At 52.3% G+C, this 57,671-nt stretch carries 47 protein-coding genes, 6 tRNA genes, 1 other RNA gene and 5 pseudogenes (1 of these 59 running past the window's edge); 24 read left to right on the forward strand and 35 right to left on the reverse strand.

Going from position 1 to position 57,671, the window contains the following annotated elements; genetic code table 11:
- The 8 genes and pseudogenes from FOB24_RS17870 to FOB24_RS24540 form a co-directional block, all read right to left on the reverse strand.
- A protein-coding gene (locus FOB24_RS17870) for a type VI secretion system Vgr family protein (RefSeq protein ID WP_150345261.1) crosses the window boundary here: on the reverse strand, window positions 1–2,328 show its 5' portion. The gene continues 30 nt to the left of window position 1, outside the view; the window shows 2,328 of its 2,358 coding nt (coding positions 1–2,328); its start codon is at window positions 2,326–2,328; its stop codon lies off the left edge, out of view.
- A gap of 110 nt (window positions 2,329–2,438) precedes the next feature.
- Window positions 2,439–2,612 (reverse strand): annotated as a pseudogene (locus FOB24_RS24735) (Clp protease N-terminal domain-containing protein); the annotation flags it as partial.
- Between the two features lie 163 nt (window positions 2,613–2,775).
- Window positions 2,776–2,910, reverse strand: a pseudogene (locus FOB24_RS17880) (type VI secretion system tube protein Hcp); the annotation flags it as partial.
- Between the two features lie 59 nt (window positions 2,911–2,969).
- A complete protein-coding gene (locus tag FOB24_RS17885; RefSeq protein ID WP_150345262.1) occupies window positions 2,970–4,637 on the reverse strand; it encodes an OmpA family protein in 1,668 nt (555 codons plus the stop codon).
- Window positions 4,637–5,326 (reverse strand): type VI secretion system protein TssL, short form, encoded by a 690-nt coding sequence (tssL, locus tag FOB24_RS17890; protein WP_150345263.1) that lies wholly within the window; start codon window positions 5,324–5,326, stop codon window positions 4,637–4,639. Before tssL ends, FOB24_RS17885 begins: the two co-directional genes overlap by 1 nt.
- A complete protein-coding gene (gene tssK / locus FOB24_RS17895; RefSeq protein ID WP_087857284.1) occupies window positions 5,323–6,672 on the reverse strand; it encodes a type VI secretion system baseplate subunit TssK in 1,350 nt (449 codons plus the stop codon). Before tssK ends, tssL begins: the two co-directional genes overlap by 4 nt.
- Window positions 6,673–6,684: 12 nt before the next feature.
- A pseudogene (locus FOB24_RS24535) lies at window positions 6,685–6,858 on the reverse strand (type VI secretion system contractile sheath large subunit); the annotation flags it as partial.
- Window positions 6,859–7,056, reverse strand: a pseudogene (locus FOB24_RS24540) (type VI secretion system contractile sheath small subunit); the annotation flags it as partial.
- Window positions 7,057–7,810: 754 nt separating this feature from the next.
- Between FOB24_RS24540 and FOB24_RS24310 the strand changes: the two are divergent.
- A complete protein-coding gene (locus tag FOB24_RS24310) occupies window positions 7,811–7,978 on the forward strand; it encodes a hypothetical protein (RefSeq protein WP_161959066.1) in 168 nt (55 codons plus the stop codon).
- An 84-nt stretch (window positions 7,979–8,062) separates the two neighbouring features.
- Here the strand turns inward: FOB24_RS24310 and FOB24_RS17905 are convergent, their stop codons facing one another.
- Complete coding sequence (locus tag FOB24_RS17905; RefSeq protein WP_150345265.1) at window positions 8,063–8,695, reverse strand: ECs1377 family protein; 633 nt, start codon at window positions 8,693–8,695, stop codon at window positions 8,063–8,065.
- A gap of 281 nt (window positions 8,696–8,976) precedes the next feature.
- Here FOB24_RS17905 and FOB24_RS17910 point away from each other — a divergent pair, with 281 nt between their 5' ends.
- Complete coding sequence (locus FOB24_RS17910; RefSeq protein ID WP_150345266.1) at window positions 8,977–9,585, forward strand: DUF1062 domain-containing protein; 609 nt, start codon at window positions 8,977–8,979, stop codon at window positions 9,583–9,585.
- A 75-nt stretch (window positions 9,586–9,660) separates the two neighbouring features.
- Here the strand turns inward: FOB24_RS17910 and FOB24_RS17915 are convergent, their stop codons facing one another.
- Window positions 9,661–11,559 (reverse strand): methyl-accepting chemotaxis protein, encoded by a 1,899-nt coding sequence (locus FOB24_RS17915; RefSeq protein WP_150345267.1) that lies wholly within the window; start codon window positions 11,557–11,559, stop codon window positions 9,661–9,663.
- Window positions 11,560–11,940: 381 nt separating this feature from the next.
- On the opposite strand from FOB24_RS17915, the gene FOB24_RS17920 reads away from it, so the two are divergent.
- Complete coding sequence (locus FOB24_RS17920) at window positions 11,941–12,480, forward strand: DUF2058 domain-containing protein (RefSeq protein WP_038642407.1); 540 nt, start codon at window positions 11,941–11,943, stop codon at window positions 12,478–12,480.
- A 100-nt stretch (window positions 12,481–12,580) separates the two neighbouring features.
- Here the strand turns inward: FOB24_RS17920 and pgtA are convergent, their stop codons facing one another.
- From pgtA to pgtC, 3 genes are read right to left on the reverse strand one after another with little or no spacing between them, the layout of a single operon-like run.
- Entirely contained in the window at window positions 12,581–13,828 is a 1,248-nt protein-coding gene (gene pgtA / locus FOB24_RS17925) for a two-component system response regulator PgtA (protein WP_150345268.1), read from the reverse strand.
- Entirely contained in the window at window positions 13,818–15,809 is a 1,992-nt protein-coding gene (pgtB, locus tag FOB24_RS17930) for a two-component system sensor histidine kinase PgtB (protein WP_190971859.1), read from the reverse strand. Before pgtB ends, pgtA begins: the two co-directional genes overlap by 11 nt.
- A gap of 11 nt (window positions 15,810–15,820) precedes the next feature.
- Complete coding sequence (pgtC, locus tag FOB24_RS17935; protein WP_121530023.1) at window positions 15,821–17,014, reverse strand: phosphoglycerate transport regulator PgtC; 1,194 nt, start codon at window positions 17,012–17,014, stop codon at window positions 15,821–15,823.
- A gap of 421 nt (window positions 17,015–17,435) precedes the next feature.
- Between pgtC and pgtP the strand changes: the two genes are divergently transcribed.
- Complete coding sequence (pgtP, locus tag FOB24_RS17940) at window positions 17,436–18,827, forward strand: phosphoglycerate transporter PgtP (RefSeq protein ID WP_038642412.1); 1,392 nt, start codon at window positions 17,436–17,438, stop codon at window positions 18,825–18,827.
- 108 nt (window positions 18,828–18,935) lie between these two features.
- On the opposite strand, the gene FOB24_RS17945 is transcribed toward pgtP, so the two are convergent.
- Window positions 18,936–19,178 carry a DUF2545 family protein gene (locus FOB24_RS17945; RefSeq protein WP_038642414.1) on the reverse strand — a complete coding sequence of 81 codons (243 nt, stop codon included), beginning with the start codon at window positions 19,176–19,178 and terminating at the stop codon, window positions 18,936–18,938.
- Between the two features lie 440 nt (window positions 19,179–19,618).
- Between FOB24_RS17945 and lpxP the strand changes: the two genes are divergently transcribed.
- Complete coding sequence (gene lpxP / locus FOB24_RS17950) at window positions 19,619–20,539, forward strand: kdo(2)-lipid IV(A) palmitoleoyltransferase (RefSeq protein ID WP_038642416.1); 921 nt, start codon at window positions 19,619–19,621, stop codon at window positions 20,537–20,539.
- Between the two features lie 41 nt (window positions 20,540–20,580).
- On the opposite strand, the gene FOB24_RS17955 is transcribed toward lpxP, so the two are convergent.
- Complete coding sequence (locus FOB24_RS17955; protein ID WP_150345270.1) at window positions 20,581–21,195, reverse strand: lysozyme inhibitor LprI family protein; 615 nt, start codon at window positions 21,193–21,195, stop codon at window positions 20,581–20,583.
- A 342-nt stretch (window positions 21,196–21,537) separates the two neighbouring features.
- Between FOB24_RS17955 and ypdK the strand changes: the two genes are divergently transcribed.
- Complete coding sequence (gene ypdK, locus FOB24_RS17960; RefSeq protein ID WP_010723117.1) at window positions 21,538–21,609, forward strand: membrane protein YpdK; 72 nt, start codon at window positions 21,538–21,540, stop codon at window positions 21,607–21,609.
- Window positions 21,610–21,676: 67 nt separating this feature from the next.
- Here the strand turns inward: ypdK and alaC are convergent, their stop codons facing one another.
- On the reverse strand, window positions 21,677–22,915 hold the full coding sequence (alaC, locus tag FOB24_RS17965; RefSeq protein ID WP_042306985.1) for an alanine transaminase: 1,239 nt from the start codon (window positions 22,913–22,915) through the stop codon (window positions 21,677–21,679).
- Between the two features lie 386 nt (window positions 22,916–23,301).
- On the opposite strand from alaC, the gene FOB24_RS17970 reads away from it, so the two are divergent.
- The 4 genes and pseudogenes from FOB24_RS17970 (at window position 23,302) to FOB24_RS17985 (ending at window position 26,917) form a co-directional block, all read left to right on the forward strand.
- The gene (locus FOB24_RS17970) at window positions 23,302–24,999 is read left to right on the forward strand and encodes a sensor histidine kinase (RefSeq protein ID WP_071888159.1); all 1,698 of its coding nucleotides are present in this window, start codon (window positions 23,302–23,304) and stop codon (window positions 24,997–24,999) included.
- 14 nt (window positions 25,000–25,013) lie between these two features.
- Window positions 25,014–25,748 (forward strand): two-component system response regulator YpdB, encoded by a 735-nt coding sequence (gene ypdB / locus FOB24_RS17975; protein ID WP_038642424.1) that lies wholly within the window; start codon window positions 25,014–25,016, stop codon window positions 25,746–25,748.
- Window positions 25,749–25,763: 15 nt separating this feature from the next.
- Window positions 25,764–26,627, forward strand: a pseudogene (locus FOB24_RS17980) (helix-turn-helix transcriptional regulator).
- A gap of 101 nt (window positions 26,628–26,728) precedes the next feature.
- A complete protein-coding gene (locus tag FOB24_RS17985; protein WP_071888160.1) occupies window positions 26,729–26,917 on the forward strand; it encodes a hypothetical protein in 189 nt (62 codons plus the stop codon).
- A gap of 77 nt (window positions 26,918–26,994) precedes the next feature.
- Here FOB24_RS17985 and ptsP read toward each other — a convergent pair whose 3' ends face one another.
- The 6 genes from ptsP to glk all read right to left on the reverse strand — a co-directional run bounded on the left by ptsP (window position 26,995) and on the right by glk (window position 35,245).
- Window positions 26,995–29,490 carry a phosphoenolpyruvate--protein phosphotransferase gene (gene ptsP, locus FOB24_RS17990; protein WP_150345271.1) on the reverse strand — a complete coding sequence of 832 codons (2,496 nt, stop codon included), beginning with the start codon at window positions 29,488–29,490 and terminating at the stop codon, window positions 26,995–26,997.
- A gap of 23 nt (window positions 29,491–29,513) precedes the next feature.
- Window positions 29,514–30,554, reverse strand: a complete 1,041-nt coding sequence (ypdE, locus tag FOB24_RS17995; RefSeq protein ID WP_150345272.1) for an aminopeptidase — start codon at window positions 30,552–30,554, stop codon at window positions 29,514–29,516.
- The gene (gene ypdF, locus FOB24_RS18000) at window positions 30,554–31,639 is read right to left on the reverse strand and encodes an aminopeptidase (protein ID WP_150345273.1); all 1,086 of its coding nucleotides are present in this window, start codon (window positions 31,637–31,639) and stop codon (window positions 30,554–30,556) included. The genes ypdE and ypdF overlap by 1 nt, the downstream gene beginning before the upstream one ends.
- A gap of 17 nt (window positions 31,640–31,656) precedes the next feature.
- Complete coding sequence (locus tag FOB24_RS18005; protein ID WP_038642433.1) at window positions 31,657–32,904, reverse strand: PTS fructose transporter subunit IIC; 1,248 nt, start codon at window positions 32,902–32,904, stop codon at window positions 31,657–31,659.
- Between the two features lie 20 nt (window positions 32,905–32,924).
- On the reverse strand, window positions 32,925–33,251 hold the full coding sequence (locus FOB24_RS18010) for a PTS fructose transporter subunit IIB (protein ID WP_003028254.1): 327 nt from the start codon (window positions 33,249–33,251) through the stop codon (window positions 32,925–32,927).
- Window positions 33,252–34,279: 1,028 nt separating this feature from the next.
- On the reverse strand, window positions 34,280–35,245 hold the full coding sequence (glk, locus tag FOB24_RS18020) for a glucokinase (protein WP_150345275.1): 966 nt from the start codon (window positions 35,243–35,245) through the stop codon (window positions 34,280–34,282).
- Between the two features lie 204 nt (window positions 35,246–35,449).
- Here glk and FOB24_RS18025 point away from each other — a divergent pair, with 204 nt between their 5' ends.
- On the forward strand, window positions 35,450–36,685 hold the full coding sequence (locus tag FOB24_RS18025; protein WP_069324510.1) for an ion channel protein: 1,236 nt from the start codon (window positions 35,450–35,452) through the stop codon (window positions 36,683–36,685).
- Here the strand turns inward: FOB24_RS18025 and FOB24_RS18030 are convergent, their stop codons facing one another.
- Entirely contained in the window at window positions 36,686–38,338 is a 1,653-nt protein-coding gene (locus tag FOB24_RS18030; protein ID WP_150345276.1) for an alpha-keto acid decarboxylase family protein, read from the reverse strand. It lies immediately after the preceding gene.
- A 184-nt stretch (window positions 38,339–38,522) separates the two neighbouring features.
- Between FOB24_RS18030 and mgrA the strand changes: the two genes are divergently transcribed.
- Together mgrA and ypeC are read left to right on the forward strand one after the other, a co-directional pair.
- The gene (gene mgrA, locus FOB24_RS18035; RefSeq protein WP_121529368.1) at window positions 38,523–39,512 is read left to right on the forward strand and encodes an L-glyceraldehyde 3-phosphate reductase; all 990 of its coding nucleotides are present in this window, start codon (window positions 38,523–38,525) and stop codon (window positions 39,510–39,512) included.
- Window positions 39,513–39,649: 137 nt separating this feature from the next.
- Window positions 39,650–39,976, forward strand: coding sequence for a DUF2502 domain-containing protein YpeC (gene ypeC / locus FOB24_RS18040; RefSeq protein ID WP_003834889.1), 327 nt, complete (start codon window positions 39,650–39,652; stop codon window positions 39,974–39,976).
- Between the two features lie 32 nt (window positions 39,977–40,008).
- Here ypeC and FOB24_RS18045 read toward each other — a convergent pair whose 3' ends face one another.
- Window positions 40,009–41,247: an Nramp family divalent metal transporter gene (locus FOB24_RS18045; protein WP_038642443.1), complete on the reverse strand. Its 1,239-nt coding sequence runs from the start codon at window positions 41,245–41,247 to the stop codon at window positions 40,009–40,011.
- Entirely contained in the window at window positions 41,244–41,318 is a 75-nt protein-coding gene (locus FOB24_RS24740) for a hypothetical protein (protein ID WP_419866972.1), read from the reverse strand. Before FOB24_RS24740 ends, FOB24_RS18045 begins: the two co-directional genes overlap by 4 nt.
- A gap of 273 nt (window positions 41,319–41,591) precedes the next feature.
- On the opposite strand from FOB24_RS24740, the gene nupC reads away from it, so the two are divergent.
- Window positions 41,592–42,794 (forward strand): nucleoside permease NupC, encoded by a 1,203-nt coding sequence (gene nupC, locus FOB24_RS18050; RefSeq protein WP_038642445.1) that lies wholly within the window; start codon window positions 41,592–41,594, stop codon window positions 42,792–42,794.
- Window positions 42,795–42,944: 150 nt separating this feature from the next.
- Here nupC and FOB24_RS18055 read toward each other — a convergent pair.
- Together FOB24_RS18055 and FOB24_RS18060 are read right to left on the reverse strand one after the other, a co-directional pair.
- A tRNA-Ala gene (locus tag FOB24_RS18055) sits at window positions 42,945–43,020 on the reverse strand.
- A 42-nt stretch (window positions 43,021–43,062) separates the two neighbouring features.
- A tRNA-Ala gene (locus FOB24_RS18060) sits at window positions 43,063–43,138 on the reverse strand.
- 221 nt (window positions 43,139–43,359) lie between these two features.
- On the opposite strand from FOB24_RS18060, the gene FOB24_RS18065 reads away from it, so the two are divergent.
- Window positions 43,360–43,722, forward strand: a complete 363-nt coding sequence (locus FOB24_RS18065; protein ID WP_006683575.1) for a YfeC-like transcriptional regulator — start codon at window positions 43,360–43,362, stop codon at window positions 43,720–43,722.
- Between the two features lies 1 nt (window position 43,723).
- A complete protein-coding gene (locus tag FOB24_RS18070; RefSeq protein WP_038642449.1) occupies window positions 43,724–44,116 on the forward strand; it encodes a MerR family transcriptional regulator in 393 nt (130 codons plus the stop codon).
- Window positions 44,117–44,172: 56 nt separating this feature from the next.
- On the opposite strand, the gene gltX is transcribed toward FOB24_RS18070, so the two are convergent.
- On the reverse strand, window positions 44,173–45,588 hold the full coding sequence (gene gltX / locus FOB24_RS18075) for a glutamate--tRNA ligase (protein WP_038642458.1): 1,416 nt from the start codon (window positions 45,586–45,588) through the stop codon (window positions 44,173–44,175).
- A gap of 258 nt (window positions 45,589–45,846) precedes the next feature.
- Here gltX and FOB24_RS18080 point away from each other — a divergent pair.
- The 5 genes from FOB24_RS18080 (at window position 45,847) to FOB24_RS18100 (ending at window position 46,403) form a co-directional block, all read left to right on the forward strand.
- Window positions 45,847–45,922: transfer RNA gene (locus tag FOB24_RS18080), tRNA-Val, on the forward strand.
- A 47-nt stretch (window positions 45,923–45,969) separates the two neighbouring features.
- Window positions 45,970–46,045: transfer RNA gene (locus FOB24_RS18085), tRNA-Val, on the forward strand.
- Window positions 46,046–46,091: 46 nt separating this feature from the next.
- Window positions 46,092–46,167, forward strand: a tRNA-Val gene (locus FOB24_RS18090).
- 4 nt (window positions 46,168–46,171) lie between these two features.
- Window positions 46,172–46,247: transfer RNA gene (locus FOB24_RS18095), tRNA-Lys, on the forward strand.
- 22 nt (window positions 46,248–46,269) lie between these two features.
- Window positions 46,270–46,403: non-coding RNA, RtT sRNA (locus tag FOB24_RS18100), on the forward strand.
- A 150-nt stretch (window positions 46,404–46,553) separates the two neighbouring features.
- Here FOB24_RS18100 and FOB24_RS18105 read toward each other — a convergent pair.
- The 4 genes from FOB24_RS18105 to FOB24_RS18120 all read right to left on the reverse strand — a co-directional run bounded on the left by FOB24_RS18105 (window position 46,554) and on the right by FOB24_RS18120 (window position 50,783).
- Complete coding sequence (locus FOB24_RS18105; protein WP_038642460.1) at window positions 46,554–47,438, reverse strand: LysR family transcriptional regulator; 885 nt, start codon at window positions 47,436–47,438, stop codon at window positions 46,554–46,556.
- 89 nt (window positions 47,439–47,527) lie between these two features.
- The gene (locus FOB24_RS18110; protein ID WP_042306957.1) at window positions 47,528–48,784 is read right to left on the reverse strand and encodes a nucleoside permease; all 1,257 of its coding nucleotides are present in this window, start codon (window positions 48,782–48,784) and stop codon (window positions 47,528–47,530) included.
- Window positions 48,785–48,841: 57 nt separating this feature from the next.
- Window positions 48,842–49,675 (reverse strand): xanthosine phosphorylase, encoded by an 834-nt coding sequence (gene xapA, locus FOB24_RS18115; RefSeq protein WP_087856971.1) that lies wholly within the window; start codon window positions 49,673–49,675, stop codon window positions 48,842–48,844.
- Between the two features lie 181 nt (window positions 49,676–49,856).
- A complete protein-coding gene (locus FOB24_RS18120) occupies window positions 49,857–50,783 on the reverse strand; it encodes a LysR family transcriptional regulator (RefSeq protein WP_069324504.1) in 927 nt (308 codons plus the stop codon).
- 89 nt (window positions 50,784–50,872) lie between these two features.
- On the opposite strand from FOB24_RS18120, the gene FOB24_RS18125 reads away from it, so the two are divergent.
- Window positions 50,873–51,871, forward strand: a complete 999-nt coding sequence (locus FOB24_RS18125; protein ID WP_150345277.1) for a bile acid:sodium symporter family protein — start codon at window positions 50,873–50,875, stop codon at window positions 51,869–51,871.
- Here FOB24_RS18125 and FOB24_RS18130 read toward each other — a convergent pair.
- From FOB24_RS18130 to zipA, 3 genes are all read right to left on the reverse strand, one after another.
- Window positions 51,868–52,086 carry a DUF3820 family protein gene (locus FOB24_RS18130; RefSeq protein WP_032944144.1) on the reverse strand — a complete coding sequence of 73 codons (219 nt, stop codon included), beginning with the start codon at window positions 52,084–52,086 and terminating at the stop codon, window positions 51,868–51,870. The genes FOB24_RS18125 and FOB24_RS18130 overlap by 4 nt on opposite strands.
- A 1-nt stretch (window position 52,087) precedes the next feature.
- Entirely contained in the window at window positions 52,088–54,103 is a 2,016-nt protein-coding gene (gene ligA, locus FOB24_RS18135) for an NAD-dependent DNA ligase LigA (protein WP_150345278.1), read from the reverse strand.
- A 71-nt stretch (window positions 54,104–54,174) separates the two neighbouring features.
- The gene (zipA, locus tag FOB24_RS18140; protein WP_150345279.1) at window positions 54,175–55,188 is read right to left on the reverse strand and encodes a cell division protein ZipA; all 1,014 of its coding nucleotides are present in this window, start codon (window positions 55,186–55,188) and stop codon (window positions 54,175–54,177) included.
- Window positions 55,189–55,418: 230 nt separating this feature from the next.
- On the opposite strand from zipA, the gene cysZ reads away from it, so the two are divergent.
- Entirely contained in the window at window positions 55,419–56,180 is a 762-nt protein-coding gene (gene cysZ, locus FOB24_RS18145; protein WP_069324501.1) for a sulfate transporter CysZ, read from the forward strand.
- Between the two features lie 163 nt (window positions 56,181–56,343).
- Entirely contained in the window at window positions 56,344–57,315 is a 972-nt protein-coding gene (cysK, locus tag FOB24_RS18150) for a cysteine synthase A (RefSeq protein ID WP_038642476.1), read from the forward strand.
- The last annotated feature ends 356 nt before the right edge of the window (window positions 57,316–57,671 follow it).

The raw sequence follows: 57,671 nt of genomic DNA on the forward strand, positions 1-57,671 counted from the left end.
TGTCGTGACCGTCACGTCTGTCATTTTAAAGTCCGGTGTCTCCAGTGGCAGACTGGTGCCAGTTCCTGGCACCAGATAACTCGCTACTTTCATCACCATCATCCCCTCAGAACCATGCTCAATGCCGTTTTTACTCAGCCTCAGGTAAGACCCGCCACCGTTAAGCGTCAGCGTTTCCGGCGTGCTGATAATTATTTCATCTTCACTACTGGTCACCGTCAGCTGCTTTTCAGAAAACAGGGCCATCGTGTTGTGCTGCGCCTGAATCTCGATGTCTCCCTGGTTGGCAACCAACTTCGCCCCGTCTTTATGCACAAACAGACCGAGGGCTTTTTCAACGCTCACGGACAAATTTTTCATCGCACCGATATCAAGATGCTGGCCTGCATTGATCATGGTATTGCCGGTGCTGCTGAGCTGAAGGTGTTCACCTGAGGCCATTGCCACCCCCTGCGGAGCACTACCCAGCAGGACCGCTGACTGGAGGGCTTTGATTTTGTCGGTCACAAAATTAATCTGGGTGTTGATGTCAGAGACCAGGGCTCCGGCGGCTTCGGCGGCGCTGTTCAGGGCCTGCATCTGGCTGTTGGCCTGGTTAATCTGGTTAATGGCAGGGGCCATTTCCAGCACCGGGCCCTGCGCTTTGGCCTGGGCATCCGCCGTCAGGAACAGCCCTTTTGCCGCACGTACTGCGCCATGTTCATCCGTTCGCAGTTCAAAACCGGCGCCGCGCTTTTCTCGCTGGCTGTTGACCAGGTGCCCCAGGTTCAGCTGCGTTTTGCCATATTCCGTCGCGAGCTTGATATGCTCTTCCTGGCGCTTATCTTCCATCCGCAGCTTATTGTTCGCCGGCGTGCGCCACACGTTCCGCGTATGATTATCGCTGGTGACATGATCCGGATGATCTGAGTCATGCAAGGCATAAGCGATGTAGGGACGATCCGGGTCTCCGCCGTCAAATACGACAGCCACTTCCGTTCCGTCGATAAGCGGTGAGTGGAATCCGTATGTATCACCGGCATAGGGTTTCGCCAGCCGCAGCCACAAATACGCATAGCCCTGTTCGGAATAGTTGCGGTCAAAGTCCAGTTTCACCCGGTAGCGGCCCTGTGCGTCGAGCCAGGAGTACGTATCACCTTTCTGTGTGCTTTCCACCCGGGCCGGAAGCGAGCCGGGTATTACCGGGCGGCTGAGCAGTGCCGGACGCCAGCAGACGGTTTCGCTGTAGGGGATACCCTCAAAGGTCAGCGTAAAGCTGCTTTTGCGTGAACCGCTGGTGCGTACCGTGGTTATGACGATGCCTTCCCTGACAGCATCGGGTAGCGTGCCGTCCGTTTCCAGTACCTGACCCGGAGCCAGATGGGGGCTGGAGGAATGCCCGCTGACGCATGACTGCGTGTTCAGAATACGTTCATGACGCAGGCGGGCGAAGTATGCCCCGGTCTCAGTGCTTTCAGCGTCATCGGCTGTCAGGAAAGGTTCCGCATAATGGTATGTTTCCCCGGTGGTGATCCCTTCCTTGCTGAAAATGCTTTCGGCACTGTCCTGAGGTTTCAGCGCTTCACGGTAGTTGTAGTCCCGGGTGGCCACACTCCCGCTCACCACCTTATATGCGGTCTGAATATCCCAGATGCTCTCCTGCCCGCTGTCGCTCATCCCGGCCTGGTTGCGCAATGGCAGGGTGACACCAAATTCATACTGCTGCTGGCTGTCCTGAAAAATCACCACGTCTTGCTCAAGACGGCTGTCCATTTCATAGCGCCAGTAAATGCCCACCTCCGCCAGCAGACGCTGGATAAATTCCAGGTCAGTTTCCCGCCACTGGGTGATGAGCTCCCGGGAGGGATATTCGCGGGAGAGCCGGAACTCAAAATCATGCCCTTCCAGACCGTGTTTACGCAGTACCTGTTCGACCACCTCAATCACTGATTGACTGAGGTAGATTTCGCTCCCTTTCGTATACTCCAGTAGGGCGATACGGGGAACGATCGTCAGCGCATAGTGGGTCTCATCATTCGAGGTGGACACGCGGCGAAAGGATTCCACCACGCCAAACACCGTCCTGACCGGCAGCGCAGGTGTTCCGTCAAACACCGGGGTCTGGAAAGTAAATGACGCGGGTTTCAGCAGTAACGCGCCGCAGGCAATATCCACAGAGGAGCTGGTGACCGCCACGTCATACCGCCAGGGCTGACTGAGGGATTCCACCGCGCTGTAGTGCAGAACATCCAGAAATTCGCTGCATTCATGCACCTCAACCCGGTACCGCGACTGCCCTAAAAGCTGCGGTACCACGCTAGTTGCCTTGTTGATCAGGGAACTGCTCATGACGGATCTCCTTCTGCCCGTTCATCAAACGCCAGCACAATGCCCTTTTCGTCATCCCAGGTCAGTTGTAATGAGGAGGGCTTTTGTTTTGCCGCTATATGGCTTAACAACTGTTGACTCAGAACCGGCAGGTCACCTTCACCCTGATCCAGCGACTTTAACAACCAGTGCTCAGGCGTGATTTCTGCATGCGCACGGTTCTGACATAAAGAAGCCGCCCCCTCCAGTGCTCTGGCGCAATAAGGGTTAAGTCGTCGTAGCAGGACTGCTGAATAATGTTCCATGTCGTTCCCTCTTGTTCAGGCACGCTACCGCCCTTGACCGTCAACCGATGCCCATAAGGTTCATGCCGATAAATTGTGTGACGGCTCTGCAAAGCGTCCACCTGACAGGCACTGTGCAGAGCAATACAAAACGGCGGACAGAAGGGATATGTCCGCCAGGGGCTTACGCCGTGGTACGTTCGTTCCAGGAATCGGAATGAATGATGTTGCCGTCTTTGTAGGTCCGGGAGATTTTTTCGTAGCGCAGCTCGATCTGCTCAAGGTGGTTATGCTTCTCAAAAGAAGGCTCCTTGATGTCAGCGCCGCCATCGTCTTTCAGCCGCAGAAAATCCGGGATTGCCATGTTTACTTCTCCATTTATTTAGTTGAAACGTCACTTACATCCTGTGACGCGTGTTTTGCATCTGGCAGACGACAGGCGTCAGCTTGCGGTACCAGGCTGATCTCGACACGCCGGTTGTGCGCACGGCCATCAGGCGTGTCGTTTGATACAATCGGTCGGCTGTCACCGTAACCCTGCACGGCAAAACAACTTTCCGGTATATCCCCGGTATCACGCATCCAGTTACGGACGGCCTCCGCTCGTTGCAAAGACAGGGTCTGGTTGAGTTGCGCGCTGCCGGTATTGTCTGTGTGGCCGCTAACCACGATGAGCCAGCCTGTTCTGGCTTTGATCCCCACCAGTGCGTTGACGAGTATTTTGGTTGAGCCGTCTTTAAGTGCTGATTTGCCAGAATCAAACAGCGACATGCTGTCGAGCCGTACAATTTTGGGTACCGGTTTTGGTTTAGGGGCAGGTGGGGGAGTCCAGGTATCGATAGCCTGCTGCAAGGCCAGCCACAGGCGTTGCCCAGGATAATAGCCCAGGCTGTAACGTAAAGGCTCTCCCTGACGCTGCCACCGCTCAAGCAGGAGCACATCCTGTTTCAGTGCGGCCAGTGATTCTGCTTTAGGACGGTAATGTTTCATGGGAATAGCATTCCAGCGCTGTAAATTGGCACTGACATGACGAATAAGATTACGATTATTGAGCGCGGACATGCCCATAGCCGTCAGAACGCACAGCCACATCAACAGAACCAAACGGCGGGTACGCTGGCCCCCCTGAACTGTCGAAGTAAACGGTACCAAAAGTGGCAGAACGGCATCCGGGAACAAACCGGTATGAAGTGGCTGCAGGGATTCCCGTGAAAACTGCAAGCAGGTGCGGGAATAGAGCCAATCGGACCAGACAGACTGAGTCTCTGGATTGATTACTCCGAGGCGCATAGCCACGGAAAATATGCGCACAGGCGGTGTTAACCGGTCAGGTTTCTCCAGCTCATCGGCCAGCATATTACGGATAAAGGAAAATGCCTGGCTGACTGCTGGCAGCGCCAGGATATTGTCTCCCGCCTGCTGCCAGTCAATGAATGCCTGAGGCGAATCATTAACCGGGCATACAATCCGCTCATCACCCCGAACGATTATCCACGGCGTTTCAGGCCCGGAAAATTCGGCACTCAACACAACCGGCAGTGTGAATCCCGTCAGGGATTTAATCTGTTTACACTGCTGGCGGAGCGTTTTCAGTGCGGAACGCAGAACGGCTTCATCCTGATGATAGTCTGGCAGGCAACGGTACATCACCGAGAGCTGTCCGACCTGGCGCGGGAACTGCTTCTGTATGCTGCGGACAATGTCAGTTAACCGGCTGACGTCACCGGCCCATAGCCACCATCCCTGGGCTGTTTTACGCAGAGGACCTCCCTGAAACAACGTTTCCAGCATGTCACCACACACCAGTACAACGGGGCCCTGGGTGTCGAGTAATGGCAGTTCAGCAACCGGGAGGGTAACGTCAGAAGCAGGCTCTTCACTCCGACAGTTTTTAACAACATACCCGCCTGCCAGAAGGAGGAGCAGCAGAGTGATCAGACCGTTAAAAACGTTGCCTGTCGGGATAAAACACCACAGCAACCACACCAACGTGGCAACGGCTACCAGGGTGTGCAGAACTACCGGAATGATGACTGTTCTACGCATTAGCCATGCAGCTCCGGTATTTGTGCTGACAACAGAGCCTGAAGCCACAGATGGCCCCCCCACCAGATAACGCCGGTAAGAATGACGGCAAGCGCTATCCAGAACCAGACTGAACGGAACAGACTCCAGCGATGTTTCCCCATCAGGTCAACAACCAGTGACAGACCGGCATCAGGCGGAGAAACGCGTTCAGAAAGGGCTTTCACTACCTCATCACGCTGCGACTGACTGACCTCTTTCAGGCTGTATAACCCCTGAAAACCCAGGGCAATCACCCGGTGATAACAGGTTAAAACGGCCGGGTTCGGTGAGGGCTGACGCAGGACTTCTGCAATGCGATCCCATAGCGCTTCACCTGCCCGAAGTGATCCAAAAAATCGGGCCTGAAGCGGCGCTTTACGCCAGGCTATCTGGCCTTCATCAACTTTCGTCTCCTCTCCTTCCTCGCTTTTTTCAGGCTTACGGCTCATCACCGTCTCGTCGAGCAGGGCGCATTGTGCGTAGGAAATATGCCCGACACTGGCCTCGTCATAACCGGCACGCTCCAGCGCTTCCCGCACACTTTCAACCTGTTTAACGCATTTGTGGTAAAGCGCAGAGCCATTAAGCGTGACAGCGCCGTTCTTCAGCATGGTGACGGTGAGCCAGGTCTCCGTCATCAGCTGGTCGATATCAATATCCTGTCTCATGAGCGCAATACCGCAAACAGTTCAAGTTCCAGAGCGCCAAGTAACTCAGGCACATAGAACATACACACCCCCTGCTCCAGCATTTCATGCGCAGCGGAGCTTTCCATATCAAGCGCGAAATACTGGTTCTCCATACGTACAGGCAATGCTGCTGGGACCCTGCTCACCGGAATCAATGGAATCCCCCTGAGCGCGGCGCCATATATGGTATTAACCTCATCAGGTGACCCCGCCTGACAGAGTGCCGGGAATTTGTCGGCAACCTGCCAGGCCGGGATATCTGAGCGCACAGAGAGCCAGAGGTCGGCCTCTTCACGCAGACGAATATCGTGAAGGTTGGCCTTCCATGTCTGTCCGTCCGGGCGGGACATTTCCAGTGCAATGACCCGGGATGGCAGACTTGCCTCCAGCAACCCCGCTATCAGGTCAAACAGCGGGGGAAACGCATTGGCTGGTTCCTCGTGGTCATACCCCGGTATAGCGTCAAGGTCATGGTCCAGGGAAAAGGTCAACATACTGCCTGCCAGACGAGCGAGCTCCGCCCACACCTGTTCAGGTGGACGGCAAGGAAAACGTTCGTATTCCGTCAACACTCTGGCGTGAGAATTCAGTGCATTCAGCAACCAGAAAAGGGAAACATCCGCGACAGCAAAATCGGCAAGTCTTTCGTTGCTTTCACGACGCATGGTCATCAGACGCTGGCGTCGGGAGCGTAACTGGCGATTGAGCAGCACCAGACGTTCGCGAAGAACCGGACTTGCTCCGAATGACGCCACTGGAGGAATAAAAGACGGATCCTGTCGCCACGCATTTTGTCCATCCCGGAGCAGTCTTGCTACCGGGCAGACTTTCCAGGCCTCATTACTTTCATGGGCAAACCGGATGGTGAAATTAAACCGGGCAACTGCCATGGATTCTTCTTCAGAACCAAAAACATCCGGTATAGTTACCCATTCCTCCCGGTAACGAAGCGGACGGTCAGCGGTCATGCCTTCCTGTTCAACATTAACAACACCGGGCTGCAAATGAGGGAGTGCGATAACGACTGTTACCGCATCCAGACCAGCCAACAGATCCGGGTCTAACTCGCGAGGAGGGGGAAGCAGATCGCTCCTTTGCGCATCAATCAGTGAACCATCTTCCAGCCAGAGGCGTAACTGCGTAATCTGGATCAGGCCGGACGAAAGAAAACTGTCATTAAACTCAATCTTTTCCACGCCCCAAGGGAACGGGGTGGCTAGCGCTGATGCACCGGCACTGCGAAAAGATTCCCATTCAGCCTGCTGCTGGAACTGCTGAGGGGACAGCAAAGCCCCCTCGTTCCACAGTGGACGATAAATTTTCATCCCTGTCCTGCCTTATGCTTTTGCTTTAGGCATCCGGGATGCCACAGACAGATTGACGTCCATGTCATCGACCTGGAAATGAGGGATTGCAAAGCGTTTCACACGGAAGAAACCCGGCTTGTCCTCAATGTCTTCAACAATGACTTTGGTATCGCGAAACGGATGGGACGCCTGCAGATCGTCGCCTACGCTGTCGAAATTGCTCTTCGAAATGTTTACCTTTTCGCGTTCAGACAACGGACGATTTTCCCGGCCATGACAGAAGCCCCTAACTGTCAGCAGTTTCAGCGGCAGCTCGGTTTTTTTCTGGGCCCCACCAGTGTGCAGGGCTAAATATAAGTTAATACGAGCTTTGGGCATTTCTTCCTGGTAAGAACCGGACATGCAATGTTCCTTCATTTGACGTGTCTACGACAGCAGAAGAAGTGAAAGCCAAAGGGGCTTTCCACAGAACGACTCCACCGCCCTGACAGCGATAAATAATGATGAATAAAACAGAGGGTTACGATGAAAATCGTACGCCGGTTGATGGCGTTAACAAGTCTGCACGCCCAATGCAAATGTAAATAATAATTTCAATTAAAGCCCGTCACTGCTATTTTCAATTTCAGAAAATGAACAAATATTTCTTTCCGGATCCATTGCCCATAAAGGATTTAAGCGTATACAACCTGCCATCGCGCCACTTAATTCCCGTTATTAATTATTTCGGTTAAGTAACAATTTAGCGCCCAGCTCCGATTAAGTTTTGCCAATCTGATGATTATTCAATCCGCAAACTTCACCCCATAAATACAAACAACATAAACAATATCTTTTGACAATTATTAATTACCCACCATGTACATCAGGCAGAGAATTCAGAGTGGGTTTTATGTATATTTTAAATGTTAAACCATTTTCCAGAAAATCAAATTATTTATTCCAGAAACTTATTCTCCATTGAAAAATAATTCTTCACAACAATAATTATGAATGCGTTAAAGTATTTATAAAATAGATATATACTCCAGCAATCATTGATTAATCGCCGAAACAGATCGAGTTTTAAAAATTGAAGTGTGAAAATGATCTGGCTTTTCAAAATACCTCTGCCAGCATATGCCATAAATTCCCATTAGGCCGAGAACGGTTATTAATGAATCCCCCTTTTACGCTGCCGGCCAAACTGTCGCCCCTGGCTTGTCGTCAGGTTGCCAATCAGGCCTGGTGCCCTGCCACAACCGGCGAGCCATTGCTGAATTCTGCCCGTGATATTGCCGAAAGCTGGCTGAATGCTGTCATATCTGCTGCAACGATGCCATGATTCAGTCCCACATCGACCGGGCGCTGTCTCCCCAGGATGCGATTAACTATCTCATTGAACGTTGCAGGAAAATATCTCTTTAGCTCAGCCCTGAGCCAGGCGATAAAACGGTACTGGCCTCATTGTTGCAGTGAAATTATCAGACACCAATATCTGGCCCGTCGCTACCCGCATCCCTGATTTTCTCAACCTCAGTACGTCAGCTGCTATACGCTGGCTGCCAAACCAGAAAAGCCCGTCCAACGCCGTGACATCAAGTCCTGATTCGAGCGCCATCTTCAGGCGTTCCCGTGGAGATTTCACCGCTTTTGCGATCTGCTGGTAAGGGGCTTCGGTCAACCCTTCTGGATCTATGCGCCGGATACGATGCGACAGGCGATACTGAAATTCATCCGGTATACCGTCAAGGCTCGCTTTCAGGGTATATACACACCCAAAGCGTTTACCATTAAAGATGACGTTTTTCTGGCTAAGCTGTAGCGCGTCACGCACGCTGGCAATCAATTGCGGGGTGCGAAGTAATAACAACCGAAAAGGCAGCTCAAAGCTGGTCACATAGTCCACGTTCAGTAAGGCAATACGCAGACGCTCTTCCGGGCCGGCCTTCATTTCCCGACATTCAGCAATGACGTCAGCCCATTGCCCGGTAAGACGAGAACTTTCAGCAGCCTCTGTAAAGCTGTACTTTTCAGTCTGATAATCAATACGTCCGCTCACACGGCATTCCCTTCTGGCCACATTTCGGTATTTGCTGCTCACTTTACCAGCGACAGACGACTACCGAAAGCCCGGCAACCTAACAAATATTGATTCAACTCATATACTTAATTGTTATCACACTGATAATCTCATGGAATTCATTGGCTGGCGGACAGGGTCACCGTGTTAGAAATCTTTTCTTAACCCACTGAAAAATATCTAACAAATATTTTTCTCATATAAAAACGATGGTTCGTTCAATACGGATCCGAATTTATTTGGGTTAAAAAAGGTACGGTATGAAAGTCACATGGACTGTCACTCCTGCCGGGTACCAGCGTATTACCAAACGCTGTCCCGCATGTAATGTAAAACGCGAGTTTGCACCTTCCGGGTCCTTCAGGGTCAATTCACAAAAAAAAGTGCTCGATATCTGGAGCATTTATAAATGTACGCATTGTGAATATACGTGGAATATCTCGCTGTTCTCACGGCTTCACATCAGCAAAATTAATCGAGAGCTGTACCAGCGGTTTATCACTAATGATGCCAGTACGGTTCACTATTATTCTCATGATAAAGCCACTCTGAGCCGAAACAACGCTGAGCTTGCGGGTAAGCCTGATTTTCGTGTTCAGGAACAATGGCAGGCCAGCATCAACATTGACCAGCACTTCGCCGTCAGCATCAGGCTTACCTGTGCTTTTCAGATCAGTGCGCTATCGATATTGAAGCGCCAGCTTTTACTCAGCACGGCGGAGATTAAGAGCCTGATAGATGAAGGTCATATTCGCGGTATCACCATGAAAGAACTCAAATCCCGAAAGTTACGGACAGCAAATGTCGATTTTCACTTGTCTGCGGTAACGTTGTATGCCCGGCGAAGGGTGGTTCTGGCGCCACGTTAATAGAATAAGGCTCATCCTGAGGTAATGAGCCCTCCCGATCCGACACCTTTGCCGGATCGGGATAGCGGTGTCATGTCAGACAACAAAACGATTAACCAGATCCCTCATGGTTACTGAGAGGTTATCCAGCCGCTGGCTGTCATTCGCGGCCTGAGAAACCAATGCCGCGTTTTGCTGTGTAACCTGCTCCATGGGTCTCAGCGCCAGGTTTATCTGGGAAACACCCTGCGATTGTTCCGTCGCTACCCGGGCGATATCGCCGATATATTGCTTCATACTGGTGGTATTATCCGCCGCCGCTTTTAGCGCGGTAGCTGATGCGGTAACCCGCTCAACGCCCTCGCTGATTTTTACCATATTCTGCGCCACCAGCTCACGGATCTGATTCGCTTCTTTAGCACAACGCTGTGAAAGGTTACGCACTTCACTGGCTACTACCGCAAACCCCCTTCCCATCTCTCCGGCGCGAGCCGCTTCAACAGCCGCATTCAGCGCCAGCAAATTCGTCTGAAAAGAAATATCATCAATTGAGGTAACAATATTTGAGATTTTCTCACTGGAGGAGCGAATATCCCCCATGCTCTGATTTGCCGCGCTGGCGACGTTACTGGCCTGGCGAACCTCTTTTTCCAATCTTATTGTCAGGAGCTCCGCTTCGCGGGCATTGTCCGCCGTTTGCGTAATCGTCGTTGAGAGCTGTTCCATACTGGCCACGGCTTCTACAATCGATGCGGCCTGTTCATCGGTGCGCTGGGCCAGATCCTGATTTCCCGCCGTAATACTACTGCTGGCATCGTACAGCACCAGAGAGCCTTGTTTAATCTCCTGCACGATGTGCTGAATATTTTCCAGCATCGTGTTATAGGCGCGATTGAGCGAAGAAAGCTCGTCTTTACCTGGTGTCGCCAGACGTTGAGTCAGATCGCCGTTCATACCCGCAATCTTGTTTAGCGTGTCGCTGAACTGACGGTGCATATTGAGTGCGATGGCCCCGGCGAACGCCAATGATGCCAGTAGCGCCAGCAGGCTCACGGCCATATATATCTGCCAGTTCTTACGCGCATCCTGCGCGAGTTTTATCGCACTTTCCCACAGAAGATTCGCTGCCACATTTTCAATCTGTCGCATCACTTCAATACGCTGGGTTTGTACTTTAAACCAGACGGTAGGATCGACGTCAAATCCACCATTCGCCGCATGACTAAACGCAGCTTCGCGTAATGAAAGCGCTTGGGTAGCGTCGGTGGATTGTAAGCGACTTTTGAGCATGGCGGCCTGTTCAGGTGGACTCAGGCGCAAAGATTGCGCCAGCCAGACATTCTGTTTACTGACCACATCGCTAAGCTGATGTAATTGTCCGTCGGCGAAATGACCAGAGGAAAAGATATTTGCCAGCAGCGCCCGCTCAATACCCGCTTGCTCCTTCAAATTCAGCAGGTTGTAGTAGGCTGCGAATGAATTCGCCATCTCGCCGGAATCCGTCAACGTCCCTAACCGGCCCACAAAATTCAGTACATCAGCAATAACGTTGGTATAAAACTTAACCACCTCAGAGGCTGGCAGACCCAATTGCGTCACCTTTTCCCGGAGTGTCACCAGTGACAGAATATTTTTCTTAAACGCGGCGACAGAGGTGGTGACATCCCCTGCCTGTAAGGCGGTATCGGACAGCGAATCCACAAATACCTCGATCTCGCGATCGGTTAAGGCCCGTTGTGCGTTTAGTTCATCTTTGAACGTCTTCCCTTCGGCCCCAAGAAACCCGACACTCATTCCACGCTCTTTTTGCAGTTCATGCACCACATTTCCGGCACTGCGCGCGAGGGCTGTCAGTTGGGCAATATTCTCCATCTGTCGTTCTGTTTCGATGCGCGTCCATATTCCTGAACCAGCAAACCAACATAACGCCAATAATAGTGGTTGCAGCGCGATTATTAACTTCATTTTCATCGGCATTCGATAAACCCACCACATGCCACTTACCTCCCTTATCCATATTTTCGTCATGGTTATCGGCGTGGTGTTGCTGCACTTTACATCTTTTCAAGAGATACATGGCTATTTATTTGGTTTAATATTGTTCAATATACCTCTATATAATTAGAACAAACAGGATAAACATCCATTTATATTACATTCCCAAATCTATATTTTATTATTTGAGAATATATAGCATGTTATATCTTATTCTAAGGAGGGTAATGATTAACTTGATGCTCAACGGCAGAAAGACACAAGATCGCTCCCACCGCGAGTGGCGCCCAAAGAGCTACCTGCAGAGCGCGCCTCATCTGGCTTCCCACCGAACCTTAAGGTTATAATCCTTACAACGATTTTATTGGATTAGAAGCGACGATGACAAAACTTACCCTACAGGAACAGATGCTTAAGGCCGGTCTGGTCAGCAGCAAAAAAATGGCAAAAGTGCAGAGAACGGCGAAAAAATCGCGCGTTCAGGCTCGTGAAGCCAGAGAGGCGGTGGAAGAGAATAAAAAAGCACAGGCCGAGCGTGATAAACAGCTCAGCGAGCAGCAAAAGCAGGCTGCGCTGTCTAAAGAGTATAAAGCGCAGATCAAACAACTTATAGAAATGAATAAAATCACCATTTCTCGTGGCGATATTGGTTACAACTTCACTGATAATAACCTAATCAAAAAAGTCTATGTTGATAAAGTGACCCAGTCGCAGTTAATCAAGGGCCGTCTGGCCATTGCGCGTCTGACGGCTGAAAGCAGCAGCGATAGCGAATATGCCATCATTCCGGCTGTCGTTGCCGATAAAATTGCCCAGCGCGATGCAAGCTATATTGTATTAAATTGCGAGCTTAGCCAGGAAGCGAAGGACGAGGACGATCCGTATGCTGATTTTGTCGTCCCTGATGATTTGATGTGGTAAGAAAAACAAACAGATAATTCAGACTTCCGTCGCGTATTTCGGTGAGCGCTCGCGCCGCCACCGAAATACTGTCAACGTCGCGTCTTCTGGAACCTCGCCACTAAAACTTATAGTGTTCTTTGCTCAGCCCGTATTTTCTCATGCGTAAATACAGTTTTTTACGCGGGATTTGTAAATACTCCGCCACTTCATTAATGCGTCCCTGATGAATATTTAACGCCTCGGTAATAATCTGTCGCTCGTACTCCTCCACCCGGCGATCGAGCGGCGTCGGTTCAGGCATATGCAGCTGCGGATTTGCGGTTTCAGCCAGCGGAAGCAGCCCAACGGCAAAAAGCTCAGCGGCGTTCGCCAGCTCCCGAACATTACTTAACCACACGCGGCGCCGCATGCCTTTCATGAGTTCCCCGTCAACGTCAGGTACCGGATGATTCAGGCGCAGACAGGCTTTCTGCAGATAATGGCGAAACAGGGGCTCAATATCATCGGGACGCTGTGATAAAGGCTGACAAGCGATTTGCGTCATCGCGAAACAGTAATAGAGTTCGGCCACAATCTGGTTAGTTGCCGCCAGTTCCACCAGCGATGTGGCGCCAATGCCGATTAAGCGAAAAGGACGCCGCTCCTGGCTTTGCAGGTGCACCAGTTGGTGCTGCTGTTCGCGCGTCAGGCATTCAATATGGCTCAGGACCAGCGTACCACCCTGCGCCTGGGCAATAAGGTCATTGAGTTGTCCCGCATTGCCTGGCGTCAATTCACCGCGGATAAACGGTTCCTCGGTGCTGCGCCCAAGCTGATGCAAATAACGGGCTCCCGTCATACGCCCCGTTCCCGCCTCGCCATAAAACCAGACGGCAATATCCGTTTCCGCCAACTGCTGCAGACGCTGGCGGTACTGATTGACCCATTCGCTGTAACCGATCAGCTCAACCTGCAGCTTTTGCTGACAATAGTGGCGACGCGCAATCACCGATTTTCGCTGACGCAGCGCATCTTCTACCAACAACAGCAGTTTGCCGGGGTCAACCGGTTTTTGCAGAAAATCCCATGCCCCTTTTTTCACCGCTTCCACGGCCATCGGGACGTCGCCATGGCCGGTGATCAACAGGATCGGCAGCTGATTATCATCCTGATGAAACAACGTCATGAGATCGATTCCATTGCAGCCAGGCATACACACGTCGCTCAGGACAATCCCCGGCCAGTCGGCCTGTAGCCAATTTCGGGCGTCAAAAGGGTTACTGCATGCGTATACACGATAACCCTCCTGTTCAAGCAACAGCGTGTAAGCGTCGAGAACATCGGCATCGTCATCAATCAGCAAAACAGCATATTCATCACACAACATCGTTTACATCCGTCAGATTAAATTGCAGCACGACGCAGGCATTGCGCCCCGGCGTCGAGGCCAGGCGCAGCTCGCCGTTCATTTGCGTCATTAACGATACACAAATCGATAAACCAATACCGAGACCCACATCCTTACTGGTGGTAAACGGCTTTAATAGTGATGGCAACAACGCGCCTGGCCAGCCGGGGCCGTTATCACAGACTAAGACGCACAATCGGTGGCCTTCAGCCTGCCAGTGAACCTCTATTTCCGCGGCAGTCGGACAAGCATCCAGCGCATTTGCCAGTATGTTTACCAGTACCTGCTGAATACGCACTTCATCACCAGCCACCCACACACTGTGAGCAGGAAGCGTCAGCGTGCCCTGCTGCTTATGGCGCATAGCCAGCAGTTCCCAGGCAGCAGTAAACGTTTGTCGTAGATCGACTGGATGTAAAGGCGCGCCCGGCTCAGCCCGACGCGCAAACTGACGCAGCGAACGGATAATGGCATCGATGCGGGTAATCAGCCCCTCCGCTTTGGTTAACGTGCTTCTGGCCTGAGCGGATTGCCCCTGCTCAATTGCCCTTCCCGCCGTAAACAGGTACATCGACAGCGCATTCAGCGGTTGATTAATTTCGTGTGCCAGAGTGGTCATGGTCTGGCCGACCACCGCCAGTTTAGCCGTCTGGATCAGCTCATCCTGCGTCGCCCGGAGATCGGACTCAATCTCCTTACGCTCCGCCACTTCCTGCTCAAGCTGATTTTTTTGCGCATTCAACTGGCCCAGGGTATGGCGCAGCAGACCCGCGATACGCCCCAATTCATCGCGCCCGTAAACCGGGATAGTGGCGTCCGTTCGCCCCAGACCGATTTGCACCACAGCCTGGTTGAGCGCGGTAAAACGCTTCACCAGCCGGGAACGAATGAAGTAGTGGTTAAGTCCCCAGGCGAGAAGGAGCGCCAGCAGCGTCGCCAACAGAATAAGTCCGCCGCTGACGCGAACAATTTGTTCCAGCCGCTGGTTAAACATCTGCATTTGCTGATGGCTACTTCCCAATTGCGCTTCAAGCAGTGTTCGAAAGCGCCCGAGCGTTGCCTCTCTGGCATGGTTGGCATCAATGAGCGCCTTTTGCGCAGCGACATAATCGCGCATCGTATCGGGCATTTTATTTTTCATCATCCCGATTTCCAGCAGTTCATCAATGGTTTGCCGCAGGGTGATGGTACTGGGCCAGTCATCGAGGGTACGGATGTTTTCATCGGCGGTTTTCTTCAGATTCTCCAGGTAGCGGATATGGTTCTCCACCAGCATCCCGTCGTCGCTGCCCGATTTCAGTTCATTAAGCCTGTCGCGTAAATCATCGACGATCTGATTTTCAATTCTTGCCAGGGTGTAAACCTGCTGCTGCTCGTTTTGCACCTCTCTGGCACGTTTGAGATACAGCGCCGCATCGCCACTTTTTGCCTCGATTTGATCCAACAACGTCCCCTGTTGCCAGGTAAAATCCTGCACCAGTGAATTCAGCTCGGTGTTAAAATCATCGTGTAGCCAGTCGATGCGTGCGGAGAGTTCACTCACTTTTTCACGCACGAGGAACATGTTGTAGAGCACCCGGTCCAGTTCCGCCATCAACGCCCGGCTGTCCTGCAAAATCACCGCCAGCTGCTGTTGCTCTGCGGGTTGTAGCCCCCGGCTCAGAGTCTCGATTTTATCCAGATGCGAAATTATCTGATTGCGCAGTTGCAGCCTCACCGTCGTGTTGGGGGCCAGCAGGAATTCATTAAGTTGATCCACAACCAGGTTAAGATTCCCTTCAATCAAAAAAGCGGAATGCACGCGCGGGAAGTAATCATCAAGCGAATAGCGTATCTGCGAGCTCTGCTCATGCCATGAGTACAAACTGACGCAGCTTACGCTCAACGTCAGTAGTGCGCCCGTCAGAAAGGCTCCCCGCAGGCTGCTGCTGATGTTGAGCTGCCGCAGGCGTTGCAGTATCGATCCACCTTTCATTTTAATTCTTCCAGTTTTGCTATCGCCTGACGTTGATTTTTAAGAAACCACAGTTGCCATTCCATCATCTGCTGTTCGGCAAAGCTTTTGTTATCGAACTGAGCAAGCCAGGCCTCATCTTCACTACGCCTGGCATCTATCGGGACGCTGGTCAGTAAGGCTCTGATTTCGGGTAACGGGCGTTTCAGGCGCGCTTCCGCACTGTATAGTGCTCGCCAGGCATCTTTCAGTTGTGCGAGACGAAAACTGATGGCGGTATCAAACATCCGTTGCACCAGCCGCTGCCGCTTAAGGATCAGCCGATAATTAAGCGCAGGCTGATTCATCAACATAGCCTGTTGAGCGGCCCGTGGGTTATCTGGCGCGAGCTGGGTAACCGGATATTTTCCCGTATTCGCATCCGCAAGGATCCGCTGTCCTTCCGGACTTAATAAGTAGCGGATAAAACGACGCGCTTCACTGGCGTGCTGGCTGTTCTTGAGAACGGCGACATAGGTTGGCGACACTGCGGAGCGAGGAAAATAGGTAAAGGCCAGATGCGGATCGTTGAGCAACAGGTTGGCATAGTTATCAATGACCGGCCCGGCAACGCCAAGACCGCTCTTAATTTTGTCGGCGACGCCAAAACTGCGTGATGAAATCGTCACCAGATTACCCGCGCTCGCTAACAGCGTCGCCCAGCCCTCTTCCCACCCTTTTTGCTGCAACAGCGACTCAACCATCAGATGGTTGGTATCAGAACGTGACGGACTACTCATCAACAACGCATTCTGGTATTTCGGCTGCGTTAAATCCGCCCAGTCAGCGGGAGGAGAAAGGTGTCGCGCCGCCAGCGCGGAACGGTTAATTAGCAGGCCAAAACCGGATATCGCCACCGCCACAGAGGTAGAACGAATAGACTCAGGCACCAGCCTCTGGCTTTCCGGCAGCGCATTATCAAAGGGCGCCAGCTTCTGATGCTCCTGAAGATGCTGTAACAGCATGGGCGATGAGGTCAAAATGAGATCAACGTTTTCCGCATTCGCGGTATCAAGCAGTTGTTCCAGCGAGCTGCTGGTCCGGTTTAACGTGCGAATCATCACCGATCCCGGCTGCGTCTGCCAGCGCTGGATAATCCAGGCCGTGGCACCGGGAGAAAAGGTTGTGGCCATCACCAGCTCTTTACTCAACGCCTGGCGACTCGCCAACAGCGACATGAAACAGAGCAAGATTGCCCAAAAACGCCGCCAACAGAAAAGTCTGTTTGTGATCCCGTTCATAAATACCAACATGTGCAAAAAATAATATTGAGACAAAACTTACCCGTTTATCACTACAGTCGAGAGAAATAAGGTTATTCGCAAGTTTACCAAACGGAAAGTGACTACATCAGCAAAGAATACCCGAAAATACAGTATGAATTTGTTAATATCCGCACATGCCAGCAATAAAAGTCCGCGCAAAAGAACAGAAATAAAATACCATTATTTAAAAAGAGTCAAAATCCGCCGCGCCACCCACAAAATGGGTCAATAATGACACATTTCATCGACTTGAGTTTCTCTCCTGCCTATTTCACTCTTCACCACGAAAACTCCTGATATTCACATCAATATAAATTTAGGTGATGATATGTTATCAATATTTAAGGCAGGGCCTGCGGCAAATAAAGTCCCGGCGGAGAAAGTCCAGGAAACTTATGGCCGCTATCGCATTCAGGCATTACTCAGCGTATTCCTGGGCTATCTTGCGTACTATATTGTGCGTAATAACTTCACGCTCTCAACGCCTTATCTGAAGGAGCATTTGGATCTCAGCGCCACGCAGATCGGTTTACTCAGCAGTTGCATGCTTATCGCCTATGGGATCAGTAAAGGCATTATGAGCAGCCTGGCAGACAAAGCCAGCCCCAAAGTCTTTATGGCATGCGGTTTGATTCTGTGCGCCATCGTCAACGTAGGTTTAGGGTTCAGTACCGGATTCTGGATTTTTGCCGCGCTGGTTGTCTTCAACGGCTTGTTCCAGGGGATGGGCGTCGGCCCTTCATTTATTACTATCGCCAACTGGTTTCCGCGTAAAGAACGTGGACGCGTTGGCGCATTCTGGAATATCTCACACAATGTCGGTGGTGGTATTGTTGCCCCGATCGTTGGTGCCGCCTTTGCCATTTTGGGAAGTGAACACTGGCAAAGCGCCAGCTATATTGTTCCGGCCGGCGTTGCCGTCCTGTTTGCATTTATCGTGCTGATGCTGGGGAAAGGTTCACCACGCCAGGAAGGTTTACCGGCTCTGGAACAAATGATGCCGGAAGAAAAAGTTGTATTAAATGCCCGACACGCTGTCCAGGCGCCAGAAAATATGAGCGCCTTCCAGATCTTCTGCACTTATGTCCTGCGTAATAAAAATGCCTGGTATGTTTCACTGGTAGATGTTTTTGTCTATATGGTACGTTTTGGCATGATTAGCTGGTTGCCAATTTATCTGTTAACCGAAAAACATTTCTCGAAAGAGGAAATGAGCGTCGCTTTTTTATTTTTCGAATGGGCGGCAATCCCTTCCACATTACTGGCGGGTTGGCTTACCGATAAACTGTTTAAAGGCCGTCGCATGCCATTGGCCATGATTTGTATGGCACTGATTTTCGTCTGTCTGATCGGCTACTGGAAAAGCGAATCGCTGTTGATGGTGACTATTTTTGCCGCCATCGTTGGCTGCCTGATTTATGTTCCTCAGTTCCTGGCCTCCGTTCAGACCATGGAAATCGTACCCAGCTTCGCAGTGGGTTCCGCAGTAGGATTGCGCGGATTTATGAGCTACATTTTTGGCGCGTCATTGGGCACCAGCCTGTTTGGCGTAATGGTCGACAAAATGGGATGGCATGGCGGTTTCTATCTGCTGATGGGGGGAATTGTCTGTTGCATCCTGTTCTGCTACCTCTCTCATCGCGGGGCGCTGGAACTTGAGCAACAGCGGAAAAATGCTCAGCAAGAAGAAGCATCACTCCAGTTGGCTGACGCCCGTTAATCGATTTCAGTCTCGCAAAAAGTGCCAGCGCAGCTGGCACTTCCCTACTCTCAGCTAAATAAAAAACAGCTAAACGTGAAAATTCATTTCCAATCGTAACACGCCGGATTATTGCCTACCGTCCCCCACCATAAAGCGAATGATCAAACCGCATGTTGGGGCAAGAAAAAGGAATAATCCGGTTACCATTTCGTTACCATTAGTCAACCGCATAGTAAAAACGTAAATTAAGGCGGTGAGTATGACCATGCCGATAAAAGCGCTTATTGACGCCGCAGCGCCCATTACCTGCCAGATGTAGCAACTGACGCTCAGAATACTCAATGCGAGAAAGGTCCAAAAATAGAGCATAGCGATACCTCCTGTTTGCCATAAAACTTTACGTAAGTCCTTACACTCCCTTGTTTTTATATTCTAAGATAATTTCCATCAGTTCGCAATTTAAGCAACATTTACGTTACAAAAATCACTCATCTGCTTACTATTTAGATATACACCTGGAGTTTATTTATTCATCATAAAAACAATGAATTATAAATAGTCTTTTTTTTGTTCTTAATCGCCCCCAAAATATTTACGAAACTTGAGTAATTATTTCTGGCTGACATTAATCTTCGGGTGTACATTGTGCGTCCGATCATTCATGCCCCTCGTGGTTTTGTCCTGACTCAGTTTTACACTCTTTGCAGGAACCAATGTCGTTTATGGCGGCCTAACGATCTGTGCAGAGTGTAACGCGCCAGACCCAGCGTCTTCGCGATACATCTATTTCGTATCAACAACAGGTGCTTATGTTTCCCCAATGTAAATTTTCACGCGCGTTTTTACATCCGCGCTATTGGCTCACGTGGTTTGGCGTCGGTGTGCTCTGGTTACTGGTACAACTTCCCTATCCCGTATTATGTTTTCTTGGTACCCGTACAGGAACACTGGCTCGTCCATTTTTAAAGCGCCGTGAATCTATTGCACGTAAAAACCTCGAACTCTGTTTCCCCAATCTGTCGCAGGAAGAGAGAGACAAACTGGTCGATGAGAACTTCCGTTCACTCGGCATGGGACTGCTTGAAACAGGTATGGCCTGGTTCTGGCCGGATCACCGCGTTCGCAAATGGTTTGATGTAGAAGGGTTGGACAACCTGAAACGCGCCCAGATGGAAGACCGTGGCGTGATGGTCGTAGGCGTACACTTTATGTCGCTCGAATTAGGTGGCCGCGTAATGGGGCTGTGCCAGCCGATGATGGCAACCTATCGCCCGCACAACAATAAGTTGATGGAGTGGATCCAAACCCGCGGTCGTATGCGTTCCAACAAAGCCATGATCGGCAGAAATAATCTGCGTGGCATTGTCGGCGCCCTGAAAAAAGGGGAAGCGGTATGGTTTGCTCCCGATCAGGACTACGGCCGTAAAGGAAGCTCGTTCGCGCCTTTCTTCGCCGTTAAAAACGTGGCAACCACCAATGGTACTTACGTGCTGTCACGCCTGTCGGGCGCAGCGATGCTGACCGTAACCATGGTGAGAAAAGCAGATAACTCAGGTTACCGCCTGTTTATCACACCACAAATGGAAGGTTACCCGGCAGATGAAAGCCAGGCTGCGGCTTATATGAATAAAATTATCGAAAAAGAGATCATGCGCGCGCCCGAGCAGTATCTCTGGATCCACCGTCGCTTCAAAACCCGCCCCATGGGTGAAGCCTCGTTATATATCTAAAAAGAAAGGCCTTACGGCCTTTCTTTTTGACTGTGGCTGAATTACTTAACGCCCCACTCGTTCTGTAGTTCAATCATGCGCTCATTGTAGTTACGAGCAATACAGGCTGGTTTATCCTGCTCTTTCCAGCACTCGTTTCGTCCTTTAACCCAGCCGCGCTGCTCCGCTTTCAGCGTTGGGTTATTTTTCGATTTAACCAACGCCTGTTTGTAGACCCCGTTCAACTTAACATCCAGCGCGGAGAGTGATGGGCTCTGGCAAATAACCTCTTCAATACTTCCCTTTGCCACCGCTGAGCAGGAGAAAGAAGGACCGCTGTGGGGCGATTTTTCCCCCGGGGCGTAGTCATTATTGTCTTCAGGCTGACAAATTCCGTGCTTACGATTTGGCCCTGACCATGAAACTTCCGGGTTACCGTCATCTTTACGGGAGATGGAAAGCGTATTTTTGCCGCTTTTGGCTTCCCAGTAGTTTTCATTGAAGCTCTTTACGGTCGCCTTGGCACCGTCAATCCAAACGTTACCTTTACCATCACTATTCACACCACCAATACTTGCGCAGCTGAAATTAAACGCCAACGGTGAGGCCGCCATCGACGTCACTGGCGTAAGAACGAGTGCTAACATCATTAATCTGGTCATTTTTAACCTTTTCATTATTGAATTCCGCGAAAAATTAACCGCATTCATACTATGGTGATATGAGAATTCTCCGACTAATCATTACGTCGCTCAATAGCAATTTATTACCGGCAGAAATTAAACTGTCGCCGAATCACGACACTTGTAAGTTATTAAAATTAAATAGAAAAATGCCTCTTGTCTCACCTCATTTTTAGGCGTACATTAGCGCCGTCTGGAGCACTAAAGCTCAGAATTCTGAGGTGATGCCGCCAGGCAAACGAGGGATATTCTCCATTTCGTTTGCGCGTGCATCAGCTCTCTGTCAGGTAAGCATATGTTCATTCAGACGTACCCAGGTACGCGGAGAGATGAAAAGTGAAATATTTCTTTATGGGCATTTCTTTTATGGTCATCGTTTGGGCCGGTACGTTCGCCCTGATGATCTAAATAAAAGACGCAGCAAAAAAACAGGAGCCATCAGGCTCCTGTTTGCATTTGGGGATTTCACGATCGGTTAATCGGTACTTTCAATAGCCGATTTCGCACTGGCAGGCAGTAAGCCATCTGCGCGGAACATCGCTTTGATGCCGCGGATCGCCTGGCGGGTACGGTCACGGTTTTCAATTAAGGCAAAACGCACGTGCGTATCGCCATAATCACCAAAGCCAATCCCCGGCGAAACGCATACTTTCGCTTCGTTAAGCAGTTTCTTGGCAAACTCAAGTGACCCCATCGCGGCATATTGCTCAGGAATTTTCGCCCAAACGTACATTGAGGCCTTTGGCATCTCAACCATCCAACCGGCCTCATGCAGTCCTTTAACCAGCACATCGCGACGGCGTTTATACTGCTCGGCAATATCCCGTACGCATTGCTGATCGCCTTCCAGCGCCGCGATTGCCGCAACCTGCAACGGTGTAAACGTCCCGTAATCGTGATAACTCTTGATGCGCGCCAGCGCGTTGACCAGCGTTTTATTGCCAACCATAAAACCGATACGCCAGCCCGCCATGTTGTAGCTTTTCGACAGGGTGAAAAATTCAACCGCGACATCACGAGCGCCAGGTACTTGCATAATCGATGGCGCTTTCCAGCCATCGTAAACGATATCGGCATAGGCGAGATCGTGAACCACCAGCACGTCATAGCGTTTAGCCAGCGCGACGACTTTTTCGAAAAATTCCAGCTCGACGCATTGTGCTGTCGGGTTGGACGGGAAACCTAAGATCATCATCTTCGGTTTCGGGTAGCTTTCACGGATCGCGCGCTCCAGCTCATTAAAGAAATCGACACCTTCAACCAGCGGCACTGACCGTACCTGCGCCCCGGCAATCACCGCGCCATAAATATGGATCGGATAGCTCGGGTTGGGTACGAGAACCGTATCACCATGATCGAGCGTTGCCAGCATCAGGTGCGCCAGTCCCTCTTTGGAACCAATAGTCACAATCGCTTCGGATTCGGGATCAATTTCAACGTCATAGCGTTCCTGATACCAGCGGGAAATCGCCCGACGCAGACGCGGAATGCCGCGAGACGTGGAATAGCCATGCGTGTCCGGGCGCTGCGCCACGGTACACAGTTTTTCAACAATGTGAGGAGGTGTGGCCCCATCCGGGTTCCCCATACTGAAATCGATAATATCTTCGCCGCGCCGACGCGCAGCCATCTTCAGTTCAGCGGTAATGTTAAAAACGTAAGGGGGAAGGCGATCAATACGCGTAAAGCGACGTTCAGGGCGGGAGTCAGCCATAATATCCTCAGATTAACGTTAGCGCCCGGACCGTCCGAGCGACGCTGCCACGATGGTGGCACGTTTAGAAAATAGCCTGAATAATTTCCTTCTGTCGAGAGGCAAAACAAAATATTTTTTTCGACACAAATGAGGAACAGGCAAAAAAAATGAGGAAATATTCATTTTCACACACCGCTAAAAATTACCATAATTTAACATTTTGTTGTTGAAAACATTACCTTGGTCTTTGCGCTTAGAAGACAGGTATTGTAAATACAACAACAATGCAACAATCCCCTTTTAATATTAAGGTTTTTCCTCATTAGCCGCAGGCTGCGCGGGCGCTGGTCATCCAGACTCAGGTTGCCTATCATAGAGGTTTAACCCCTGCGCAAGAGTCACCCGTGCACGAAATATTTAATATGCTGCTGGCGGTATTTGACCGGGCAGCGCTGATGCTGTTTTGTCTGTTTTTCCTGATTCGTATCCGCCTGTTTCGCGAACTGTTGCACAAGTCAGCTCACTCCCCGAAAGAGTTGCTCGCCGTCACCGCGATTTTCTCGATGTTTGCCCTGTTCAGTACCTGGTCCGGCGTACCGGTTGAAGGCTCACTGGTAAACGTACGTATTATCGCGGTCATGTCAGGGGGAATTTTGTTCGGTCCGTGGGTCGGCATCATTACGGGACTCATCGCCGGCACCCACCGCTACCTGATTGATATTGGCGGCGTAACCGCCCTACCCTGCTTTATTACCAGTATTCTGGCAGGCTGCATTGCCGGGTGGATCAACCGTAAGATCCCCAAAGCGCAACACTGGCGCGCAGGTATTTTAGGCGGAATGCTGTGCGAATCCCTGACCATGATCCTCGTCGTTGCCTGGGCGCCTACGACCGCGCTGGGGCTGGATATCGTCTCGAAAATCGGTATCCCGATGATCCTGGGCAGCGTCTGTATTGGTTTTATCGTCATGCTGGTTCAAAGCGTGGAGGGCGAGAAAGAAGCCAGCGCCGCGAAACAGGCCAAGCTGGCACTGGATATCGCCAACAAAACTCTGCCGCTTTTCCGTCACGTCAACAGCGAGTCGCTCCGCCAGGTGTGTGAAATTATTCGCCATGACATCCATGCAGACGCCGTCGCGATTACCAATACCCAGCACGTTCTGGCCTACGTTGGCGTGGGTGAACTGAATTACCGCGATAACGATGACTTCGTCAGCCCGACCACGCGACAGGCGATCAATTACGGAAAAATCATCATAAAAAACAATGATGAAGCACATCGGACACCGGAAATACACTCCATGCTGGTGATCCCGCTTTGGGAGAAAGGCGTTGTCACCGGCACGCTGAAGATCTACTACTGTCACGCTCACCAGATCACCTCCTCGCTACAGGAAATGGCCATCGGCCTGTCGCAAATTATCTCGACTCAGCTTGAGGTTTCTCGGGCGGAACAGCTACGCGAAATGGCAAATAAGGCAGAACTGCGGGCACTGCAGAGTAAAATAAATCCTCATTTCCTGTTTAACGCCCTGAACGCTATTTCGTCGTCGGTGCGACTTAACCCGGACACCGCGCGCCAGCTCATTTTTAATTTGTCGCGTTATCTTCGCTATAATATTGAATTAAAAGATGATGAGCAGATCGACATCAAGAAAGAGCTGTACCAAATCAAGGATTACATCGCCATCGAACAGGCCCGTTTTGGCGACAAGCTGACGGTTATTTATGATATTGATGAAGAGGTAAGCTGTTATATTCCCAGCCTGCTGATTCAGCCGCTTGTCGAGAACGCCATTGTTCATGGTATTCAACCCTGCAAAGGGAAAGGCGTGGTGACCATCAGCGTTGCAGAGTGCGGAAATCGGGTACGAATTGCCGTGCGGGACACCGGTCATGGGATCGATCCGAAAGTGATTGAGCGGGTCGAATCCAATGAAATGCCGGGTAATAAAATTGGTCTGTTGAATGTCCATCATCGCGTTAAGCTGCTCTATGGCGAAGGATTACTGATCCGCCGTCTGGAGCCGGGCACAGAGATTGCCTTTTATGTGCCTAATCAGCACTCGCCCGCAGCCGCACCGGCCACATTATTGCTTTAACCAGGAGTGAAGTCGTGAAAGTCATCATTGTCGAAGATGAATTCCTGGCCCAACAGGAACTAAGCTGGCTGATAAAAGAGCACAGCCAGATGGAGATTGTCGGCACATTTGACGACGGTCTTGACGTGCTGAAATATCTCCAGCACAACCGCGTTGACGCTATTTTTCTGGATATCAATATTCCCTCGCTGGATGGTGTACTGTTGGCGCAAAACATCAGCCAGTTCGCGCATAAGCCCTTTATTGTGTTTATTACCGCGTGGAAAGAGCACGCTGTTGAAGCTTTCGAGCTGGAAGCTTTTGACTATATTCTGAAACCGTATCAGGAATCGCGCATTGTCGGCATGCTGCAAAAGCTGGAGACCGCCTGGCAACAGCAGCAAGCGGGAACCTCGCCAGCCAGCCCGGTGATCCGGGAAAACGATACGATCAACCTGATCAAAGATGAGCGGATCATCGTAACCCCGATCAACGACATCTACTACGCTGAAGCCCATGAAAAGATGACCTTCGTCTATACCCGGCGCGAGTCGTATGTGATGCCAATGAACATCACCGAATTTTGCAGCAAACTGCCTGCTTCGCATTTCTTCCGCTGCCACCGCTCATTCTGTGTCAATTTGAATAAAATTCGCGAGATCGAACCCTGGTTTAACAACACCTACATTCTGCGCTTAAAAGACCTGGAATTTGAAATCCCGGTGAGTCGGAGTAAAGTGAAAGAGTTCAGACAGTTAATGCACTTATAGCGCAGAGAAAGAGCAATGAAAGAGCCAGGCCTGCCCGCCGACCAACAGTTTTTTGCCGATCTGTTCAGCGGCCTGGTGTTAAATCCGCAGCGTCTGGGGCGCGTATGGTTCGCTACGCCGCGAACCACATTACCGACCGGCAGTTTATGTATTGACCTGCCCCGCCTGGATATCGTGCTGCGCGGAGAGTACAGCAACTAACTGGAAAAGCAGCAGCACAGTCTGGCGGAAGGCGACATGTTGTTCATCCCGGCTAAAGCGGCGAATTTACCAGGCAACGATAAACCGGTGATGCTCTTGAGCCTGGTATTTTCTCCAGCCTGGCTGGGACTCTCTTTTTACGACAACCGAACCGCATCGCTGTTGCGTCCCGTACGTCGCATTGAGTTACCACATCCGCAGCGCGGTGAAGGCGAGGCGATGCTTACCGCATTGACCCATTTAAGCCGCTCACCTCAGGCCCAGGATATTATTCAACCGCTGGTGCTGAGTCTGCTGCACCTGTGCCGCAGCGTGGTAAACACCCGGCCTGATATAGCGCGCCCGCGTTCTGAATTTCTCTATCACAGCATATGTAATTGGGTCCAGGACAACTATGCCCAATCGCTGAGCCGGGAAAACGTAGCGCAGTTTTTTAATATCACGCCGAATCACTTATCTAAAATATTTACCCAGCATGGCACCATGGGATTTGTCGAGTACGTGCGGTGGGTGAGAATGGTGAAGGCGCGCATCATCTTACAGAAATATCATCTGTCGATTAGCGAAGTCGCACAGCGTTGCGGGTATCAGGACAGTGATTATTTTTGCCGCCTGTTCCGCCGTCAGTTTGGCCTGACGCCGGGCGAGTACGGCGCGCGTTTTCAGTCAGCACGTTGATTGAGACAACACCAACGCGTTAGTCATATCCACTTGTATCGTTGTAAAATAATGCCCCTTCGCACATAACGTGCAGGCTGACTCAACAAAGTGAATATTCGATGAAAAACAGACGTGCACTTTCCCTGATGTGTCTTCAGATGCTGGAATCAGGTGCGGATCGTCGGACCGTGAAAAGAGCGCTCACCGCCCGACGCGTAAAAGGTCGCCAGGCGGTAGTACTGCTCTGCAAACAAGAGATGACGTTATTAAGGGCCGGGAAACTGCCGATTCAACACACCATAAATTAATAATTTCTCTATCAGAAGCCTTTACGCAGCCTGCAAGCGCCTCGCCGCAGGCTGGAAAGCGTTCCTCTCTGTAGAATTTAAAACGTCAGTTCCGCCTCCAGCAGCGCCAGAATGCTTTCGGCATCGGTAGCGGCAAACAACGACTGGCGGAACTGCTTGTTCACCAGCTTACGCGCCAGCTGCGAGAAGACCTTCACGTGGTTAATGCCTTCATCGGCACCCAGCGTCAGCATGATCACCAGTTCAACGTCGCCCATCTCGGACTGCCAGTCTATCGGCTGAGCAAGCCGGGCAATACTGATACTGGAATGGTTGATCCACTGGGATTTAGTATGTGGGATAGCAACCCCGAAACCTACGGCGGTAGTGACTATCTCTTCACGCTGCCAGACATCTTCCTCCAGCTCAAACGGATGTTCGGTGCGTCCATTTACCCCAAGATTGCCACATAAGAACTGGATCGCCTGCTCTTTGTTGGTAAGGGGCTCACCAACAAAAATATTCTCCAGCGCCAGTAGCGGCCGCACCTCTTTCTGTGGCGCAAACTGGTTCAGCAGATCTTCAATCTCCTGAGCGCTGCGACACTCGCAGGCCTGCATAGCGAGTTCGCGACACGCCTGGCAGTCCAGTTGACGAAGCTGGCTTTTCACTGCCGGAATCCGTGGGCTGCTCATACTTAGTTCGTCAAGCCCTAAGCCCAACAGCAGCGGCAAGTAACGTCCTTCGCCGCCCAGTTCTCCGCAAATGCCCACCCATTTACCACGTTCGTGCGCCACGCGAACAATCTGCTGCAACATCCGCAAGAACGAGGGCGTAATCGGGTTGTACAGTGGCGACACGCGAGGATTATTGCGATCGACAGCGTACAGATACTGGGTCATGTCATTGGAACCAATGCTGAAGAAATCCACCTCGTCGCAGAAGTGGTCGATGATGTAACACACTGAAGGTACTTCAACCATAATGCCCAATGAAATTGTCGGAGCATGACGTAAACCCTCCGCTTTCAGCTCCACCAGCGCTTTTTGCAATTCGCTTTTTACCCATAATATCTGGTCGAGGCTGTGCACCATCGGGATCATCAACTGCGCATTACCGAAGGTCGCCGCGCGTAAAATGGCGCGCAACTGCGTGCGAAACAGCCCGGCAAACTCGGGATAAATCCGCACCGCACGATAGCCCAGGAATGGGTTCTCTTCTTGCGGAATATTGAGATAGCGGATGTTCTTATCGCCACCAATATCCATCGTGCGAAAGATAACCGGCTTGTCGCCCGCAGCCAACAACACCTGCTGGTAGGCCTCAAACTGTTCCTGCTCGTCGGGAGCGCTGTCGCGATCCATAAACAGCATTTCTGTGCGAAACAACCCGATCCCTTCCGCGCCATTGGCAAACGCTCCCGGCGCTTCCAGCGCGGTGCCAATATTCGCTGCGACGTCAATTCGTTGATTGTCTTTGGTTAACGCGGGCTGGGCGGCGTCAAGCGCTTGCCGACGCTGGCATTCGTCAGCCAGCTTCTGCGCAATCGCATAGTAGCCGCGAACCGCCTCGTCTGGATTAATGGCCAGGACTCCACATCGGGCATCCAGGACTGCGGGTTGCCCGGCATAGCGGCTAATCGCTGCCAGCGGCAAGCCGCTAAGCACCGGAATCGCCGACGCCCGAGCGAGGATCAGCGTATGCGAGGTGCGCCCTGTTTTCTCAAGGATCATGCCTGACAGATGCTGCAAATCGAGGCCCAAAAACTGGCTGGGCGTCAGATCTTCAGCCACCAGAATCGTTGGTTTTTCCAGCACCAGCGCATGGCGTGGCCGCTTTTCAGGCCAGGTGATGTGCAGCAATTGTTCACTGATATCACGGATGTCGCTGACGCGTTCACGCAGGTAATCGCTGCCGGAAGCCGACAGCTTGTCGCATACTTGCTCCATATTGGTAATAATCGCCGCCCCCAGCCCCAGATGCTGCTCCAGCATTAAGTGGCGAATATTCCCGGCAAACTCGTCGTCCTGAATCAGAGACAGATGCGCGCTGAGAATGGTTTTACTCTCACCATCGCGCTCACGCAGTTGCTGATTGAGCAGTTCCGCCAGCGTCGCCAGACTGTGCTCCAGCCTGGCGTTGTCTTCCGCACTCGCCGCAATCGCGCGATAGCTCTCCAGATTATCACTCTGCCACAGCGTGAGCTGACCTGCCCCCACGCCGCCTGCCAGCACGGTGCCATACAGCAAATCCGGGTTGAGCCGAATCAGCGAACGCGGCAACGGATGCGCCGCCAGTTCCGCCGCCCCTGGCTGAACGCTGTCGCTGTCGATAAACCGCTGCTGAATGTACTCCTCCAGCACCCGCCTGGCCTGCTCTTCATCCTGACCGGTGATGGTTAAGCTACAGCTGTCGTTAAACAGCGTCCCGGTGCCAATCAGCGCCAGCGAGCTTTTCGCATCCGCTTTGGCGTTTTGACGATGGTTGAAAAACATCACCTCACTTTGCCACTGGCTGCACTGCTCTTTCAGCTCCCATGCTGGACGCGCATGCAGTCCATTGGGTAACGGGCAAAGAAATTGAATCGTTAGCATAACAACTCCTGATTAGCGCGAAATCAGCACCTGAAGTCCGTCAGATGAGCCACGGTTTCGCACGTAAGATGTGAAATAAGCGCCGACAGCAACTGCTGCGTCTGGATGATGTCACGACAGTCGGCAATTGATGCCGCACAGTGCCCATACCGCGTAGCTGGCCCCATAACAACCGTCGGGATCCCCGTTCCGCTGACGTGTACGGCCCCGCCGTCTGTGCCGCCATTACTGAACATATCGAGCTGTAACGGGATGCCCGCATCAGTGGCTACACTTTCAATCCATGCCGTCAGCTTTGGCGGCGCAATCAGCGATTTATCGCTCAGCACCAGCATCGGGCCTTTGCCGAGCTGTCGGTGGTTGGCCGCGCCATAATCAAAATTTTTCGCCCAGCAGGCTGTATCCAGCACGATCGCCACATCGGGCGCAACCGCACGCGCTGCCGTTTGCCCTCCGCGCAGTCCCACTTCTTCACTGGAACTGGCCACCAGCCACACCTCGCAAGGAAGGATGGCGTTATGCCATTCGCGCAGCAGCGCGATCAGCAAATAACATCCAAGTCGGTCATCAAAGGCTTTGCCCATGACGCGTTGGTGCGGCAAAACCTGAAAAGTCGTATCAAAGGTGACGCGATCGCCTGGACATACGCCGGCCTGAAGTACTTCGTCATAAGACCGCGCGCCAATATCCACCCGCAGCGCATTCACCTCATTGCCACTGCGATCTCCGTCGAGCAGCCCCGGGATTTTGCTCTCTTCGCGGGTGGTAATCCGCACTGGCTGTAACTGTCTGGCCGCCATACGCACATTTCCCACCGGCAAGACATCGATCGCCCCTTCCCTGGAAATACTGCGCACAATAAATCCCACTTCATCCATATGCGCGCAGATCATTACCTTCGGACCGGTTGATTCATTCAGGCGGATCAACACCGATCCCAACCCATCGAAGCGCACTTCTTTGTGCAGACGATCTGCTTCTTCGAGCAAGATCTGCCGCACCTCCTGCTCTGAGGAGGCGATCGCATCAGCCTCGCTCAGCGCCTTCAGTAGCGATAAGTCCATCACGCCTCTCCCGTGTGTAACAATGTTTTCGCCATGGTGTAGAGCACCTCGCCGCCGTCTGGCGTAACCAGCACCACGTCCTCGATACGCACTCCGCCCTGCCCCGGCAGATAAATACCTGGTTCAACGGTGAGCAGCATTCCCGCCGCCAGAGGCGTCTCATCGGTAGGGGAAAAACGTGGGTTCTCATGGACTTCAATGCCGATAGCGTGTCCGGTATTGTGACCAAACGCATTACCATAGCCCGCCTGTGTAATAACTTGCCTGGCTGCGGCGTCCACCTCATTGCAACGCGCGCCAGGTCGAATTGCCGCTACCGCCGCCAGTTGCGCTTCCAGGACAACCTGATAAATCGAAAATAGCGCACTGTCTTCTGCTGGTTGCCTGGCGTCAGGTATGCGAAACGTTCGCGTCATATCCGAACAATACCCTTGATACTGCGCGCCAAAATCCAGCGTAATGAATTCACCTGCTGCAACCCGTTTATCGCTGGCTTTGCCATGCGGCAGCGCCCCGCGCCAGCCGCTGGCGACAATGGTGTCAAAAGAAGCTTTGTCTGCGCCAAGCGTGCGCATAAACCACTCCAGTTCGGCGGCAATCTCGCGCTCACTCAGACCGGGTTGAATAAAACGCCGTATATGTTCAGCGCTGAGGTCGGCAATCCGACAGGCTTCACGGATACAGGCTATTTCCTGGGCCGTTTTCACCTGCCGAAGCACGTCCGGCACGGCGCTGACCAGCCGTCCATGCAGTTTGCCTACCCAGGCCTGTGCCGTTTCCCAGCTTACCTGCTCGCCTTCGAACCCCACCGTCTGCAGCTTTTCGTCAGCAATGATGTGATTCACCCGCGAATACAGCGTCTGTGTGCCATCGAGGAGATGGATCTGGTAGCCCTGGGTACGCGTAGCGACATCAGTGTAATAACGGGCATCGACCAGGATATGCGCGCTTTCATGGCTGATAAACACATACCCTGAACTGCTGGAGATCCCCATATGCGGCTGTTTATTCTGCCGCGATGACAGCAGCATCGCATCGAGATGTTGCGCCGTTAACCAGTTACGCAGCGAGGCAAGTAAGCTCATGGTTACAATCCTTTTGATCAGAGGCTTTCAATCAGCAATTTGCCTTTGCGGTACATCAGATGGCGCAGGAACACCACCATCAGCGCCGTAATCACCGCACCTAACAGGATCCCTGCCATATAGACACCGAGATTGGTCACCAGCGGCCATGCCCAGATAGCCGACTCAGGGAACCATTGCACCGCACCCAGCCAGACGGCAGCCGTCGATCCGACAATGGCGCCAACCATGTAAGAGGGAATTGCCGTGATGGGGCTTTCCAGCGCAAACGGGATAGCCCCTTCGCTGATGCCCATAAATGCGAGGAACATTGCCGTTTTTCCCTGCGGGTAGAGCTGGGCGCTGAACAGACGTTTCCCCGTTAAGCGGCGGTCAAGCAGCGTTGCCAGCCCGAGACCAATCGGCGGAATCACAATCGCAATAGAGCGCGCGGTGACCGGCAGAACGTGATCGGTGGTAAAGCTGAAGGCGACAAATCCAGCGGCTTTATTAATCGGCCCCCCGAGGTCGATGGCCGTTGCCGCGGAAATCCCCATCGCATACATCAGCGTCCCTTTCTCTCCTGCTGCGGTCAGCAGAGTACGAATTCCACCGTTGATCCAGCCGCCAAACGGCGTGATTACGTAATACATCGCCAGCATGACGAAAATGGCGGAGAGAATGGGTAGCAAGAAGGTGGTTTTGAACGCCAGCAGGAAATCAGGGAGCTGAATTTTTTGGTTCATCCACTTCACCAGATATCCGGCAACGATCGAGATAATGAGCGCGCCAATAAAGGTGGAAGGCACGGGAGCACTGGTTACCCATTGCAGCGTCGATGGGTCAAAATTCAGCATCTGGGTAGGCTGAGTAGACATCAGCCCACCGATGAACCCCGCCGGAAACGCCAGTTTGCCGCCAATCGAATTGGCAACAAACGCGGCAAACATCGGAATAGCAAAACCAAACAGCACGCCGCCAAAAGATTGCGACAACCAGGCAAACTTCAGTAATGAGAGATTAAAACCGGTAAATTTTCCGCTGTTCAACGCATCCATGATGCCCGTGTCAGCAGGAATATCGAGCCAGCTATAAGCGATCAGTTGCGAGAAAGCGAGAATTACCCCGCCCATAATCAATGTCGGCACCATGCGTGAAATACCCGACATCACATGTTGCGGAAGTTCGCCCCAGAAGCTGTTGCGGGAGGCCGGTGGATTTTTTATTGCCGCTGTCGCACCAGATGCGCCTGGCACAACGGTTGCACTGCGTTTTTTAATGGCCATACGTAGTTCCCTGTCGATGATTATTGTTGTTCAGCGGCAACCATCTCTTCGATCTCTTTAATGATGCCGGCCGCATTTTTTATCGCGTCCTGTAGCGTAATTTCGTAGACGTCACGCGACTCGAAACGCTCGTTATCTTCCGGGGTAACGGCAACTGAATGGATGATTAACGTCGCCTCAGCGATATCCTGCGCCGTCAGTCGATTTTGAATTCCGTCAGCGCCCTGAGTTTCGATTTTCACTTCATAACCGGCTTCAACCGCCGCTTCTTCCAGCGCCTGCGCCGCCATAAAGGTGTGAGCCAGCCCCATTGGGCACGCACAGACAGCAATCAATTTTTTGCTCATATTCATTTCCTCGTAATAGTTAACGAGAGAAATTATGGTCCGAGGCAAGTAGCGACCGTTATCAGACAAATAATGCTTTTACTGGACATATAATCCAGTAATCAGGAAGTGTGACGAAGGTCGGAAAGCTGGGCGGCAGGCATAAAAAAACCGCGTCAGAAGCGTAATGCTTGTCAGTTAATCATTATGGAGAACATGTGATTGCGACTCAGGGTTCCGTTCACTTCAGCTTTTCACTTTTCTGAAGCACAGGTACCCGTGAACGTGCAAGGGAGGCTCACCGCCGCCTCCCTTGCAACCCAGGCTCCCGGCGGGAAAATCGTCGCGATGCGATTATTCGCCCCATCCCTGGGGCTCACCCCTTCGGGGCCAGCGCAAGCGCTGTTCAAAATTGCTCCCGGCAATTTTGTCATTCGTCTTATGCCGTCTGCCTGTCGGGTCGGGGCCGAGCCTGCGTCCCTGCAGGCCATCCCCTCTGCCCGCATCCCTGCGGGCAGACCCGATCAGCCGCCAACGACTCATCGATTTTCAGCCGGACCGGAGTCATCGCTTCAACGCTCTGACTTCCAGTTAAATCTGTTTTGCTGTTTAAACAAAAAACGCAAATGGTCAGGTGTGGGCTGGTCCGGCTGAAAATTGCCGACGTGTTTCCGTAAGGCCGGGAGCGCCAGCATGGATGCTGGCTCAGGGCGCGCTTTGCAAGGACGCTACCTCGCGCCCGGCCCGGTAGCCTGGAGGAATAAGCGGAGGGAACCACGAAGTGGCAATTTTCCCGCCGGGAGCCGGGATTGTTAAGGGTACGGCGATAGTACCCTTAACACGTTCACGGGTACTATTATTTCAGAGAAGTGAAAAACATAAGGTGAACGTAACAAATACCGGGGGCAACAAATTCATTACCTCCGGATATGCCGCTCTTAGCTATAGTTACGACGATTGCTCGTCGTTAACTGATCGTCATTACGTCAGAAGCGCGGTTTAGTGGGAATACAGGCCGGATGATTGCTAAATACCATCCGACATTGGCCTTACAAAATATGCCCCAGCGTCTGGCGCAGATGTGCGCCAGAACCAAGCAGGCCCGGATTATCATGCACAATCAGATACACCGGAATATCCTGAACGTAGGCTTTAAAACGTCCTTTATCTTCAAACCCACCGCGGAAACCGGAAGCTTTAAAGAATTCAAGGAAGCGCGGCACGATCCCGCCAGCGATGTACACGCCGCCAAACGTGCCCAGCGTTAACGCCAGATCGCCGCCAAAGCGGCCCATGATCACACAGAACAGCGACAGCGCGCGGCGGCAGTCGATACAGGAATCTTCCAGCGCACGGGCGGTGATATCCTTCGGCTGCAGATTTTCCGGCAGGCGGCCGTCTGATTTGACGATGGCGCGATACAGGTTCACCAGTCCGGGTCCTGAGAGCACACGTTCAGCAGAAACATGACCGATTTCCGCACGCAGAACCTCAAGGATAATCCCCTCTTCTTCGCTGTTAGGCGCAAAATCCACATGCCCGCCTTCACCCGGCAGACTTACCCAGCGTTTATCAACGTGCACCAGATGCGCCACGCCGAGGCCAGTTCCCGCGCCATACACCGCAATCGGTTTGCCTTCGACAGGTTCCGCGCCGCCAAACTGGATCAAATGCTCTTTTTTCAGCATAGGGATTGCCATCGACACGGCGGTGAAATCATTAATGATTTCCAGATGGCTAAAGCCCAGATTTTTTTTCATCTCAGCAATAGAGAATGCCCAGGTATGGTTGGTCATTGCCACCCAGTCGCCGGTGATCGGACAGGCAATGGCAATGCAACCATCTTCGACGCTGACGCTATGCTCATCCAGGTACTCGCGCACCACAGCCTCCAGACTGGGGTAATCCAGCCCGGAATAGGTTTTTGCCTGCGAAATCTCGCCACTGGCAATGTCGCACAGAGCAAGACGTGCGTTGGTGCCGCCAACATCACCTACTAAAGCATATTTTGTCATTCTTCCACTGCTCCGCTAAAGTCAGAATAAATCTTTGCCACACTGTAAATTCATGGGGGCATAACAACAACGGCCTGAAGGCTGATGCCCGTAGAAAATCGATCCAGATCACACAATTACTTTATCGTTTCAGCACCATTTGCAGCGATGCGGTCGCGCAGGCTGTGCAAACTATATCTATGACTCTGTTTGAAGGAATTGAAAATGCTCCATCCGCGAGCCAGAACGATGCTCTTGCTATCAACTCCCGCGATAATCATTGGCATAGCGTCCAGCCTGGTGTTGATCGTTGTGATGAAAGTCGCTTCCGTTTTACAGCAATTTTTATGGGAGCGTCTGCCGATTAGCATCGGAATTGCCCAGGACTCTCCACTGTGGATCATCGGTATGCTCACGTTAACCGGACTGATGGTCGGGCTTGTCATCCGCTACAGCCGGGGCCACGCTGGCCCGGATCCGGCTTGTGAACCGTTAATCGGAATGCCGGTGGCCGTTTCGGCGCTGCCAGGCCTGCTGGCGGCACTAATCCTCGGTCTGGCGGGCGGCGTCAGTTTAGGGCCGGAACATCCCATCATGACCGTGAATATCGCCCTCGCAGTGGCGCTTGGCAGCCGCCTCTTTCCGCGCATTGCTAAGCTGGACTGGACCATTCTCGCCTCTGCCGGCACCATCGGGGCGTTATTTGGTACTCCCGTGGCCGCCGCGTTGGTGTTTTCGCAAACGCTGAATAGCTCGAACGATGTTCCTTTATGGGATCGCCTGTTTGCGCCGTTAATGGCCGCCGCCGCAGGTTCACTGACCACCAGCCTGTTCTTTCATCCCCATTTTTCATTGCCCATCGCGCACTATACGCAAATGCATCTGATCGATATCCTCAGCGGTGCGGTCGTTGCTGCTATCGCCATTGCCGCGGGCATGGTGGCCGTCTGGTGTCTACCGCGCTTGCATCATTTAATACATCGGCTTAAACACCCGGTACTGATCCTTGGGGTTGGTGGTTTTATTCTCGGTATTTTGGGTGTAATTGGCGGACCGCTTACCTTATTTAAGGGACTGGATGAAATGCAGCAAATGGCGTTTAGCCAGACGCTGGGGACAACGGATTATTTGCTGCTTGCCGTGATCAAACTGGCGGCATTGGTGGTCGCAGCAGCGAGCGGTTTTCGCGGCGGGCGAATTTTTCCGGCGGTCTTCGTGGGTGTCGCGCTGGGTCTGATGCTGCACGCCCATGTTGAAGCCGTTCCGGCAGCCATCACGGTCTCCTGCGCGATTCTCGGGCTGGTGCTGGTCGTTACCCGCGACGCGTGGTTGAGCCTGTTTATGGCGGCAGTCGTGGTGCCAGACACCACTCTGCTGCCGCTGCTTTGCGTCGTTATGCTCCCTGCCTGGCTTTTATTGGCCGGAAAACCAATGATGATCGCCAGCCGTCCCGAGGAGTAGCTATCCTCCGTTGCGAGATTCCAGCGCACGGGTCACCGTGCGCAATAACTCAGGAAGATCGGCTTTCGGTAGCACCACTTCAATTAATGACAACCGTTGCGGACGGGACAGCCGGGCCAGCACTTCCTCCAGTTGGACCGCCTGCTTCACTCGCCAGCATTCCGCCTGACATTCATGACTTAACGCCTGCGGCACCAGCGTCCAGTTCCATCCGGCGATGTCGTTATAACGCTGATTTGCCCCGTGAATGGCCCTCTCCACGGTATAGCCGTCATTGTTAAGCAGTAAAATCACCGGTGATTGCCCGTCCCTGAGCATAGAGCCCAGTTCCTGGATAGTGAGTTGCGCTGCACCATCGCCAATAATCAGGATCACCCGGCGGTCCGGGCAGGCCGTTTGCGCGCCAAATGCCGCCGGGAGCGCGTAGCCGATGGAACCCCACAGGGGTTGGACCAGGACTTCCGCACCGCTGGGTAGCGAGAGCGCTGCCGCACCAAATGCCGCCGTTCCCTGGTCGACGAGGATGATGTCATCGGACGCGAGATAGTGTTGCACCGTTTGCCAGAAATTTTCCTGGGTCAGCAGCCCCTTCTCAACCTGGATACGCCCAACTGGCGGGCGTTCGGGCGGCAGTGAAAACGACATCTCCAGACACAACTCGCGTAACGTAGTGACGGCCTGTTCCATCGGAACGTTAAACCATTGGGTACCAACACGTGACGCATGGGGTTGAACGTCAATCGTGCGCTCCGGTGGTAACCGTTGCGTAAACCCAGCGGTCAGGGTGTCGACAAATTGTGTACCGACACAAATAATCGTATCGGCATCTTCAATGGCCTGGCGCACATAGTCGCTACTGGCTCCGGCGCTGTACGTACCGACAAACGCCGGGTGACGCTCATCAAATAACCCTTTCCCCATCAACAGCGTGGCGTGAGCCATCGGCGTTTCCGCCATCCAACGCTGCAATACAGGCTGTAAGCCAAAACGCTGCGCGAGAAAGTCGGCCAGCAGCGCTACGCGCGGACTGTCCAATAGCCGCTCGCGGGCATAATAGCGAAACGCTTCCGCCACGCTGCTTTCCGGTTCGCTCAGAGGAATAATCAGGGCGTCATTCGGCGGCGTGGCGGGCTGTTTTGCCACATCAGCAGGCAACATCAGATAGCCCGGCCTGCGCTCAGTTAACATCGCCCGCAGCACGCGATCAATTTCATAGCAGGCGTTTTGTTCATCCAGCACTGCGCTGGCCGTCGTTACAGCCTGCTGCATACGGTAAAAATGCTGAAAGTCACCGTCGCCAAGGGTGTGATGCATCAGTTCCCCACGACGCTGCGCACCGCGACAGGGCGCGCCGACAATATGCAGAACGGGAACATATTCCGCATAGCTTCCCGCGATACCGTTGATCGCACTTAACTCTCCCACGCCAAACGTGGTGAGCAAAGCTCCCGCCCCTGCCACCCGGGCATAGCCATCCGCAGCATAAGCCGCATTTAATTCGTTCGCACACCCGACCCAACGTACGCTGGGATGTTCAATCACGTGGTCAAGAAACTGCAAATTATAATCGCCAGGCACACCAAAGAGGTGGCCGACGCCACAGCCTGCCAGCCTGTCCAGCAGATAATCAGCAACGGAATATTGGGTTTGCATGACAGCTATCCTTCTGACGGTAACCTCAATGTTGAGTATCGAAGAACTGTGATGACTGTCCAGGGGAGTTGTTGTGAAGGGGGTGGAAAGCAAGATGTACAGTTTGGACGATTAAAAATTCATTACAGTTTGCTTTGTGTAAACGTATACACTCAATGACACACGTTATCCAACAGGAGGCTACATGGTTTATCAGGCTGATGAAAATCGCTATCAAACAATGGAGTATCGCCGCTGCGGCCAGAGCGGTCTCAGGTTGCCGATTGTCTCTTTGGGTTTGTGGCATAATTTTGGTGATGCCACGCAGGTAGAGAACAGTCGGGCGCTGTTACAGCGCGCATTCGATCTGGGAATTACTCATTTTGACCTGGCGAATAACTATGGCCCGCCGCCGGGCTCAGCGGAGCGAAATTTTGGCCGCATTCTGCAGGAAGATTTTTTACCGTGGCGGGATGAGCTGATCATCTCCACCAAAGCGGGCTACACCATGTGGGAGGGGCCCTACGGCGACTGGGGATCGCGCAAGTACCTGATTGCCAGCCTCAATCAAAGCCTGAAGCGTCTGGGGCTGGAGTATGTTGATATCTTCTATCATCACCGGCCCGATCCAGAAACGCCGCTCAGAGAAACCATGCGCGCGCTGGATCATATTGTCCGTCAGGGTAAAGCGCTGTACGTCGGGCTGTCCAACTATCCGGCTGAGCTTGCCAGGCAGGCGATTGAAATACTCGACGATTTAGGCACCCCCTGCCTTATCCACCAGCCTAAATATTCCCTGTTTGAACGTTGGGTCGAAAGTGGCCTGCTGTCGCTGTTACAGGAAAAGGGTGTTGGCAGTATCGCCTTCTCACCGCTGGCGGGTGGGCAATTAACCGACCGCTACCTGAACGGTATTCCTGCGGACTCGCGCGCGGCAAGCTCCAGCCGTTTTCTTAACCCGGACCAGTTAACGCCACAAAAACTGGAAAAGGTCCGTGCGCTGAACGCGCTCGCAGAACGCCGGGGACAAAAACTTTCTCAAATGGCGCTCGCGTGGGTATTACGGGAAGACAAGATCACCTCCGTGCTGATAGGCGCCAGTAAACCCGCGCAAATTGAAGACGCCGTTGGCATGCTGGCAAACCGGCATTTCTCTGCCGAAGAGTGCGCTGAGATTGATGCCATTCTGAGCTGATTGAAATAAAGACACATTTATTAACAAAAAGTGCTCTCGCTCGCGATTTAAGAGTTAAGGCGATGAAACGGGGCTTTACTGCCCCGTAATATTACGTTAACAGGCCGGCTACGGCTCGATCGTGAAGGAGAGTAAACATGTTCAGGTCACTGATTCTGGCGGCAGTCTTATTGGCTTTTACCCCGCTGGCCGCGAACGCTGGCGAAATCACCCTGCTGCCATCAATAAAATTGCAAATTGGCGATCGCGATAATTACGGTAACTACTGGGATGGCGGCCGCTGGCGCGACCGGGATTACTGGCATCATAACTATGAGTGGCGCAAAAATCGTTGGTGGCGTCATGACAACGGCTATCATCGTGGCTGGGATAAACGTAAAGCTTATGAGCGCGGCTATCGCGAAGGCTGGAATGACCGTGACGACCATCGCGGTCGCGGGCGCGGTCACAAACATCATCATTAATGTAACAAAAGAGCCTGCGGGCTCTTTTGTTTTTACAAACCCAGCGCGGTTCCCACCAGTAGCCAGATATTGAGCGCGACCACTAACACCACAATCATCCAGCCAATGTATTTGACCCAGGCGGTGTTAACCAAATCCCCCATCAATGTGCCGTTGCTGGTAAAGATTAGTAGCGGCACCAGCGCAAGGGCAATCCCGAAACTGAGCAACACCTGGCTCATCACCAGAATACGGGTCGGATCCAGCCCCATCAGAATCACAATAAATGATGGCATCATGGTGACAGTACGGCGTACCCATAATGGGATATGAAAGCGGATGAATCCCTGCATCACCACCTGCCCCGCCAGCGTGCCGACCACAGTAGAAGACAGTCCCGCAGCCACCAGGCTTAAACCAAACACCGTCGCCGCCGCATGGCTCAACAGCGGTTCAAGGGTCAGGTACGCTTGATCGAGATCGGCGATACCGGTATGCCCGCTAAAATGAAATGCGGCGGCAGCTGTCGCCATCATCGCCAGGTTTACAAATCCGGCAATCGTCATGGCGATAGCCACATCCCATTTGGTGGCCGTATAGCGCTGTTGGCGCGTTCCGCCGTGCAGATGCTGGGTTAAGGAAGAGTGCAGATAAATGACGTGCGGCATGATGGTCGCGCCAAGTACGCCTGCGGCCAGGAACACAGCCTCCGAATTTGGCAGGCTGGGAATAATCATCCCCTTGCTAAGCTGCGCGAAGTTCGGTTGGGAAAAGATCAGTTCCACAATGTAAGCCGCGGCCACAAACAGCAGCAGGCCGCCAATGACTTTTTCCAGCGGCTTTTGCCCGCGGCGCTGCAGCATCAAAATTAAGAATGTCGCGATGCCGGTAAGCACGGCCCCCTGCAATAACGAAACGCCCAGGATCAGTTTGAAACCAATCGCAGCGCCAATAAACTCAGCAAGGTCGGTCGCCATGGCGATAATTTCAGCCTGCACCCAGTAAAACCACACCACCGGGCGAGGATAATGATCGCGAATTTGCTCTGCCAGGTTTTTACCCGTGGCAATACCCAGTTTTGCCGACAGCACCTGAATCAGCATCGCCATCAGGTTTGCCCAGACCACCACCCACAGCAATTTATAACCAAAGCTGGCCCCTGCCTGGATATTGGTGGCAAAGTTACCTGGATCGATATAACCGATCGCCGCGATGAACGCAGGTCCCATTAATGCGAGCTTCAACTTGCGCGCTGCCCGTCCACTGCTACTCTCAACGCGATCGTTCGTCATTTTAGTGCCCCAGAAACATAGCCTTTGCTATGTTTCAAGCTACGCCCATTGAGAATGATTATCAAATTCATTTTAATGGGTGAAGTTGATTTCTCTGATAGCGATTGTCTATGGATCGATAAAGATTCTGGAAATACCGGTGAGATGTTTAATTATTGTTATTAGATTAGCACAATGACATAACTTTTCACTTCCCTACTCAACATAACAGAAGTGTATCGCCGATCACTAATTTTGAATCTCGTCACAGGTCCTTATTATAGTGTGTGTTTGATCTCGTTTTCTTTATGGTTGTTACATAGAATGTGCACGAAAACTAAACCTGCCTCATATTTGGAGCAAATATGGACCGCGTTCTTCATTTTGTCCTGGCCCTTGCCGTGGTTGCGGTACTCGCACTGCTGGTAAGCAGTGACCGTAAAAAAATCCGCATTCGTTATGTTATTCAACTGCTTGTTATTGAAGTGTTACTGGCATGGTTCTTCCTGAACTCTGATGTCGGTCTGGGCTTCGTGAGAGGCTTCTCCGAGATGTTTGAGAAACTGCTCGGATTCGCTAATGAAGGGACAAACTTTGTCTTCGGCAGCATGAACGACAAAGGCCTGGCATTCTTCTTCCTGAAAGTGCTTTGCCCGATCGTCTTCATTTCCGCGCTGATCGGTATTTTGCAGCATATCCGCGTTCTGCCAATTGTCATCCGCGCGATTGGTTTCCTGTTATCTAAAGTCAACGGTATGGGTAAGCTGGAATCCTTTAACGCCGTCAGCTCCCTGATCCTGGGTCAGTCCGAGAACTTTATCGCCTATAAAGATATTCTCGGCAAAATGTCCCGCAACCGTATGTACACCATGGCTGCAACAGCGATGTCGACGGTTTCCATGTCTATCGTCGGCGCGTATATGACCATGCTGGAGCCGAAGTACGTGGTTGCTGCGCTGGTTCTGAACATGTTCAGCACCTTTATCGTCTTGTCGCTGATCAACCCCTACACCGTTGATGCCAGCGAAGAAAACATTCAGATGTCTAACCTGCACGAAGGCCAGAGCTTCTTCGAAATGCTGGGTGAATACATCCTGGCAGGTTTCAAAGTGGCAATTATCGTTGCAGCCATGCTGATTGGTTTCATCGCGCTGATCGCCGCCCTGAACGCCCTGTTCGCTACCGTGACCGGTTGGTTTGGCTACAGCATCTCCTTCCAGGGCATCCTGGGCTACATCTTCTACCCGGTTGCATGGGTAATGGGTGTACCGTCCAGCGAAGCGTTGCAGGTGGGCAGTATCATGGCAACCAAACTGGTTTCTAACGAATTCGTCGCGATGATGGATCTGCAGAAAATCGCCTCTACGCTCTCTCCACGCGCTGAAGGCATCATCTCTGTGTTCCTGGTCTCCTTCGCTAACTTCTCTTCCATCGGGATTATCGCCGGCGCGATTAAAGGCCTGAACGAAGAACAAGGTAACGTGGTTTCCCGCTTTGGTCTGAAGCTGGTGTACGGCTCTACGCTGGTGAGCGTACTGTCTGCATCCATCGCAGCACTGGTGCTGTAAGCCTAAAACAACATTGTCGTGTTAAGACCGGGGAGGTTTTTCTCCCCGGTTTTTTTATGCGTGTTATTCAGCAAACCAAAGAAATATAAGGTGAGAACTGGCAGGATGTAAAAACAAAAAACCCCCGCTTTTCAGCGAGGGTTTAAATTTTGGTGGAGCTAAGCGGGATCGAACCGCTGACCTCTTGCATGCCATGCAAGCGCTCTCCCAGCTGAGCTATAGCCCCACGATGCTTTTACGTACAGACCAAATTTATTGGGATTAAATTTGGTGGAGCTAAGCGGGATCGAACCGCTGACCTCTTGCATGCCATGCAAGCGCTCTCCCAGCTGAGCTATAGCCCCGTCACGTAAAGCTTGTCGAGTTGACGGGCGGCATCATATGAATTCCCTTCGCGTGTGTCAACGGCAAAATTAACTCATAGAATTCAATCGCTGAAAAAGCAGTCAAATGAAGAACATTGCGTAACAACTCGCATTCAGTAGTTAAACGCGTCACGGTTTCTACTAAAATGGTGCTATAAAATGAGCCACTAATTAACCCCACGACTACTCAGGGAATCGTTATGTTCAAGGAACGGATGACGCCAGAAGAGCTTGCTAATCTGACCGGATACAGCCGACAGACCATCAATAAATGGGTGCGCAAGGAAGGTTGGGCTACATCACCAAAACCAGGCGTTCAGGGCGGTAAAGCCCGTCTGGTTCACGTCACCGAACAAGTTCGTGAATACATTCGCAGCGCTGAACGTTCAGCCGAAGGTTTATCAGATAACTTATCGTTATCCGGTGATACTTCGATTGAGGCGCTGCTGATTAGACTCGCCAAAGAGATGACGCCATCAGAACAGAAAATGTTTACGTCATTGATCCTGCGTGAAGGCATTACGGGTTTATTACAACGCTTAGGGATCCGCGAAAACAAATAATATGAAAAAATTACGCAGCAAAATGACGACCGAAGAGCTGGCGGAATGTCTCGGGGTAGCCAAACAAACCGTCAATCGTTGGATCAGAGAGCAAAACTGGACCACCGAAAAATTTCCCGGCGTTAAAGGTGGTCGTGCGAGACTTATTCATATTGACTCCGGTGTCCGCACGTTTCTGCTCAACGTTCCCGCTTTTCGCAAAGCTCCTGAGTTTTATCAGGCTGAAGAACCGCTGGCAGAATACACCCATGTAGTGCGCAGCCATGCCTGTCGCCAGATAATCAGCGCACTGGACAATATGTCGCCAACGGAACAAGAAAAGCTGGCGATGTATATCTCGCGCGAAGGGATTCGTAATTTCCTTATCCGTCTGGGCATTGATGAGTCTGAATAACAGGTAAAAAAAACGGCAGGAGCGCATCCTGCCGTTGTGTCAACAATTAGCCAGAATTACTGCTGACTTTCACGCTCTGCAATAAACGCCAGTGCTTTGTTAATACGCTCAACGCTGCGGGATTTACCAATCGCATGCACCGTGACGTCTAACGCCGGGGACTGACCCGCACCGGTTACCGCGACGCGCAGCGGCATCCCAACTTTACCCATGCCCACTTCCAGCTCATCAGCGGTTGCCTGAATCGCGTGGTGGACGTTTTCTGCCGTCCATTCGGTAATGGCGGCCAGTTTGTCGCGAACCACTTCCAGCGGCTGACGCGCAACCGGACGCAGGTGTTTCTTCGCCGCGTCAGCGTCGAACTCAGCAAAGTCTTCATAGAAGTAGCGGCAGCTCTGCGCCATTTCTTTCAGCGTCTTGCAACGCTCGCCCAGCAGTTTCACCAGCTCAGACAGTTGAGGCCCAACGCGAGTATCGATATTTTCCTGCTCAATGTGCCACTGCAGATGCGTTGCCACATATTCCGGTGCCAGCGCATTAATGTAGTGATGGTTCAGCCACTGCAATTTTTCAGTGTTGAACGCGCTCGCAGACTTGCTCACCGCACCGAGGGAGAACAGTTTAATCATCTCTTCACGGGTGAAGATTTCCTGATCGCCGCTGGACCAGCCCAGGCGCACCAGATAGTTCAGCAGCGCTTCCGGCAGATAGCCGTCATCGCGGTATTGCATCACGCTGACCGCACCGTGACGTTTAGAGAGTTTTTTACCGTCGTCGCCGTTGATCATCGACACGTGCGCGTAAACCGGCACCGGCGCATTCAGCGCTTTCAGGATATTGATCTGACGCGGGGTGTTGTTGATATGATCTTCGCCACGAATAACGTGAGTGATTTCCATATCCCAGTCATCGACAACCACGCAGAAGTTGTAGGTTGGGGAGCCGTCGGTACGGCGGATGATCAGATCGTCCAGCTCCTGGTTGCTGAATTCGATCGGCCCACGGATCTGATCGTCAAAAATAACGGAACCGTCCTGCGGGTTGGCAAAACGCACCACGCACGGTTCATCGGCGGCATGGTGCTCATGACCGTGGCGGCAGCGGCCGTCGTAACGCGGCTTCTCACCGTTCGCCATCTGCTCTTCGCGCAGCGCATCCAGACGCTCTTTGGAGCAGTAGCACTTATATGCGGTGCCTGCTTCCAGCATTTCATCAATAACAGCGTTGTAGCGATCAAAACGTTTGGTCTGGAAGTACGGGCCTTCATCCCATTCCAGATTCAGCCAGTTCATACCATCCATAATGGCTTCAATAGCTTCCGGCGTGGAGCGTTCGAGATCGGTGTCTTCAATACGCAGCACAAACTCACCGCCATGGTTACGTGCAAAAAGCCAGGAATAAAGAGCAGTACGCGCGCCGCCGACGTGCAGGTAACCTGTCGGGCTTGGCGCGAAGCGAGTTTTGATTTTCATGAAATGGCCTTACGTTTATAAAGATGCCGACAACCGGCAAATCCAGGGAAGATTATCAGGCTCGTATTCTATCACTGTGGTCTGATTCCTCAATGTTGATCGGGTTGGAACATCACGCTTTGCCATTTTCGTATACAAATCATGCTGCATGGATTGTTTTGCGATCGTTTTGTTTAAATTTACGACGAACGAACAATTTCTTTTGAAAATGCGTTGACTCATTTTCAACTCTCCCTATAATGCGACTCCACACAGCGGGGGTGATTAGCTCAGCTGGGAGAGCACCTCCCTTACAAGGAGGGGGTCGGCGGTTCGAACCCGTCATCACCCACCAACTACTTTATGTAGTCTCCGCCGTGTAAAAACAAGAAATTGAGAAGTGGGTGATTAGCTCAGCTGGGAGAGCACCTCCCTTACAAGGAGGGGGTCGGCGGTTCGATCCCGTCATCACCCACCACTTTCTCGCCAGCTGGATTTCTTGTTAAAATATGAAGTACCGAAGTGGGTGATTAGCTCAGCTGGGAGAGCACCTCCCTTACAAGGAGGGGGTCGGCGGTTCGATCCCGTCATCACCCACCACTTCGGGTCGTTAGCTCAGTTGGTAGAGCAGTTGACTTTTAATCAATTGGTCGCAGGTTCGAATCCTGCACGACCCACCAATGTAAAAAGGCGCCCTAAAGGCGCCTTTTTGCTATGCGCAAAATTCAACGATTCGAACCTGCAGCAGGTTCGGGTCGAACGTAGTGAGACAACGGAGCCGTTTACGGCGACGACCCGAAGGGCGAGCGAAGCGAGTCATCCTGCACGCCCCACCAATGTAAAAGAGGGCGCTGGCGGCGCCTTTTTGCTATCTGCGATATGGAAGTTTCGAATCTGCTTACCTGATGCGTTGCGCTTATCAGGCCTACAGGCAATACCGCACGCGTAGGCCGGATAAGATGTTTAGTCGCCATCCGGCGCAGACATCATACCATCAACGCCGCCACCAGTTTCTCCAGCGCGGGCGTTGCCTGCTGCTGGTCATACACAATATACAAATCCGCCGGAATACGTTCCTCTAACGGACGGAACACCACACCCGGCCAGCTCATTTGCGCATAACTGTCTGCAATCAACGTAATTCCAACTCCCATACTGATCATCGCCAACACCGTTTGCGGCTCCTTCACCTCGCGAATAATCATTGGTGAAAATCCGGCGCTTAGGCAAACGCGCTGTAAAAAAGCCCAGTCGGTATGAATGGAGGGCATTGTGACAAAATATTCGTTTCGCAACGCTTCCAATGGTATCGCGGCAAGTTCCGCCAGGGGATGCTCTTCTGGCATCGCCACCAGAAAAGAGGATTCGTGCAAACGTAGGCTGGTGAATCCAGGCGAAGGTTCTGTCGCCATCCGCCAAATTCCCGCATCCAGCTCACGTCGCTCCAGCATCGTCATCTGCATGGCTGGCATATTCTCGCGAAACAGCACCTCAACGTTAGGGTTATCTTTTAAGAAACGCCGCATCACTGGACGCATTTTTCCCCACATCGCCGTACCGATAACACCCAGCTCAATCCGCCCTGCGTCGCCGCGACCAATTTGCTCTACCCTCGCCAGCGCCTGATTTGCACTGGATAGCAATCGGCGCGACTCTTCCATCAAAATTTTTCCGGCATGTGTTAAGGCTACACTGCGGGAATGTCGGATAAACAGCAAAGTGCCGAGTTGTTGTTCCAGCTCTTTAATATGCGTACTGAGCGGCGGTTGCGACATATTCAGGCGAGCAGCAGCGCGTCCAAAATGCAGTTCTTCTGCGACAGCAAGAAAATAACGCAGTAACTTCAGATCGATACGGTGCGTGCGTTCCATGGATAATGCGCTCCTGAGGACAAAGGATAATGCGCAAAGTTACCACATCGCAGCACAGAACATGAAACAGCGGGTAGCAGGCCCCGCCGTTAATGTGCCAGTGATTTCTGCACCCGTCGTTCAGGGTCATGTTTATATTTGAAGAACAACGCAAAGATAACCGCAAGCGCTAACGCATACGCGGCAAAGACTAACCAGATAGTCTGCCAGTCCTTAACGCCATCGACAGAGAAGTAATCTACCGCCATCCCGCTCAGGATTGAGCCAACCCAAGCGCCCACGCCATTGACCATCGTCATAAACAGCCCCTGCGCACTGGCGCGAATGTTAGAACTCACTTCCTGCTCTACAAACACCGATCCTGAAATATTGAAGAAATCAAACGCGCAACCATAGACAATCATCGACATCAGCAGCATCACAAAGCCGACCGGGGACGGATCGCCAAAGGCAAAAAAACCAAAGCGCAGCGTCCACGCCAGCATGCTCATCAGCATTACCGTTTTAATACCAAAGCGTTTGAGGAAGAACGGGATAGTCAGGATAAAGCCCACTTCCGCCATCTGTGAAACTGAAAGCAAGATAGAGGGATACTTCACCACAAAACTGTCGGCAAACTCAGGATTACGAGCAAAATCATGCAGGAACGGATTGCCAAAGACATTAGTAATTTGCAGTACCGCCCCCAACATCATTGCAAACAAAAAGAAGATTGCCATACGTGGATTTTTAAACAAGACAAAAGCATCCAGCCCAAGCTTGCTGGCAAGCGTTGTGTTCGCTTTCTTCTCGGCAACCGGAATTTTCGGCAACGTCAGCGCATACAGAGCCAGCAGCAACGATGCGCCAGAAGCGATATACAGTTGCGCACTGCTCAGTTCCAGTCCCATCAGACTCACCGTCCACATGGCCACGATAAAGCCGATAGTGCCAAACACGCGAATGGGTGGGAAAGCGGTGACCGGGTCCTGACCCGATTGCGCCAGACACGAGTAGGAAACACTGTTCGATAACGCAATCGTCGGCATATATGCCATCGCGTTAACCAACATCACCCAGAACATGGTCTGCGGATCGGTAACGGTAGTGGCATATAGCAACACACCCGCGCAGACAAGATGGCAAAGCATGTAGGCGCGTTCGGCGCGTAGCCATTTATCGGCAATGATCCCCATTATGCCCGGCATGATAATCGCTGCCAGCCCTTTCGAACTGTAGACCATACCCACATTCGCGCCGGTAAAATCCAGGGTATTAATCATGTAAGAACCCAGGGTAACCAGCCAGCTCCCCCAGATGAAATATTGCAAAAACGACATGAGCTTTAAGCGAGATGCGATACCCATTTTTCCGTTCCTTGCCAAAAAAGTAAGACCCCGCAAGCGGGGTCAATTTTTAATTATTCAGGCCAGTTTGCGCAAAAAGCCGCAGATCAGATTGATAAAGTTCTGCCGGGAGAGTTCCGCTGCCGCCAGCGTCTGCGCGTGAGATAATTTCACATCGCCCAAACCTTCCGCCAGGTTAGTGATCGCTGCGACCGCAACCACTTTCAGACCGCAATGGCGGGCAGAGATAACTTCAGGCACCACCGACATCCCCACGACATCGCCACCAATGATTTGCATCATGCGAATTTCTGCCGCGGTTTCAAAGTTTGGTCCCGGATAAGAGACAAACACGCCTTCGCTCAGCGGGAAACCTTCTTCTGCGGCAACGGTTTGCAGGATTGCACGATAGTCAGCATCATAGGCATTCGCCAGCGAAAAGAATCGCTCGCCAAAACGATCATCGTTAAGTCCCACCATCGGTGTACCAGGCATCGTATTGATGTGATCGCTAAGCGCAACCAGACTACCTGGCCCAACTTCAGGGCGGAGGGAGCCTGCGGCATTAGTACAAAATAACAGTTCACAGCCCAGCAGCTTCAGTGTGCGAATGGCATCGGTCATCACCGTCATACCGCGCCCTTCATAAAAATGCCCGCGACCTTTCATACAGGCCACCGGTACGCCCGCCAGATTTCCCAGCACCAGTTCACCGGCATGACCGTGAACGGTGCTCACCGGGAATCCGGGAAGTTTCTCGTAAGAAATGGCCACCGCATCCTCAATTTGATCCGCCAACGCGCCCAGGCCTGAGCCAAGAATAAAAGCGACGCGTGGAGTGAAATCCGGCTTGTAGCCACGAATAATATCGGCGCTGTACCAGGGATTTTGCGAGAAAAGAGAGTGGCTCATGAGATATCCTTAATACTGAGTAATCGAAAATAACGTCGCGTACCACACTGTTATAGCGGGACTACGCAATCGATTACCAATACCGTTTATCCCGACAAGCGATAGTAAATCGGTATCGATGAGGTACGCTAAACTGGTTTGAATTCACATTATTTTTCTGCCAGAAATGGCATGGGGCGGTTTATATCTTATACAGCGGATCGCTTGCGCGACCAGCAGTTAACTCACTGGCCTGCATGCGCACCACGTCCCACAACGCCTGAGCCGCGGTAGATAAAGAACGGTTTTTACGTCGCGCCAGCATCAATTGTCGTTCAACCACCGGCGTCAGACGCTTAACCTGTAAATGGCTACCCTGCGGTAAGGGGAGCGCCAGCGCGGGCAGTACGCTGATACCAATGCCCGCCTCTACCATCGGAAACAACGTGGCCGGGTGACCAATCTCCTGAACAATATTGGCATCAATCGAAAAGTGGGCCAGCGCCGCATCGATCAGCGGTCGACTGCCGGAAGCGTAATCCTGTAGCACCAGACGCTCATGATAGAGATCCTGCCAGTTGACCCATTCCCGCTGGGCTAACGGATGATCCTGCCGACACAGTAACAGGAAAGGTTCGGACAGTACGGCTTCACACTGCAGATCGGTCACAGCACCAGGATCAATCACAATGCCAAAATCGACTTCTCCCTGGCGAATGCTTTCCAGCACCCACTGCTGTGGCCTGTCGTGCAGCACAAAATCGATCGCAGGATAAAGCTGATTACTCTGGGCAATACACTGTGGAATCAGGTGTGCGGAGATCGTCTGGCTGGCGGCAACGCGCACCGTTCCGGTTAACTGCGTCCCCACCTGGCCTGCTTCACGCAGGGTGCTGTGCAGTTCATCCAGAATACGCTCCAGTCGTGCCGCCAACTGATGCCCGGCTTCTGTCAGTACCACTTCTCGTGTTGTTCTATCTAATAATCGGACGCCCGTCTGCCCTTCCAGCTCTTTAACGCTATGGCTGACCGCCGACTGGCTTAAGCCAATGATATCCCCCGCCCGGCTAAAACTTTTAGCCTGAGCGACGGTAACAAAGATACGGAGCTGACGCAGAGAGTAATTCATCTATTCGATTCATATATGGATGCAATAAATCAATTTTATTTCTCAAACGGAAAAACGCAAAATGTTCCTACCGAATTTCAGGAGCTTTTATGAAACTATTTCGTATTCTTGATCCGTTCACGATAACGCTAATTACCGTCGTTTTACTGGCTTCCTTTTTCCCGGCCGAGGGCGGTTTTGTCCCTTTTTTTGAAGGATTAACCACCGCCGCCATTGCCCTGCTGTTTTTTATGCACGGGGCAAAGCTGTCGCGTGAGGCCATTATTGCCGGCGGTAGCCATTGGCGTTTGCATCTGTGGGTCATGTGCAGCACTTTCGTCGTCTTCCCGGTATTGGGTGTTCTGTTCGCATGGTGGGCACCGGTTAATGTTGACCCGATGCTGTATACCGGTTTCCTGTATCTGTGTATTTTGCCGGCCACGGTGCAGTCGGCCATCGCCTTTACATCGCTGGCGGGAGGTAACGTCGCCGCCGCCGTGTGCTCCGCTTCGGCCTCCAGCCTGCTGGGTATTTTCCTTTCACCGCTGCTGGTAGGCCTGGTGATGAATATGCACGGCGCGGAAGGCAGCCTGGAGCAGGTGGGGAAAATTATGCTGCAACTGCTGCTGCCGTTCGTGTTGGGACATCTTTCACGTCCATGGATTGGTAACTGGGTATCACGACATAAAAAGTGGATCGCCAAAACGGACCAATCCTCCATTTTACTGGTGGTGTACTCTGCCTTTAGCGAAGCCGTGGTTAACGGGATCTGGCACAAAGTGGGAATCGGCTCACTGCTGTTTATCTGCGTGGTCAGCATCGTTCTGCTGGCCATTGTGATTGGCATAAACGTCTTTGTTGCCCGGAAATGCGGCTTCAATAAAGCCGATGAAATCACCATTGTCTTCTGCGGTTCGAAAAAGAGCCTGGCGAATGGGATCCCAATGGCAAATATTCTGTTTCCGACTTCGGTGATTGGCATGATGGTGCTGCCTTTGATGATCTTCCATCAAATTCAGCTGATGGTCTGCGCCGTGCTGGCCCGTCGCTACAAGCAACAGACGGACGCATTGCTGGCGCAGCAGAAAAGCCGCGCCGCAAAGGCTTAAAGCGGGCGTTTCAGGGGCTGCACCAGTTGCGTCAGCCCCTCAGTTTTAATCAGCAGCGTGATTTGCATCAGCTCGCCCAGTTTACCCGCCGGGAATTCATCCTTACGGGCAAACCACAGCAGATACTCTTCCGGGACATCAATCAGCCGACGCCCCTTATATTTACCGAAGGGCATCACGGTGTTAGCGATCTCAACCAGCTGCTCTTTTTCCATCTCAGGCACCCAGTAAGCGGATCATTTCAGCTTCATCAATCACGGTAATACCCAGTTCCTGCGCTTTTGCCAGTTTCGAACCCGCCGCTTCGCCGGCAATCACCAGATCGGTTTTCTTCGACACGCTACCGGCCACTTTGGCGCCCAGTTCGGTTAATCGTGCTTTGGCGTCATCACGCGACATCAGGCTCAGGCTTCCGGTCAGCACCACCGTTTTGCCCGCGAACGGGCTGTCGATTTCCTCAGCGTTGATAACCACCGGGGCGGGCCAGTGAATGCCCTGCGCCAGCAACTGGCCTATCACCTCGCGGTTGCTCTCTTCGGCAAAGAAATTAAACACGTGCGTCGCGACCACAATGCCAACATCCGGCACTTTTTGCAGCTCTTCGACAGAGGCCGCTTCCAGCACATCCAGAGTGCCGAAATACGCCGCCAGACCTGCGGCAGTGGCCTCGCCGACTTCACGAATGCCCAGCGCGTAGAGGAAACGGGCAAACGTCGTTTCTTTCGCTTTTTCCAGCGCATTCACCACGTTTTGCGCCGACTTTGGCCCCATCCGCTCGAGTCCGGTGAGCTTGCCTGCCGTCAGGGTGAAGAGATCTGCTGGCGTATGGACATACTCTTTCTCCACCAGTTGATCGATAATTTTGTCGCCCATACCGTCAACATCGAGCGCGCGGCGGGAAACAAAGTGTTTCAACGATTCCTTACGCTGGGCGCCGCAAATCAGGCCGCCAGTACAGCGAGCGACCGCTTCGCCTTCCACACGTTCAACATCAGACCCACACACCGGACAGTGCTGTGGAAACACGATTTCACGCGTCTCTTCCGGGCGCTCGGAAAGCACCACGTTGACCACCTGCGGGATTACATCGCCTGCCCGGCGAATAACGACTTTATCGCCAATACGCAACCCCAAACGATCGATTTCATCGGCATTATGCAGAGTGGCGTTACTGACCAGAACCCCGGCAACCTGAACTGGCTCAAGGCGAGCAACGGGCGTAATCGCCCCGGTACGTCCGACCTGAAACTCAACATCGCGAACAAAGGTCATCTGCTCCTGCGCCGGAAACTTAAAGGCCACCGCCCAGCGCGGCGCACGAGCGACAAAGCCCAGTTGCTCCTGCAACGCCATGGAGTTGACTTTAATCACCACACCGTCAATATCGAAGCCCAGCGTCGGTCGGTCTTCTTCAACCTTATGATAGTAAGTGAGTACTTCCTCCGGCGAGTCACACAGCGCTACCCTGTCGCTTACCGGCAGTCCCCACTCTTTAAATTGCAGCAGACGGCCGAGGTGAGTATCAGGCAGCGCGCCGCCTTCCAGCACACCAACGCCATAGCAGAAGAAAGTAAGCGGTCGCTTCGCCGTGATACGGGGATCAAGCTGGCGTAATGACCCGGCGGCGGCGTTGCGCGGATTAGCAAACACTTTATTGCCGGTGCGGCGGGCTTCTTCATTAATTTTTTCAAATCCGGCCTGTGGCAGGAACACTTCCCCGCGCACTTCCAGACGCGTGGGAATATTATCGCCACGCAGTTTTAACGGGATCGCGCGGATAGTGCGCACGTTAGAGGTAATATCCTCCCCCGTGGTGCCATCACCGCGCGTTGCGGCGCTGACCAGTACGCCGTTTTCATACAGGATACTGACCGCCAGGCCGTCCAGTTTCAGTTCACAGCACCAGGTCAGCTTATCGGTGCTCTTCAGTCGGTCCTGCACGCGCTTGTTGAAGGCGAGAAAACTCTCCTCATCAAACACGTTATCCAGCGACAGCATCGGCACTTCATGGCGAATCTGGCTGAACGCCGACAACGGCGCGGCGCCAACGCGTTGGGTTGGCGAGTCGGGGGTAACAAGGTCCGGATGCTGCGCTTCCAGCTCGCGCAGTTCACGCATCAGGCGATCATATTCCGCATCGGGAATTTCCGGCGCGTCCATCACATGGTAGAGATACTCATGATGGCGAAGCGTGGTTCGCAGTTCTGTCAGTTGTTGTTCGATTGATTCCATATCGCACCATCAATGATAAAAAACCCCCGACAGGCGGGGGTTTAGCAAGGAAATGTCACGCCAGAAGAAAATCAGGCGTGAGATTCTTTAACTTCGCGGATGCGGTCCTGATATTCCCGCAGTTTCTGCGGCGTCATCATACGACGTTGATCGTCGAGCACCACACCGCCAACTTCATCAGCAATGTGCTGCGCGGACTGCAGCATCAGCTTAAAGTTTTGCAGCTCGTCCCCATAGGACGGAACCTGCATAAAAATAGTCACGCCAGGCGTGCTGAAGTCGCCCGTCATCTCCGGGTCAAACGTACCAGGATTAACCATGTTGGCAAGACTGAACAGCGACGGACCGCTGCCATCCGGGCTCAGGTGACGATGGAAAATATTCATATCGCCAAATTTAAAACCGGCTTGCTGAATGCTGTTGAGCAGCACATCACCGTTGAGCTCGCTGCCATGGTGAGCCGCGACGTTCATAATAATGACCGCTTCTTTACGCTGCGGTTTTTCGGCAACAGGCGCGTCTTCAACGACCGGCTCAGGCTGCGGTTGGTGTTCAACGACAGGCTCTGCTGGCTGGAAGGTCTGCGGCGCAGGCTGCGGAGCCTGCTGCACGGGCTGCTGAACCTGCGGAGCAACGGGCTGATGCTGTACCGGCTGTTGTACCGGTTGCGGCTGAACAGGCTGATGTTGCACAGGCTGCTGCGGTTGAACAGGCTGAGGCTGCTGCTGAACATGCGGCGGCGGTACCGGCGCTTGTGCAGGCTGCTGCGCGGTTTGACGCGGCTGAGCAGACGCATAAGGCGGCTGGTACTGGTGTTGCGGCGACTGAGGAGGAACACCATGTTCCTGCGCGTTACCGGGAGCATGATTCACACGATGAACGCGAACTTCGCCCACGCCTTCGTCTTCCTCGACGTTGTCGTCGAACGAATCCTCGTCTTCACGTTTAGACTTCATGCGTTTCAGTGGGCGATCGCGGAATATAGAAGACCGCTCTTTACGGCTAGTCCAAAAACCATGTACCAGTAAAGCGATTATGGCGATCGCGCCAACAATGATTAATATCAGACGCAAATCCTGCATCATTATATTCTCTGTTGTTCTAACACCTTGCCACCACGGCAAACATTTACTCACTAAGAGTATTTGTCGATTACGCCAAGTGCAAGTGCACTCTTGGCTTTCACGGCATAAAGATGAACAAAATTGTGCTTTTTGCTGTTTTTTCGAACATTTCCGAACAGCTTAACGCTCAACAACCCGGTAAGATACGCCAGGTTTACCAGAGCTTATATAACAAGGAGTATGTCCTGACCATGGTTTCATCATCTGCAGTTGTACCTCGCAGCGGCCTTTATTACTTTTCTCAGGGATGGAAGCTCATCTCCCAACCGGGCATTCGTCGTTTTGTTATTCTGCCTTTACTGGTGAATATCCTGTTGATGGGCGGCGCATTCTGGTGGTTATTTAGCCAACTCGATAGCTGGATCCCTGCGCTGATGAGCCACGTACCTGACTGGCTTCAATGGCTCAGCTATTTGCTGTGGCCGATCGTTACCATTTCCGTACTGTTAGTGTTCGGCTACCTGTTCTCCACCGTCGCCAACTGGATTGCCGCACCGTTTAACGGCTTGTTGGCGGAGCAACTTGAAGCGCGCTTAACGGGCGCAACGCCACCCGACACTGGCGTTCTCGGCATCATGAAAGACGTTCCTCGCATTATGAAACGTGAATGGCAAAAGCTGGCGTGGTATCTCCCGCGCGCCTTCGTTTTGCTGATCCTCTATTTTATTCCGGGCATTGGACAGACCGTCGCCCCGGTGCTGTGGTTCCTGTTCAGCGCGTGGATGTTGGCCATTCAGTACTGTGATTATCCGTTTGATAACCACAAGGTGCCTTTTAAGGAGATGCGCGTCGCGCTGCGCACGCGTAAGGTGACCAATATGCAGTTTGGCGCGTTGACCAGTCTGTTCACCATGATCCCGGTACTCAATCTGTTCATTATGCCGGTTGCGGTTTGTGGCGCCACGGCGATGTGGGTAGACTGCTATCGTGCTAAGCATGCGTTATGGAAGTAATGCAAAAATGTGTAAAAGCGGGCTGGCTTATGTCCGCTCTTATTCCATACTGCAAGGCATTATTTCCCATCAGCATATAGATATGCGATTTACTTACTTCCCCATACTTTCTCAACAGGTATGCTGAAGCGGTATCCCAATTTCATACAGTTAAGGACAGGCCATGAGTAAGATTTTTGAAGACAACTCGCTGACTATCGGTCATACGCCGCTGGTTCGACTGAACCGTATCGGTAACGGACGCATTCTGGCGAAGGTGGAATCACGTAACCCGAGCTTTAGCGTCAAATGCCGTATCGGTGCCAATATGATTTGGGATGCCGAAAAACGTGGGGTACTGAAACCGGGCGTTGAGCTGGTAGAACCGACCAGCGGCAATACCGGCATCGCGCTGGCCTACGTTGCCGCCGCTCGTGGTTACAAACTGACGTTAACCATGCCGGAAACCATGAGCATTGAGCGCCGCAAGCTGTTAAAAGCGCTGGGCGCGAATCTGGTGCTGACCGAAGGCGCAAAAGGGATGAAAGGCGCGATCCAAAAAGCGGAAGAAATTGTGGCCAGCGATCCGGAAAAATTCCTGCTGCTGCAGCAGTTCAGCAACCCGGCCAACCCGGAAATCCACGAAAAAACCACCGGGCCGGAAATCTGGGAAGATACCGATGGCCAGGTTGATGTCTTTATTTCCGGCGTCGGCACCGGCGGTACGCTGACTGGCGTGACCCGTTACATTAAAGGCACCAAAGGTAAAACGGATCTGATCACCGTCGCGGTAGAACCGACCGACTCCCCTGTCATCACCCAGGCCCTGGCGGGTGAAGAACTCAAACCGGGTCCGCATAAAATTCAGGGTATCGGCGCAGGCTTCATTCCAGGTAACCTTGATCTGAAGCTTATCGATAAAGTCGTTACCATCACCAATGATGAAGCTATCTCTACCGCACGTCGCCTGATGGAAGAAGAAGGTATTCTGGCGGGGATCTCTTCCGGTGCTGCGGTTGCTGCCGCGCTCAAGCTCCAGGAAGATGAAACCTTTACCAATAAGAATATAGTGGTTATTCTACCGTCATCGGGTGAGCGTTATCTGAGCACTGCACTGTTTGCCGATCTCTTCACTGAGAAAGAACTGCAACAGTAATGCCAGCATGTTAAAAACGCGTAAAAAAGCACCCTTTTGGGTGCTTTTTTGTGGCCTGCTTCAAAGTTTCAACTCTCCTGGCATTGATTCAACCCGCCGGAACTGGTATTTAACCAAGCTAATTATTTTGATGCGCGAAATTAATCGTTACAGGAAAAGCGCTAGCTGAATCGATTTTATGATTTGGTTCAACTCTTCCTTTCGCTGCATAATGTTTAATGACGAACGAAACGTCAGCGGCAAGAAGTTGCCAACAACGGATTGTACCGAACTCCTTTTGTGTCGCGTCCAGTTTACGCCGATGCTAACAATACAGGCTAAAGTTGAACCGCCAGGCTAGACTTTAGTTCCACAAC

Origin of the sequence: Citrobacter werkmanii (assembly GCF_008693645.1) — a bacterium.
GTDB lineage: Bacteria > Pseudomonadota > Gammaproteobacteria > Enterobacterales > Enterobacteriaceae > Citrobacter > Citrobacter werkmanii.

Excerpts from the sequence above, each read along its gene's own strand:
- FOB24_RS18130 (WP_032944144.1), bottom strand. The coding sequence starts at position 52,086 with ATGGAAAAAGAGCAGCTGGTTGAGATCGCTAACACCGTGATGCCCTTC.
- lpxP (WP_038642416.1), top strand. The coding sequence starts at position 19,619 with ATGTTTCCCCAATGTAAATTTTCACGCGCGTTTTTACATCCGCGCTAT.
- gltX (WP_038642458.1), bottom strand. The coding sequence starts at position 45,588 with ATGAAAATCAAAACTCGCTTCGCGCCAAGCCCGACAGGTTACCTGCAC.
- FOB24_RS17945 (WP_038642414.1), bottom strand. The coding sequence starts at position 19,178 with ATGCTCTATTTTTGGACCTTTCTCGCATTGAGTATTCTGAGCGTCAGT.
- FOB24_RS18030 (WP_150345276.1), bottom strand. The coding sequence starts at position 38,338 with ATGCAAACCCAATATTCCGTTGCTGATTATCTGCTGGACAGGCTGGCA.
- tssL (WP_150345263.1), bottom strand. The coding sequence starts at position 5,326 with ATGAGACAGGATATTGATATCGACCAGCTGATGACGGAGACCTGGCTC.
- FOB24_RS18070 (WP_038642449.1), top strand. The coding sequence starts at position 43,724 with ATGAAAAAATTACGCAGCAAAATGACGACCGAAGAGCTGGCGGAATGT.
- FOB24_RS17885 (WP_150345262.1), bottom strand. The coding sequence starts at position 4,637 with ATGCGTAGAACAGTCATCATTCCGGTAGTTCTGCACACCCTGGTAGCC.
- FOB24_RS18065 (WP_006683575.1), top strand. The coding sequence starts at position 43,360 with ATGTTCAAGGAACGGATGACGCCAGAAGAGCTTGCTAATCTGACCGGA.
- pgtA (WP_150345268.1), bottom strand. The coding sequence starts at position 13,828 with ATGTTGTGTGATGAATATGCTGTTTTGCTGATTGATGACGATGCCGAT.
- FOB24_RS18025 (WP_069324510.1), top strand. The coding sequence starts at position 35,450 with ATGCTCCATCCGCGAGCCAGAACGATGCTCTTGCTATCAACTCCCGCG.
- FOB24_RS18120 (WP_069324504.1), bottom strand. The coding sequence starts at position 50,783 with ATGAATTACTCTCTGCGTCAGCTCCGTATCTTTGTTACCGTCGCTCAG.
- nupC (WP_038642445.1), top strand. The coding sequence starts at position 41,592 with ATGGACCGCGTTCTTCATTTTGTCCTGGCCCTTGCCGTGGTTGCGGTA.
- ypdE (WP_150345272.1), bottom strand. The coding sequence starts at position 30,554 with ATGGACTTATCGCTACTGAAGGCGCTGAGCGAGGCTGATGCGATCGCC.
- alaC (WP_042306985.1), bottom strand. The coding sequence starts at position 22,915 with ATGGCTGACTCCCGCCCTGAACGTCGCTTTACGCGTATTGATCGCCTT.
- FOB24_RS24310 (WP_161959066.1), top strand. The coding sequence starts at position 7,811 with ATGAATCCCCCTTTTACGCTGCCGGCCAAACTGTCGCCCCTGGCTTGT.
- xapA (WP_087856971.1), bottom strand. The coding sequence starts at position 49,675 with ATGAGCCACTCTCTTTTCTCGCAAAATCCCTGGTACAGCGCCGATATT.
- FOB24_RS17985 (WP_071888160.1), top strand. The coding sequence starts at position 26,729 with ATGAAAAACAGACGTGCACTTTCCCTGATGTGTCTTCAGATGCTGGAA.
- mgrA (WP_121529368.1), top strand. The coding sequence starts at position 38,523 with ATGGTTTATCAGGCTGATGAAAATCGCTATCAAACAATGGAGTATCGC.
- FOB24_RS18105 (WP_038642460.1), bottom strand. The coding sequence starts at position 47,438 with ATGGAACGCACGCACCGTATCGATCTGAAGTTACTGCGTTATTTTCTT.
- FOB24_RS17915 (WP_150345267.1), bottom strand. The coding sequence starts at position 11,559 with ATGTGGTGGGTTTATCGAATGCCGATGAAAATGAAGTTAATAATCGCG.
- pgtP (WP_038642412.1), top strand. The coding sequence starts at position 17,436 with ATGTTATCAATATTTAAGGCAGGGCCTGCGGCAAATAAAGTCCCGGCG.
- FOB24_RS18010 (WP_003028254.1), bottom strand. The coding sequence starts at position 33,251 with ATGAGCAAAAAATTGATTGCTGTCTGTGCGTGCCCAATGGGGCTGGCT.
- cysZ (WP_069324501.1), top strand. The coding sequence starts at position 55,419 with ATGGTTTCATCATCTGCAGTTGTACCTCGCAGCGGCCTTTATTACTTT.
- FOB24_RS17920 (WP_038642407.1), top strand. The coding sequence starts at position 11,941 with ATGACAAAACTTACCCTACAGGAACAGATGCTTAAGGCCGGTCTGGTC.
- cysK (WP_038642476.1), top strand. The coding sequence starts at position 56,344 with ATGAGTAAGATTTTTGAAGACAACTCGCTGACTATCGGTCATACGCCG.
- FOB24_RS18005 (WP_038642433.1), bottom strand. The coding sequence starts at position 32,904 with ATGGCCATTAAAAAACGCAGTGCAACCGTTGTGCCAGGCGCATCTGGT.
- FOB24_RS18125 (WP_150345277.1), top strand. The coding sequence starts at position 50,873 with ATGAAACTATTTCGTATTCTTGATCCGTTCACGATAACGCTAATTACC.
- ptsP (WP_150345271.1), bottom strand. The coding sequence starts at position 29,490 with ATGCTAACGATTCAATTTCTTTGCCCGTTACCCAATGGACTGCATGCG.
- ypdF (WP_150345273.1), bottom strand. The coding sequence starts at position 31,639 with ATGAGCTTACTTGCCTCGCTGCGTAACTGGTTAACGGCGCAACATCTC.
- ligA (WP_150345278.1), bottom strand. The coding sequence starts at position 54,103 with ATGGAATCAATCGAACAACAACTGACAGAACTGCGAACCACGCTTCGC.
- glk (WP_150345275.1), bottom strand. The coding sequence starts at position 35,245 with ATGACAAAATATGCTTTAGTAGGTGATGTTGGCGGCACCAACGCACGT.
- zipA (WP_150345279.1), bottom strand. The coding sequence starts at position 55,188 with ATGATGCAGGATTTGCGTCTGATATTAATCATTGTTGGCGCGATCGCC.
- FOB24_RS17955 (WP_150345270.1), bottom strand. The coding sequence starts at position 21,195 with ATGAAAAGGTTAAAAATGACCAGATTAATGATGTTAGCACTCGTTCTT.
- tssK (WP_087857284.1), bottom strand. The coding sequence starts at position 6,672 with ATGAAAATTTATCGTCCACTGTGGAACGAGGGGGCTTTGCTGTCCCCT.
- FOB24_RS17910 (WP_150345266.1), top strand. The coding sequence starts at position 8,977 with ATGAAAGTCACATGGACTGTCACTCCTGCCGGGTACCAGCGTATTACC.
- ypeC (WP_003834889.1), top strand. The coding sequence starts at position 39,650 with ATGTTCAGGTCACTGATTCTGGCGGCAGTCTTATTGGCTTTTACCCCG.
- FOB24_RS18045 (WP_038642443.1), bottom strand. The coding sequence starts at position 41,247 with ATGACGAACGATCGCGTTGAGAGTAGCAGTGGACGGGCAGCGCGCAAG.
- FOB24_RS18110 (WP_042306957.1), bottom strand. The coding sequence starts at position 48,784 with ATGGGTATCGCATCTCGCTTAAAGCTCATGTCGTTTTTGCAATATTTC.